The organism is Micromonospora sp. CPCC 205561 (genome assembly GCF_036906775.1).
Taxonomy (GTDB): Bacteria; Actinomycetota; Actinomycetes; order Mycobacteriales; family Micromonosporaceae; genus Micromonospora.
The window spans coordinates 1-56,748 of the sequence record NZ_JBAKHV010000005.1 but is presented as its reverse complement, the minus strand read 5'-3'; the positions used below and the strand labels follow the sequence as shown (position 1 = coordinate 56,748).

54 protein-coding genes and 3 tRNA genes (1 of these 57 only partly in view) are annotated in these 56,748 nt (G+C 74.0%); 24 read left to right on the top strand and 33 right to left on the bottom strand.

What is annotated here, in order from left to right:
- Positions 1-1,081, bottom strand: the 5' portion of a protein-coding gene (locus tag V6V16_RS05410) for a hypothetical protein (RefSeq protein WP_334559947.1). Its footprint begins 854 nt before the window's first position; 1,081 of the gene's 1,935 nt are visible here — the first part of the coding sequence; its start codon is at positions 1,079-1,081; the stop codon falls past the left edge of the window.
- 160 nt (positions 1,082-1,241) lie between these two features.
- Here V6V16_RS05410 and V6V16_RS05405 point away from each other — a divergent pair, with 160 nt between their 5' ends.
- The 5 genes from V6V16_RS05405 to amcA all read left to right on the top strand — a co-directional run bounded on the left by V6V16_RS05405 (position 1,242) and on the right by amcA (position 5,998).
- A complete protein-coding gene (locus tag V6V16_RS05405; RefSeq protein WP_334559944.1) occupies positions 1,242-1,595 on the top strand; it encodes a sterol carrier family protein in 354 nt (117 codons plus the stop codon).
- A gap of 172 nt (positions 1,596-1,767) precedes the next feature.
- Positions 1,768-3,309, top strand: coding sequence for an amidophosphoribosyltransferase (purF, locus tag V6V16_RS05400; protein WP_334559943.1), 1,542 nt, complete (start codon positions 1,768-1,770; stop codon positions 3,307-3,309).
- A gap of 59 nt (positions 3,310-3,368) precedes the next feature.
- Positions 3,369-4,523: a phosphoribosylformylglycinamidine cyclo-ligase gene (purM, locus tag V6V16_RS05395; protein ID WP_334559940.1), complete on the top strand. Its 1,155-nt coding sequence runs from the start codon at positions 3,369-3,371 to the stop codon at positions 4,521-4,523.
- A gap of 169 nt (positions 4,524-4,692) precedes the next feature.
- The gene (gene amcB, locus V6V16_RS05390; RefSeq protein WP_334560207.1) at positions 4,693-5,796 is read left to right on the top strand and encodes a cyclophane-forming radical SAM peptide maturase AmcB; all 1,104 of its coding nucleotides are present in this window, start codon (positions 4,693-4,695) and stop codon (positions 5,794-5,796) included.
- The gene (gene amcA, locus V6V16_RS05385; protein WP_334559937.1) at positions 5,765-5,998 is read left to right on the top strand and encodes a multiple cyclophane-containing RiPP AmcA; all 234 of its coding nucleotides are present in this window, start codon (positions 5,765-5,767) and stop codon (positions 5,996-5,998) included. Before amcB ends, amcA begins: the two co-directional genes overlap by 32 nt.
- 140 nt (positions 5,999-6,138) lie before the next feature.
- Here amcA and V6V16_RS05380 read toward each other — a convergent pair whose 3' ends face one another.
- The gene (locus tag V6V16_RS05380) at positions 6,139-6,354 is read right to left on the bottom strand and encodes a DUF3073 domain-containing protein (RefSeq protein ID WP_334559935.1); all 216 of its coding nucleotides are present in this window, start codon (positions 6,352-6,354) and stop codon (positions 6,139-6,141) included.
- Positions 6,355-6,639: 285 nt separating this feature from the next.
- Positions 6,640-7,722 carry a Glu/Leu/Phe/Val family dehydrogenase gene (locus V6V16_RS05375; protein WP_334559932.1) on the bottom strand — a complete coding sequence of 361 codons (1,083 nt, stop codon included), beginning with the start codon at positions 7,720-7,722 and terminating at the stop codon, positions 6,640-6,642.
- Positions 7,723-7,893: 171 nt separating this feature from the next.
- Here V6V16_RS05375 and V6V16_RS05370 point away from each other — a divergent pair, with 171 nt between their 5' ends.
- Positions 7,894-8,733, top strand: coding sequence for a hypothetical protein (locus V6V16_RS05370; RefSeq protein ID WP_334559930.1), 840 nt, complete (start codon positions 7,894-7,896; stop codon positions 8,731-8,733).
- Positions 8,734-8,984: 251 nt separating this feature from the next.
- Positions 8,985-9,194, top strand: coding sequence for a BldC family transcriptional regulator (locus tag V6V16_RS05365; RefSeq protein ID WP_007073996.1), 210 nt, complete (start codon positions 8,985-8,987; stop codon positions 9,192-9,194).
- 90 nt (positions 9,195-9,284) lie between these two features.
- On the opposite strand, the gene V6V16_RS05360 is transcribed toward V6V16_RS05365, so the two are convergent.
- Positions 9,285-9,683 (bottom strand): PPOX class F420-dependent oxidoreductase, encoded by a 399-nt coding sequence (locus tag V6V16_RS05360; protein ID WP_334559927.1) that lies wholly within the window; start codon positions 9,681-9,683, stop codon positions 9,285-9,287.
- Positions 9,684-9,737: 54 nt separating this feature from the next.
- Here V6V16_RS05360 and V6V16_RS05355 point away from each other — a divergent pair, with 54 nt between their 5' ends.
- Entirely contained in the window at positions 9,738-10,517 is a 780-nt protein-coding gene (locus V6V16_RS05355; RefSeq protein WP_334559925.1) for a class I SAM-dependent methyltransferase, read from the top strand.
- Positions 10,518-10,590: 73 nt separating this feature from the next.
- Here the strand turns inward: V6V16_RS05355 and V6V16_RS05350 are convergent, their stop codons facing one another.
- A complete protein-coding gene (locus V6V16_RS05350) occupies positions 10,591-10,887 on the bottom strand; it encodes a hypothetical protein (protein WP_151455703.1) in 297 nt (98 codons plus the stop codon).
- A 159-nt stretch (positions 10,888-11,046) separates the two neighbouring features.
- Between V6V16_RS05350 and V6V16_RS05345 the strand changes: the two genes are divergently transcribed.
- Together V6V16_RS05345 and V6V16_RS05340 are read left to right on the top strand one after the other, a co-directional pair.
- Positions 11,047-11,904: a 3-hydroxyacyl-CoA dehydrogenase family protein gene (locus V6V16_RS05345; protein WP_334559920.1), complete on the top strand. Its 858-nt coding sequence runs from the start codon at positions 11,047-11,049 to the stop codon at positions 11,902-11,904.
- 55 nt (positions 11,905-11,959) lie between these two features.
- Positions 11,960-12,712 carry an enoyl-CoA hydratase/isomerase family protein gene (locus tag V6V16_RS05340; RefSeq protein ID WP_334559917.1) on the top strand — a complete coding sequence of 251 codons (753 nt, stop codon included), beginning with the start codon at positions 11,960-11,962 and terminating at the stop codon, positions 12,710-12,712.
- A gap of 53 nt (positions 12,713-12,765) precedes the next feature.
- On the opposite strand, the gene V6V16_RS05335 is transcribed toward V6V16_RS05340, so the two are convergent.
- Entirely contained in the window at positions 12,766-14,115 is a 1,350-nt protein-coding gene (locus V6V16_RS05335) for an ABC transporter substrate-binding protein (protein WP_334559916.1), read from the bottom strand.
- 155 nt (positions 14,116-14,270) lie between these two features.
- On the opposite strand from V6V16_RS05335, the gene V6V16_RS05330 reads away from it, so the two are divergent.
- On the top strand, positions 14,271-14,660 hold the full coding sequence (locus V6V16_RS05330; protein WP_334559914.1) for a hypothetical protein: 390 nt from the start codon (positions 14,271-14,273) through the stop codon (positions 14,658-14,660).
- 30 nt (positions 14,661-14,690) lie between these two features.
- Entirely contained in the window at positions 14,691-15,398 is a 708-nt protein-coding gene (locus V6V16_RS05325; protein ID WP_334559911.1) for a DUF2786 domain-containing protein, read from the top strand.
- A 69-nt stretch (positions 15,399-15,467) separates the two neighbouring features.
- Here V6V16_RS05325 and V6V16_RS05320 read toward each other — a convergent pair whose 3' ends face one another.
- A complete protein-coding gene (locus V6V16_RS05320) occupies positions 15,468-15,986 on the bottom strand; it encodes an SRPBCC family protein (RefSeq protein WP_334559910.1) in 519 nt (172 codons plus the stop codon).
- 207 nt (positions 15,987-16,193) lie between these two features.
- Between V6V16_RS05320 and V6V16_RS05315 the strand changes: the two genes are divergently transcribed.
- Positions 16,194-17,606 carry a hypothetical protein gene (locus tag V6V16_RS05315; protein WP_334559909.1) on the top strand — a complete coding sequence of 471 codons (1,413 nt, stop codon included), beginning with the start codon at positions 16,194-16,196 and terminating at the stop codon, positions 17,604-17,606.
- Positions 17,607-17,687: 81 nt separating this feature from the next.
- Here the strand turns inward: V6V16_RS05315 and V6V16_RS05310 are convergent, their stop codons facing one another.
- The 11 genes from V6V16_RS05310 to V6V16_RS05260 all read right to left on the bottom strand — a co-directional run bounded on the left by V6V16_RS05310 (position 17,688) and on the right by V6V16_RS05260 (position 25,442).
- Positions 17,688-18,455 carry a Stf0 family sulfotransferase gene (locus tag V6V16_RS05310; protein ID WP_334559907.1) on the bottom strand — a complete coding sequence of 256 codons (768 nt, stop codon included), beginning with the start codon at positions 18,453-18,455 and terminating at the stop codon, positions 17,688-17,690.
- 53 nt (positions 18,456-18,508) lie between these two features.
- On the bottom strand, positions 18,509-19,195 hold the full coding sequence (locus V6V16_RS05305) for a cation transporter (protein WP_334559904.1): 687 nt from the start codon (positions 19,193-19,195) through the stop codon (positions 18,509-18,511).
- Positions 19,192-19,551, bottom strand: coding sequence for an ArsR/SmtB family transcription factor (locus V6V16_RS05300; protein ID WP_334559902.1), 360 nt, complete (start codon positions 19,549-19,551; stop codon positions 19,192-19,194). Before V6V16_RS05300 ends, V6V16_RS05305 begins: the two co-directional genes overlap by 4 nt.
- Positions 19,552-19,808: 257 nt before the next feature.
- Positions 19,809-19,882 (bottom strand) — tRNA-Phe (locus tag V6V16_RS05295).
- A 98-nt stretch (positions 19,883-19,980) separates the two neighbouring features.
- Positions 19,981-20,057 (bottom strand) — tRNA-Asp (locus tag V6V16_RS05290).
- A 32-nt stretch (positions 20,058-20,089) separates the two neighbouring features.
- Positions 20,090-20,162: transfer RNA gene (locus V6V16_RS05285), tRNA-Glu, on the bottom strand.
- A gap of 153 nt (positions 20,163-20,315) precedes the next feature.
- Positions 20,316-21,113 (bottom strand): polysaccharide deacetylase family protein, encoded by a 798-nt coding sequence (locus V6V16_RS05280; RefSeq protein ID WP_334559900.1) that lies wholly within the window; start codon positions 21,111-21,113, stop codon positions 20,316-20,318.
- Positions 21,114-21,187: 74 nt separating this feature from the next.
- Complete coding sequence (locus V6V16_RS05275) at positions 21,188-22,135, bottom strand: MerR family transcriptional regulator (protein ID WP_334559897.1); 948 nt, start codon at positions 22,133-22,135, stop codon at positions 21,188-21,190.
- Positions 22,125-22,745 (bottom strand): isopentenyl-diphosphate Delta-isomerase, encoded by a 621-nt coding sequence (gene idi / locus V6V16_RS05270; RefSeq protein WP_334559895.1) that lies wholly within the window; start codon positions 22,743-22,745, stop codon positions 22,125-22,127. Before idi ends, V6V16_RS05275 begins: the two co-directional genes overlap by 11 nt.
- Before the next feature lie 34 nt (positions 22,746-22,779).
- Positions 22,780-24,288, bottom strand: a complete 1,509-nt coding sequence (gene crtI / locus V6V16_RS05265; protein WP_334560205.1) for a phytoene desaturase family protein — start codon at positions 24,286-24,288, stop codon at positions 22,780-22,782.
- Positions 24,288-25,442, bottom strand: coding sequence for a polyprenyl synthetase family protein (locus V6V16_RS05260; protein ID WP_334559892.1), 1,155 nt, complete (start codon positions 25,440-25,442; stop codon positions 24,288-24,290). Before V6V16_RS05260 ends, crtI begins: the two co-directional genes overlap by 1 nt.
- A 65-nt stretch (positions 25,443-25,507) precedes the next feature.
- Between V6V16_RS05260 and V6V16_RS05255 the strand changes: the two genes are divergently transcribed.
- The gene (locus V6V16_RS05255) at positions 25,508-26,461 is read left to right on the top strand and encodes a phytoene/squalene synthase family protein (RefSeq protein ID WP_334559889.1); all 954 of its coding nucleotides are present in this window, start codon (positions 25,508-25,510) and stop codon (positions 26,459-26,461) included.
- Between the two features lie 28 nt (positions 26,462-26,489).
- Here the strand turns inward: V6V16_RS05255 and V6V16_RS05250 are convergent, their stop codons facing one another.
- On the bottom strand, positions 26,490-27,554 hold the full coding sequence (locus tag V6V16_RS05250; RefSeq protein ID WP_334559887.1) for a serine hydrolase domain-containing protein: 1,065 nt from the start codon (positions 27,552-27,554) through the stop codon (positions 26,490-26,492).
- Between the two features lie 89 nt (positions 27,555-27,643).
- On the opposite strand from V6V16_RS05250, the gene V6V16_RS05245 reads away from it, so the two are divergent.
- From V6V16_RS05245 to V6V16_RS05210, 8 genes are all read left to right on the top strand, one after another.
- A complete protein-coding gene (locus V6V16_RS05245; RefSeq protein ID WP_334559884.1) occupies positions 27,644-29,119 on the top strand; it encodes a dihydrolipoyl dehydrogenase family protein in 1,476 nt (491 codons plus the stop codon).
- A gap of 122 nt (positions 29,120-29,241) precedes the next feature.
- Complete coding sequence (locus tag V6V16_RS05240) at positions 29,242-30,243, top strand: LacI family DNA-binding transcriptional regulator (RefSeq protein ID WP_334559882.1); 1,002 nt, start codon at positions 29,242-29,244, stop codon at positions 30,241-30,243.
- A gap of 462 nt (positions 30,244-30,705) precedes the next feature.
- Positions 30,706-32,082 (top strand): ABC transporter substrate-binding protein, encoded by a 1,377-nt coding sequence (locus V6V16_RS05235; RefSeq protein WP_334559879.1) that lies wholly within the window; start codon positions 30,706-30,708, stop codon positions 32,080-32,082.
- Between the two features lie 79 nt (positions 32,083-32,161).
- Positions 32,162-33,118: a carbohydrate ABC transporter permease gene (locus V6V16_RS05230; RefSeq protein ID WP_334559876.1), complete on the top strand. Its 957-nt coding sequence runs from the start codon at positions 32,162-32,164 to the stop codon at positions 33,116-33,118.
- A gap of 13 nt (positions 33,119-33,131) precedes the next feature.
- Positions 33,132-34,019 (top strand): carbohydrate ABC transporter permease, encoded by an 888-nt coding sequence (locus V6V16_RS05225; protein ID WP_334559874.1) that lies wholly within the window; start codon positions 33,132-33,134, stop codon positions 34,017-34,019.
- A gap of 169 nt (positions 34,020-34,188) precedes the next feature.
- A complete protein-coding gene (locus tag V6V16_RS05220) occupies positions 34,189-35,862 on the top strand; it encodes a glycoside hydrolase family 13 protein (RefSeq protein ID WP_334559873.1) in 1,674 nt (557 codons plus the stop codon).
- Between the two features lie 151 nt (positions 35,863-36,013).
- Positions 36,014-38,893, top strand: a complete 2,880-nt coding sequence (locus tag V6V16_RS05215) for a galactose-binding domain-containing protein (protein ID WP_334559872.1) — start codon at positions 36,014-36,016, stop codon at positions 38,891-38,893.
- A gap of 187 nt (positions 38,894-39,080) precedes the next feature.
- Positions 39,081-42,749 carry a discoidin domain-containing protein gene (locus V6V16_RS05210; RefSeq protein ID WP_334559871.1) on the top strand — a complete coding sequence of 1,223 codons (3,669 nt, stop codon included), beginning with the start codon at positions 39,081-39,083 and terminating at the stop codon, positions 42,747-42,749.
- Between the two features lie 98 nt (positions 42,750-42,847).
- On the opposite strand, the gene V6V16_RS05205 is transcribed toward V6V16_RS05210, so the two are convergent.
- Complete coding sequence (locus tag V6V16_RS05205; protein ID WP_334559869.1) at positions 42,848-43,612, bottom strand: crotonase/enoyl-CoA hydratase family protein; 765 nt, start codon at positions 43,610-43,612, stop codon at positions 42,848-42,850.
- A gap of 40 nt (positions 43,613-43,652) precedes the next feature.
- Entirely contained in the window at positions 43,653-44,570 is a 918-nt protein-coding gene (locus V6V16_RS05200) for an EamA family transporter (protein WP_334559867.1), read from the bottom strand.
- Between the two features lie 153 nt (positions 44,571-44,723).
- On the opposite strand from V6V16_RS05200, the gene V6V16_RS05195 reads away from it, so the two are divergent.
- On the top strand, positions 44,724-45,575 hold the full coding sequence (locus V6V16_RS05195) for a Rieske 2Fe-2S domain-containing protein (RefSeq protein ID WP_334559865.1): 852 nt from the start codon (positions 44,724-44,726) through the stop codon (positions 45,573-45,575).
- Between the two features lie 21 nt (positions 45,576-45,596).
- On the opposite strand, the gene V6V16_RS05190 is transcribed toward V6V16_RS05195, so the two are convergent.
- From V6V16_RS05190 to V6V16_RS05135, 12 genes are all read right to left on the bottom strand, one after another.
- Positions 45,597-46,715, bottom strand: a complete 1,119-nt coding sequence (locus V6V16_RS05190; protein ID WP_334559863.1) for a LysM peptidoglycan-binding domain-containing protein — start codon at positions 46,713-46,715, stop codon at positions 45,597-45,599.
- A gap of 17 nt (positions 46,716-46,732) precedes the next feature.
- Positions 46,733-47,185 carry a pilus assembly protein TadG-related protein gene (locus tag V6V16_RS05185; RefSeq protein WP_334559861.1) on the bottom strand — a complete coding sequence of 151 codons (453 nt, stop codon included), beginning with the start codon at positions 47,183-47,185 and terminating at the stop codon, positions 46,733-46,735.
- Positions 47,182-47,661, bottom strand: coding sequence for a TadE/TadG family type IV pilus assembly protein (locus V6V16_RS05180; protein ID WP_334559860.1), 480 nt, complete (start codon positions 47,659-47,661; stop codon positions 47,182-47,184). The genes V6V16_RS05185 and V6V16_RS05180 overlap by 4 nt, the downstream gene beginning before the upstream one ends.
- Positions 47,646-48,149, bottom strand: coding sequence for a TadE/TadG family type IV pilus assembly protein (locus V6V16_RS05175; protein ID WP_334559859.1), 504 nt, complete (start codon positions 48,147-48,149; stop codon positions 47,646-47,648). The genes V6V16_RS05180 and V6V16_RS05175 overlap by 16 nt, the downstream gene beginning before the upstream one ends.
- Before the next feature lie 41 nt (positions 48,150-48,190).
- Positions 48,191-48,388: a hypothetical protein gene (locus tag V6V16_RS05170; protein WP_334559858.1), complete on the bottom strand. Its 198-nt coding sequence runs from the start codon at positions 48,386-48,388 to the stop codon at positions 48,191-48,193.
- Between the two features lie 24 nt (positions 48,389-48,412).
- Positions 48,413-49,282 carry a type II secretion system F family protein gene (locus V6V16_RS05165; protein ID WP_334560203.1) on the bottom strand — a complete coding sequence of 290 codons (870 nt, stop codon included), beginning with the start codon at positions 49,280-49,282 and terminating at the stop codon, positions 48,413-48,415.
- 55 nt (positions 49,283-49,337) lie between these two features.
- Complete coding sequence (locus V6V16_RS05160; RefSeq protein WP_334560201.1) at positions 49,338-50,285, bottom strand: type II secretion system F family protein; 948 nt, start codon at positions 50,283-50,285, stop codon at positions 49,338-49,340.
- Positions 50,246-51,787 carry a CpaF family protein gene (locus V6V16_RS05155; RefSeq protein WP_334559857.1) on the bottom strand — a complete coding sequence of 514 codons (1,542 nt, stop codon included), beginning with the start codon at positions 51,785-51,787 and terminating at the stop codon, positions 50,246-50,248. Before V6V16_RS05155 ends, V6V16_RS05160 begins: the two co-directional genes overlap by 40 nt.
- Positions 51,777-52,577 carry a ParA family protein gene (locus tag V6V16_RS05150; RefSeq protein ID WP_334559856.1) on the bottom strand — a complete coding sequence of 267 codons (801 nt, stop codon included), beginning with the start codon at positions 52,575-52,577 and terminating at the stop codon, positions 51,777-51,779. The genes V6V16_RS05155 and V6V16_RS05150 overlap by 11 nt, the downstream gene beginning before the upstream one ends.
- A gap of 2 nt (positions 52,578-52,579) precedes the next feature.
- Positions 52,580-53,239, bottom strand: a complete 660-nt coding sequence (locus V6V16_RS05145; protein WP_334559855.1) for an SAF domain-containing protein — start codon at positions 53,237-53,239, stop codon at positions 52,580-52,582.
- A 55-nt stretch (positions 53,240-53,294) separates the two neighbouring features.
- Positions 53,295-54,209: a hypothetical protein gene (locus V6V16_RS05140; RefSeq protein ID WP_442934039.1), complete on the bottom strand. Its 915-nt coding sequence runs from the start codon at positions 54,207-54,209 to the stop codon at positions 53,295-53,297.
- A gap of 170 nt (positions 54,210-54,379) precedes the next feature.
- Positions 54,380-54,946 (bottom strand): hypothetical protein, encoded by a 567-nt coding sequence (locus V6V16_RS05135; RefSeq protein WP_334559854.1) that lies wholly within the window; start codon positions 54,944-54,946, stop codon positions 54,380-54,382.
- A 759-nt stretch (positions 54,947-55,705) separates the two neighbouring features.
- Here V6V16_RS05135 and V6V16_RS05130 point away from each other — a divergent pair.
- On the top strand, positions 55,706-56,491 hold the full coding sequence (locus tag V6V16_RS05130; RefSeq protein WP_334559853.1) for an A24 family peptidase: 786 nt from the start codon (positions 55,706-55,708) through the stop codon (positions 56,489-56,491).
- Positions 56,492-56,748 lie beyond the last annotated feature (257 nt).

The following is a 56,748-nucleotide window of genomic DNA, read 5'->3' as shown; positions in this document are numbered from 1 at the left end:
CGCCGACCATCGTCGGATCCGGTGCGGCACCGACCCGGTTGACCACCCGGGTCTGGTCGTCCGCACCCCGGAACGCGCCGCGCGCCGCCGGGACCGCGCCGGCCGCCGCACCCGCCGGGGCGTCGTCGGCGTCGTCGCCGCTGTCCTTGCGCCGCATCCAGAGCAGCACGATGGTGCCGACACCGGCGGCGACGAGCAGGCCGCCGAGCAGGATGATCAGCCAGGAGCCCATGCCCCCGGAGTCCTCGTTGCTGGCGTTGGCCGCCGCGCCCGGGGTCCCCTCGGCGCTCTCCTCGGGGGTCTCGTCGACGGGCTCGTCGCTGGGAAGGGGCGCCTCGCTGGCCGACGGGGTGGCGCTCGGGGTGGTCTCGACCTTGATCGCCAGGCTGATGCGCTGGCCGGTGATGTTCTGCCCGGCCGACGCGTCGAAGCTCTTGGTGTTGTAGACCTCGCCGACGCTGGCGCCGACGGCGAGTCGGCCGGGCGCGATCGGCCGCTCCGCGGTGCCGGTGAAGCGGAAGTTGCCGTCGTCGTCGCTGATCGTGTCGATCTTCTTGCCGGCGCCGTCCTGGAGCATGACCACGGCGTTCGGTACGGCCTTGCCGTTGGCCTGGGCGACCACCTTGCCGGAGACCGACTTGACGGTCTGCGCCTGCGCCGGCCGGGTCGGCTGCGCCCGGCCCTTGACGCTGAGCTGGAGCGGGGCGGTGCCCGGGCCGGACTCGGCCTCGACCGTGACGGTCACGGTGACGTTCGCCTCGCCGGCGTCGTCGTTGGCCCTGATCCGCAACAGCTGCGACTTCGGCCGGTCGTTGTTGAAGTCGATCTCCCCGCAGCCGCCCGCGCAGCTGACGCCGCTCGGCAGACCGGCGAGGCTGACCCGCACCTTCTCGTCGCCGTCACGGGGCGTGACCAGCACGGTGACGGCGGTGTCGCTGCCGGCGTTGACGGTGACCGAGCCGGGGGACACGCTGACGTCCGCGGCCAGGGCTGGTGTGGCAGGGGCAGTGAGCAGGGCGCCGACAACCAGCGCCACGACCACACCGGCCCGCTGCTTCCAGGCACGTCGGTGTGTTGACACGTCCACCGCCTTCCGGACTGACTTCCCTCGGCCGGCGGGGCGCCGGGCCGGGGATCATCACGGTACGAATACGCCGTCGGCAACTATGCCTTGTCTGACCGGATCGGCGCGACCCAGGGCCAGCGCGAGGCGCGGTGCGCTCAGGTCGTATCGTCCCGTCGTGTCCTCTCCGCACATTAAGTCCGCCGCGGTCGCGGCGGCGTTGTCGGCGCTCGACGAGGGGCGTACGCCCGACCGGCCGGTCCTGCGAGAGGCGGTCCGTGCCCTGTTGACCGTCCTCGCGGAGCGCGCCCCCGGCCGATCGGTGGAGGTGCGTGTCCCACCTTACGGCGCAGTTCAGTGCGTTCCGGGTCCTCGACACACCCGCGGCACCCCGCCGAATGTCGTCGAGATGGACCCGGCGACCTGGCTGGCGGTGGCCACGGGGCGGCTTGGTTGGGCCGACGCGATCACCCAGGGTCGCGTACGCGTGAGCGGAATCCGGGCCGACCTCTCCGAGTACCTGCCGCTCTAGCTGCGACGACGCCATCGATCGATGACGCCTCGGAGCCGGATCGTGACTATCTGTATCGACAGTGATTCGCGTACACTGTCAGGCGACGACAGTGGTCCCGGCGCAGGAGTGCGGATCCGCCCCCCGTGCGAGATTCCGCCAGGCCGGTCCAGACCAGCATGAGGGAGCGCAGGTGCCCCGAGGCGACGGCCGGCTGAGCCACGACCTTGATCCCCAACGACCCGGCCCCCAGGACGCGTGTGGCGTCTTCGGTGTCTGGGCCCCCGGGGAGGAGGTCGCGAACCTGACGTACTTCGGGCTCTACGCCCTGCAACACCGGGGCCAGGAGGCCGCGGGCATAGCGGTCAGCGACGGCTCGGGCGTGGTGGTCTACAAGGATCTCGGCCTGGTGGCCCAGGTCTTCGACGAGCCGACCCTGGCCAGCCTGCGGGGGCACGTGGCCATCGGCCACGCCCGCTACTCCACCACCGGCGGCTCGACCTGGGAGAACGCCCAGCCGACGATCCGGTCCACCACGTCCGGCACGACGATCGCGCTGGCCCACAACGGCAACCTGGTCAACACCGCCGAGCTCCAGCGCGAGGTCAGCGAGCGGGGCCTGGTCGCCGACGGCTCGACCAACGACACGTCCCTGGTGACGATGCTGCTGGCCGGCCGCCCCGACCTGTCGGTCGAGGCAGCGGCGATGGAGGTGCTGCCGCAGCTGCGTGGCGCGTTCAGTTTCGTGTTCATGGACGAGTCGACCCTCTACGCCGCCCGGGACCCGCACGGCGTACGCCCGCTGGTGCTGGGCCGGCTGGAGCGCGGCTGGGTGGTGGCCAGCGAGACCGCCGCGCTGGACATCGTCGGCGCGAGCGTCGTCCGCGAGGTCGAGCCCGGCGAGCTGATCGCGATCGACGAGGACGGCCTCCGCTCCAGCCGGTTCGCCGCGCCGGAGCCGAAGGGCTGCCTCTTCGAGTACGTCTACATCGCCCGCCCGGACGCCACCATCGCCGGGCGCAACGTGCACTCCGCCCGGGTGCAGATCGGTCGCCAGCTCGCCAAGGAGCACCCGGTCGAGGCCGACCTGGTCATCCCGGTGCCGGAGTCCGGCACCCCGGCCGCGATCGGCTACGCCGAGGAGTCCGGCATCACCTACGGCGCCGGCCTCATGAAGAACCCGTACGTCGGGCGCACCTTCATCCAGCCGTCGCAGACCCTGCGTCAGCTCGGCATCCGGCTCAAGCTCAACCCGCTGCGGGAGAACGTCCGGGGCAAGCGGCTGGTGGTGGTCGACGACTCGATCGTGCGCGGCAACACCCAGCGGGCGATCGTGCGGATGCTGCGCGAGGCCGGCGCGCTGGAGGTGCACGTGCGCATCTCGTCGCCGCCGGTCAACTGGCCGTGCTTCTACGGTATCGACTTCGCCACCCGCGCCGAGCTGCTGGCCAACGGGCTGGACAACGACGGCATCCGGCGTTCGATCGGGGCGGACACGCTCGGCTACGTGTCGCTCCCGGGTCTGATCGCCGCCACCGAGCAGCCGAAGACCCGGCTGTGCCGCGCCTGTTTCGACGGGGAATACCCGATCGAACTGCCCGTCGGCAACCTGATCGGCAAGCACGTGCTCGAAGGAGTGGGCCGGCGGGTCGCCGCGGAGGCGTCCGACACCCCTGAGCACACCGCCGCTCCGCTCGTCGCCACTCCGGGCGGCGTGACCACACACCGCCCGTAGCACCACCCGGCGCGGCCGGTCTCCGCCGGCGCGGCGCCAGAACCACAAAGGGGAGAACCGTGACGTACGTGTCCGAGCGCAGCGGCGCAGGAAGCAGCCCGACCGGCGCCGGCGGCGACCGCCAGCCCTGGACGGCGGGCACCAGCCGCCAGGCGCGCAAACGCTCGGTCTCGTACGCGGACGCCGGCGTCTCGATCGAGGCGGGTGACCGCGCGGTCGAGCTGCTGAAGTCGAAGGTGAAGCAGACCCGACGCCCCGAGGTGATGGGCGACCTGGGTGGCTTCGCCGGCCTGTTCCGGCTCGACACGAAGAAGTACAAGAACCCGATCCTGGCCTCGTCCACGGACGGCGTGGGCACCAAGCTGGTGATCGCCCAGCAGATGGACATCCACGACACGGTCGGCATCGACCTGGTCGCCATGGTCGTCGACGATCTGGTCGCGTGCGGCGCCGAGCCGCTCTTCCTGCTCGACTACATCGCCACCGGCGAGGTCGTGCCGGACAAGGTCGCCGAGATCGGCGCGGGCATCGCCGACGGCTGCCGGTACGCCGGCTGCGCGCTGCTGGGCGGCGAGACGGCCGAGCACCCGGGCGTGCTCCGCCCGGACGAGTACGACATCTCCGCCACCGGCGTCGGCGTGGTCGAGGAGGCCGACATCCTCAGCCCGGAGCGGGTGGAGGTGGGCGACGTGGTCATCGCGATGCGCTCCTCGGGCCTGCACTCCAACGGCTACTCGCTGGTGCGGCACGTGCTGCTGGGCGCCGGCCGGATGCGGCTCGACGTGGTGATCGACGACTTCGGCCGGCAGCGCACCCTCGGCGAGGAGCTGCTCACCCCGACCAAGATCTACGCGCAGGACTGCCTCAAGCTGATCGCCGAGGCCGAGGTGCGGTCCATCGCCCACGTCACGGGTGGCGGCATCCCCGGCAACCTCGTGCGGGTGCTCCCCGAGCACGTCGACGCGGTGGTCAACCGCTCCACCTGGAAGCCGCAGCCGATCTTCGACCTGATCCAGTCCAAGGGGCGGATCGAGGATCCGGAGATGGAGGCGACCTTCAACATGGGCGTCGGCATGTTCGCGATCGTCTCCGCCGAGGACGCGGACCGCGCGCTGGCCACCCTGACCGGCCGCGGCGTCGACGCGTGGCAGGCCGGCGAGATCATCGAGGGCTCCGGCCACGTGCAGATGATCGGCCAGCACACCCGGGGCTGACCACGCTCCGGTGAGCGTACGGGCACCTGATCAGGGCTTCACCCGAGTGGCCGTCGCCGCCTAGCCTGAAGGGCACCCTCATAGCTGTCGGGCCGGCCTGCCCGGGTTCCCCGACAGTCCTTAGGTGCTGAGGAGGGCAATGGCTGCTCGGGGAGGGTCGTTCAGCGGGATGCGCGGCCTGGCCGCCGTCCCGTCGTACGTGGTCATGCAGCCCACGACCCTGTGCAACCTGGACTGCGCCTACTGCTACCTGCCGTTCCGGGCGGCCGACCGGCGGATGCCGGTGCCGGTGGCCGAGGCGGTGGCCGCGTCGGTCAACCCGTGGGCGGCGGCGGGCCGGTTCTCGGTGGTGTGGCACGGCGGCGAGCCGCTGGCCGCCGGCCGGGAGCACCTGGCCGCGCTGATCGCGCCCTTCGGTGCCGGGGTCGAGCACCACGTGCAGACCAACGCCACGCTCATCGACGACGCCTGGTGCGCGTTCTTCGTCGAGCACGGCGTGCGGGTCAGTGTCAGCGTGGACGGCCCCCGGGAGCGCAACGTCGACCGGGTCACCCGGGGCGGCGGGCCCGCGTACGACCGCATCCTGCGGGGGGTGACGGCGCTGCGCCGGCACGGCCTGCCGTTCTCGGCGCTGGCGGTGGTGGGGCGCCCGGAGCCGGGCCTCGCCACCGAGCTGTACGACTACTTCCTCGGGCTCGGCTGCGACGTGCTCGGCGTCAACATCGAGGAGACCGAGGGGGTCAACGTCCGGGGCAACTCCCACGACGCGGGGCAGGTGACCGCCTTCTGGGCCGAGCTGGTGGCGGCGTGGCGCCGGGAGCCCCGGATCCACCTGCGGGAGGTGGAGTGGTCGTTGCGGTACGCCGCCGCGGTGCTCGACGGCACCGCCGACGACGTGCTGCCCCGGCGGCTGGACCCGATCCCGACCATCGGCCACGACGGGTCGGTCACCGTGCTCTCGCCCGAGCTGGCCGGCTTCACCGACGTCCGCTACGGCGACTTCAGCAGCGGCAACGTGCTGGCCACCCCGTTGGCCGAGATCCTCCTGCACGCGACCCGGACGCCCTGGGTCGGCGAGTTCCTCGCGGGCGTCGAGGCGTGCCGTTCGTCCTGCCCCTACTTCGGGTTCTGCGGCGGCGGCCACGCGGCCAACCGCTACTTCGAGCTGGGGCGGTTCGACGGCACGCAGACCGCGCACTGCCGCAACAGCAAGATCCACCTACTGGAGGGAGTGTTGGAGCATGCCCGAGACCACCAGTCACCGGCAGCCTGACCAGCGGGCGGACGCCGCCCGGGACGAGGTCGCCGACCGGGTGCGGGACGCCGCGCCGGGGCTCACCGCGCTCCTGCACGAGGCCGAGGCCGCGCGAGGGCTACGGGCGGAGGCGGGCGCGGACGGCGCCGGTGCCGTCTGCGCCTGGAACCACTTCGAGAACATCCCGACGTTCTACAACTGGAACAACCGTCCCCGCTGAGACACCGCGATCAGGGACCTGCCGATCGGCCGGAGGGGTCTCCGGGACGGTCAGGTCCCTGATCGTCGGACGTGGCGCCGCTTCGACGGGCACATGCGTGAGCACGCGGAGATCACCGCGTGCTCAGCTGCTACCGGAGGTCAGCGGGTCGGGCTTACCCAGGGATCCGGGTCTTCGTCCGCGTGATCCTCATCATCGTCGTCGACATACTCTTTGTAGTCGTCGTCGAAGTTGTGCTCAGACTTACCAGCACCCGCCAACTCGCGCTGCAAGGCGGTGAGGTCGGTGTTCGGGGAGTGATACTTCAACTCCCGGGCCACCTTCGTCTGCTTGGCCTTAGCACGGCCGCGCCCCATGGCTCGACCCCCTCGCACAGAATGCGGGGCAGCCCGAAGGCGGGCCCCGATGACGTCAGGCATCTCTCGTGGCTCTTACGGTACATGGGGATGCCGCCGTTCGGCACCTCGGGTTACCGTCGGCCGGCACCGCGCGTCGCGGTCACCCGGCCGTCACCGATTGTACCCGGTAAGGAGCGGCGCCGCGCCCGCCCGTGACATGGGGTAAAACCCTACGAAGACATCGTAACGGGCACGCCGCCCTTCGGGGCCGGGGGCGGAACGTCCGCTCCGCCCCCGAGGCGCTCAGCGCAGGTGGATCGCGCGCAGCCGGCCGACGTCGGCCATCCGCCGCTCGGCCAGCCGGTCCGCCGCCACCGCCGGCGGTACGCCCTCGGCGTCCGCCAGCCGCAGGATCTCCCGGGTGGTGTCGTAGATCCGCGTCGCGCGCAGCTTGGCCCGCTCGAAGTTGAAGCCCTCGATCTCGTCCGCCACCTGGATGACGCCGCCGGCGTTCACCACGTAGTCCGGCGCGTAGAGGATGCCCCGGTCGGCGAGGAGCTTCTCGATGCCCGCGTGGGCGAGCTGGTTGTTCGCCGCGCCGGCGACCACCTTCGCGCGCAGCGCCGGCACGGTGTCGTCGTCGAGCGCGCCGCCCAGCGCGCACGGGGCGTACACGTCGATGTCGGCGGCGACCAGCGCGGCGACGTCATCGACCAGCGCGACCCGCGGGTGGGTGGCGCGCGCCCACTCCAGGGCCCTCGGGTTGACGTCGGTCGCCACCACCTCGGCGCCGTCGTCGAGCAGGTGGCCGACGAGGTACTTGCCGACCTTGCCCAGGCCGGCGACGCCGACCCGCCGGCCGGCGAGGGTCGGGGCACCCCAGACGTGCTCGGCCGCGGCCCGCATGCCCTGGAAGACGCCCCAGGCGGTGAGGATCGAGGAGTCGCCGGCCCCGCCGTGCTCGACGCTGCGGCCGGTGACGTAGGAGGTCTCCCGGGCGATCAGGTCCATGTCGGCGACGTAGGTGCCGACGTCGCAGGCGGTGTAGTAGCGCCCGGCGAGGGACTCCACGAAGCGGCCGTACGCGCGCAGCAGCGCCTCACTCTTGATCCGCTCCGGGTCGCCCCAGATGACCGCCTTGCCGCCGCCGAGGTCGAGCCCGGCCAGGGCGTTCTTGTAGGCCATCCCCCGGGAGAGGTCGAGCACGTCCGCCAGGGCCTCCTGCTCGCTGGCGTACGGGTAGAACCGGGTGCCGCCGAGCGCGGGGCCGAGCGCCGTGGAGTAGATGCCGATGATCGCTTTCAGGCCGGTCTGCTTGTCCTGGCAGAACACGACCTGTTCGTGACCGCTGGACCCCGGGTCGTCGTTGCTGGCGAATACGCCCATGACTCGCTCCTGGTGTGGGTGCGTCCTTGTGGGACGCGGACCTGTGGACCGCCGGCGGGATGCTGCCGGTGCCGCTGAGCCTAGTATCGGCCGCCGCCGTCCGGCCTCCCACGGCGTGCGCGATGGCGGTGCCGACGGCGGCCGGGTTCCAATTCGTGGGAGGATCGCGCCGTGCCGTCGCTTTTCGCTTCATACCTGCGCGTGTACGAGCCGCTGACCGCCTTCGACCGGGACCGCCAGACGTACTGGCGGCGCTACGCCGAGCAGGGGCGGGCGGTGGCCCCGGCGGAGGGCCCGGGCCGCCAACGGACGTCGGTGATCGAGGCGCTCGGCGCCGGCTGGACCCGCCTGCCCGACCTGCCGGACGAGGCGTACGTCCTGGAGAGCGACGAGACGCTGCTGGTCTGCCCGTGGAATCTGCGTATCCGGGTGGCCGAGGCGGCGTTGAGCGCGCGCGACGGCGTGCCGCCGGTGCTGGCCGACGCCTTCGTCCCGCCGGTGCTGGCCGGTCAGGCCAAGGCGGTGGTGGAGGACTGGCGCAGCGGGGCACGGGTGCTGGAGCACGGCGTGCCGCGGGTGCACGAGCAGATCGCCACCTGGGGCGTGCCGCTGCGCTGGTTCGTGCTCTTCGACCCGGAGGAGCGGCACCACGTGACCCACCCCGGCCGGCGGGCGCTGCGCTACCGGACGGAGATCTCCAAGGCGCGGCGCCGCTCCTCGCGTGCCCTGTCGGTGCTGCGCAAGTCGGTCGGTGACGCGCCGATCACGGAGGCCGTCGAGGAGGCGGCCCGCTGGCTGGAGGAGTTCCACCCCCGGTCGATGGTGGAGCTGGACTACGGCGGGCTGGTGGAGCTGCTCTCCGACGAGACGCTCGCCGCCGACGACTCGCCCGAGCTGGTGGCGAGCGGGCTCGCCGGGCTCTCCCGGGGAGAGGCCGAGGAGGCCTCGGCGGCGTACGACAGGCTGGTCGCGCGGTGGCGAGCGGTGCAGCTGCTGGAAAGGTGCAATTGACGCGAAGCGGGTCAGGGAGCGCTCCCAAGCCGAGGGGCCTTCGTAGTTGACGCATCACGAACCGTGATCATGAGTCCGAATAAGGTACTTTCTGCCGTGTAAAAGTTGCATAAATCGGGCATGGTTCATCCGTCCGTCTAGGGACGTTCGGCCGTTCGGCCCATGTCGGACATCGGGGACTAGCCGGACCATGGGAGACGCGTCGGCCGGCGGGACCCCGGCCGATGTCTATACATGTGGAGGAGTGACCGATGGCATCGCGAACGCACGAACCAGAGCCGCTACTCACGCCGGCCGAGGTGGCGTCGATGTTCCGTGTCGACCCGAAGACGGTGACGCGGTGGGCCAAGGCGGGGAAGCTCAGCGCGATCCGCACCCTGGGCGGCCACCGCCGGTACCGCGAGTCGGAGGTCAGGGCCCTGCTACAGGGACAGATCCCCCAGCAGCGCCAGGGGGACTGACCGCCCGGGAGGCGACAGGTCTGAACACGAAGGGCGGCGGACACCGGTCCGCCGCCCTTCGTCGTGCCCGGAACCTGCCCGGCGGCGGGATCACGCTCCGGTCGCCGGCCCGTCCACGAGGGCGACCCGGATGCCGACCGTGCCACCCTCGCCGCGACGCAACCGGCTGCCGAGCAGGCTCAGCCGGCCGACCAGCCGGTATTTCTGCTTGATCAGCTCACGCACCCGCCGGGTCTCGGCCGGGCCGTGGAGGGTCGCGCGGGCGGCGATCGCCTCGCCGTGCGGCCGGCCCCGGACGTCACAGGGCGCCACCGTCACGTCCCCGCTGCGCCGGATCCGCTTCACCTTGCCGGCGTCCGCCGCCGACCACACCGCCAGTGCGTCGCCGTCGCGGACCGCCCAGACCGGCGTCGGCACCGCGCGACCGTCCTTGCGGAAGGTCGTGAGCAGGATGTACTTCTCCGCGGCGAGGCGGTCCAGGGTGGTCACCCCGCAAGGATACGGCCGGTGCGGCCCACCGGCCGGCCGGATAGCGTGATGCCCGTGACGGCGGAGCCACGGATCGGTGACGTGTTCGGGGAGATGCTGCGCGACGCGTACGCGGTGGCCACCGGCGTCGGCCCCCGGCCGCTGGCCGGCGGGCGGCTGCCGCGACCGGTCATCGAGATCATCGAGCGGGACGACGGGCTCGTCAACGGTGCCCCCGCCGCGCACTACCTGGACGGGCCGGCCGACTGGCAGCCGTACGACCGTCGGGCCGTGGACCGGGTCCGGGGCGCGACCCTGGACGTCGGGGTCGGCGCCGGCCGGATCGCTCTGCTGCTCCAGGAGCGGGGCGTGCCGGTCACCGGGCTGGACACCTCGGCCGGGGCGCTGGCCGTGTGCCGGCGTCGGGGCGTACGCGACCTGGTGCACGCCACCGTCGACGCGCACGTCGCGGACGGCCGCCGCTACGACACGTTCCTGCTGCTCGGCAACAACGTCGGGCTGCTGGAGGGGCGGGAACGGGCACCGGTCCTGCTGGGCGCCCTCGCCGCGCTGGCCCGGCCGGGGGCGCAGGTCATCGCCCAGGGCACCGATCCGTACGGCACCCGCGACCCGGTGCACACCGGTTACCACGAGCGGAACCGGCGGCAGGGCCGGTTCGGCGGCCAGCTCCGGCTCCGGCTGCGCTACCGGGAGCTGGGCACCGAGTGGTTCGACTACCTCGTCTGCTCGCCGGACGAGCTCGCCGAGCTGGTCCGGGGCAGCGGCTGGCGACTGGCCGACGTGGACGACCGGGACGCGCCGTACTATCTGGCCACCCTGCGCCTCGCCGACTGACGGCGGAGCCTTCGGACGGCCGGGCCCGACGCCGGCGCCGGGTCCCCGCGCACGCGGGAACCCGGACGCGGCCTCAGACCTGGACGGTCGGGGGAAGCTGCTCGGGCGGCAGGCCACCGTCGCCGTCGACCACCTCGTCCGGGGTGCCGTCCTCGTCGAGGTCGACCATCGTGATGTCCACCTTGCCGTCACCGTCGGTGTCGAACTGGAACAGGTCGGGCTTGCCGTCACCGTCGGTGTCGACGACCCAGACGTCGGTGCGGCCGTCGTTGTTGGTGTCGGCGCGCAGCAGGTCGACCCGTTCGTCCCCGCGGGTCTCCACGGTCTCCGCCGCGTCGGCGGCGTGCACGGTCTCCGGTGCCTGGCTCATCTGGCCCGTCCTTCCCTCGGTTGACGCGGTGGTACCCGATCCGGCTCGCCCCCACGCATCCCCGGGTACCGCCGCTGCATAGGGTCGGCCCATGAGCGAGTGGAGCGGGCGGCGGGGCGCGGGTCGACCCCGTCCCGCCACCGGAGACAGGGAGGCGTCATGAGCGACCGCTTTGTCGTCGTCGGGGCCGGCACGATGGGGCTCGGCATCGCCTACGTGGCGGCCGGGTCCGGGCACGCCGTCGAGCTGGTCGAGGTGGACCGGGAACGGGGCGAGTCGGCCGTCGGGCGGCTCGGGGAGCTGTGGGACCGGGCGGTGGCGCGCGGCAAGCTGAGCGCCGACCAGGCCGACACGAACCGGCGCCGGGTGACGCTGCGGGCGGCGCTCGCCGAGGTCGCCGAGGAGCCGGCCGTGATCGTGGAGGCCGTACCGGAGCGGCCGGACCTCAAGCGGGCGGTGCTGCGCGAGGCCGAGGCGCTGCGGCCGGCGCTGCTGGGCAGCAACACCTCCAGCATCCCGATCGCCGCGCTGGCCGACGGGCTGGCGCGGCCGGAGCGCTTCCTCGGGTTGCACTTCTTCAACCCGGTCTGGGCGATGGCGCTGCTGGAGATCGTGGTCGGCCCGGCCACCGCCGAGCAGACCACCGCGGCGGCCGTCGCGCTCGCCGGCCGGCTGGGCAAGGACCCCGTCGTCGTACGCGACATGCCGGGCTTCGCCACCTCCCGACTCGGGGTCACCCTCGGGCTGGAGGCGATCCGGATGGTCGCCGACGGGGTGGCCAGCCCGGCCGACATCGACAAGGCGATGGTGCTCGGCTACCGGCACCCGGTCGGCCCGCTGGAGCTGACCGACCTCGTCGGGCTGGACGTGCGGCTCGACATCGCGCGCACCCTCCAGGCCGCGTACGGGGACCGCTTCGCGCCCCCGCCGATGCTGGAGGAGATGGTGGCGGCCGGCCGCCTGGGCAAGAAGTCCGGCCAGGGCTTCTACCGCTGGGAAGGCGGGGTGCGCGCGTGAGCGCGGGCAGCGGGCCTGCGAGCCCCGCGGGCGCGGGCGGAAGGGGGTTCCCCCGATGAGTGGGCTGCGGATCGAGGAGCGGCCGGACCGGCTGGTGGTCACGCTCGACCGGCCGGAGAAGCGCAACGCCATCGACGCCGACCTGATCGCCGAGCTGCACCAGGTCTGCGCGGAGCTGGAGGCGCGGCCCCGGCTGCTGCTGCTCACCGGCGGCACCGAGGGGATCTTCGCGGGCGGGGCGGACATCGGGCAGCTGCGCGAGCGGGGCCGGCTGGACGCCCTCGCCGCGATCAACTCGGCGGCCTTCGCCCGGATCCGGGCACTGCCGATGCCGACCGTGGCGGCCGTGGACGGGCCCGCGCTGGGCGGGGGCGCCGAGCTGGCGTACGCCTGCGATCTGCGGGTCTGCACGGCGCGGGCGGTGTTCGGCCAGCCGGAGGTCCGGTTGGGGATCCTGGCCGGCGCGGGCGCGACCCACCGGCTGCCGGCGCTGGTCGGCGAGGCCCGGGCCAAGGAGCTGCTCTTCACCGGCCGCCGGGTGGACGCCGAGGAGGCCCTGCGGATCGGGCTGGTCAACCGGGTGGTGGCGGAGCCCGGCGAGCTGCTGCCCACCGCGCACGGGCTGCTCGACGAGATGGCGAAGGGCTCCGCGCTGGCGCTGCGGCTGACCAAGCTTGCGGTCGACGCGCCGGCCGCCGCGCACCCGCAGCTCGACCTGGTGAGTCAGGCGGTGCTCTTCGAGGACGAGGAGAAGCGCCGCCGGATGACGGAGTTCCTGGAGCGGCGACGCCCCGCTGAACCCCGGTGACGACGACGGCCGCACCGGTCAACCGGTGCGGCCGTCGGGACCGGTGGCCCGGATCAGTGCCGGATCTGCACGCCGGCGTCCGCGAGGGCCCGGATCACCTGCGCGGACTCCGCGAAGCCGATGATCAGCACGGCCTCCGCGCCGAAGTCCTTGATCTCCTTCGCGCCGCCGACGAAGTCCACCGGGTTCGCCTTGGCGTCGGCCGGCGGGTCGTAGGTCAGCAGCTTCAGCCGGTCGCCGCCGATGCCGGCCCGCTCCAGCTCGGCCCGGACGGTCTCCTGGAGGCCCTCGCCGTAGGAGTCCTTACGGGCCACGATGGCGATCTTCTGCGGCCCGTCGCGCAGGATGACGTCGGCCAGCGCCCGGCCCTGGAGGCTGTCCGGCGGCGCGGTGCGGAAGTAGAGGCCCTGGTCGTCCAGCTCGGTCAGGCTGGCGTCGGTGTTCGACGGCGCGAAGAGCACCTTCCCGGCCCGCACCACGTCGGGCAGCACGGCGCGGGAGATGCCGGAGGCGCCGGCACCGACGATGACGTGCACGTTCCGCGCGACGTGCTGGGCCACGGTGGCCTTGGCGACCGCCGGGTTGGTGCCGTCGTCCCCGTCGATCCAGACCACCGGCTCACCGAGCACCCCGCCCGCCGCGTTGATCTCCTTCATCGCCAGCTTGGTGCCGGCGGAGATCGGCGGGTACGCGAGGGCCAGGTCGCCGCTCTGCGGCAGCAGGCCGCCGATGACCAGCGGGGAGCCGTCGCTGCGGTCGGTACGGCCGCCGCGCTGCTTCTTCGCCTTCGGCGGGGCCTTGGTGCTCGCCGCCGACTCGTCCCCGGCCCCGACGAACTCCGTCTTGCCGTCGTTGAGCCGCTGCCCGTCGAAGTGCAGCGTGCCGTAGCTCGCCGTGGACGGCTCGCCGGCGTCGGTGAAGCCGGCGCGGGTCAGCGAGACGCTGCGGTACTCCACGTCCTGACCGGCCCGGGCCAGCGCCAGGCAATCGGCCACGGTCTCGCAGCGCTGCCCGCCGTTGGTGACCCCGACGATCTGCTTCGCGATGGCGGCCGGGTTGGTCGTGCCCGCGAGCTGGGCGGCGATCGCGCTGATGACCACCGCGTCGTACGCCTCGGCGGAGTAGAGGAAGTCGCCGAGCTTGGGGTCGACGGACCGCAGCCGGTTCTTGAAGTCCTCGGGCAGGGGCGTCAGCGGCGTGGTGCCCTTCATACCGTCGACCAGGCCGGCGCGATCCTTCAGCTCGGCGGGGTACGAGTTCAGCATGTTGCCGTCGGAGCCGTAGAGGCGCGCCTGGTGGGTCGGCGCCTCCTCCGGCTCATCGGTCCCGCAGGCGCTCGTGGCGAGCAGGAACGTCGCGCAGGCAGCCAGTGTGGCCGCCCGCGAGGCGCGTGACATGAACATGGTCGTCCTTCCTCCGGCGAAGGTCCGCTGCGCACATTAGCGTGCCGCACCCGTCGGCGGGACCACGGAGGGCGCTCAATCCGCAGGTCGTTCGCATTCGCTACGGAAAGTCACCCCCGACGGGCGGCTTGACGCTCTCCTCTACCGTGCTGTGGGTGACGGAATCACCACAGCAGACGCTCGACGACGCGACCGCCGTGCTCCGCTCGGCGCTGGCCGGTGACGGCGACGCGGTGGTGGGCGCGTTCGACGCCGTCGTCGACCGGTCCGGCCTGGCTGGCGCGTACGGGGTGGCCTGGTGCCTCGCCGCGACGATGGTCGGGGAGCCGGTGCCGCCGGGCACCTGCGCGCTCGACTTCCCCGGCATCGACGAGGCGGGCTACGACACCCGCTGGGTGGCGCGCTTCGTCAGCGCGTACGCCAACGCCGACGCCGACACCGGCGAGGCGCTGTTCGGTGCGGCCGCGGCCGACGGGCAGCTGCCGGAGTGCCTGCTCACCCTCGCGGGCTCGACCGTGGCGACGCTGCGCAGCCGGGTCGACTGACCGTCGGCCCGCCGTGACAGGGTGGGTGGCATGTCCGACGCCATGCTCAGCAAGGTGCGCAAGCTGCTGGCCCAGGCCGAGGACCCGGCCTGCACCCCCGCCGAGTCGGCCGCCTTCACGGCCAAGGCGACGGAGCTGATCGCCCGCTACGGCGTGGACCGGGCGCTGCTGGCCGCCCGGGAACCGGCCACGGACCCGGTGGGCGACCGGGTGGTCGAGGTCGTCGCGCCGTTCGCGCGGGACAAGGCCGGCCTGCTGGCCGCGGTCGCCGATCCGCTGCGCTGCCGCTGCGTCCGCCAACGGCAGGGTGCCGGTTTCGCCATGCACCTGTTCGGCTTCGCCAGCGACCTGGAGCGCGTCGAGCTGCTCTTCACGTCCCTGCTGGTGCAGGCCGCGCACGGGCTGGCCGGCGCCGAGGTGCCGCCCGGCGAGCACCCGGCCGCCTTCCGGCGCTCCTGGCTCGCCGGCTTCGCCCAGGTGATCGGCGTGCGGTTGCGGGCGGCGGAGGCCGGGGCAGCCGCCGAGTCGGGAGAGCCGTCGGTGGCGCTGGTCCTGGCCGACCGCTCGGACCGGGTCCGGCACCGGGTCGCGCAGGTCTACCCGCGGCTGCGTACCGCCGCGCCGCGCCGGCTGGCCGGCAGCGGCTTCGGCCCGGGCGCGGAGGCGGCCCGCCGCGCCGATTTGGGCGGGCGGAGGGTGGCCGGCGCGCCCGGTGCCCGCCCCGGCATCGGCCGCTGACGCGCTCACCGCCGCCCGGTCGAGCCGGCCCGGTTCCGGCCAGCAGCCGGACGGCCTGGGCGGAGCCGGTCAGCCGGCGTCGCGGTCGGCCACCCGGGCGGCGTAGCGGGTGAGCAGCTCGTGCCAGCCGGCGGTCAATGCCTGCCGGTAACCCTCCGCCGCGTCGCCGTGCCGGTCGAAGTGGCGGTGCTCGACCTCCACCCGGGTCCGCTCCGGTCCGTCCGGGTGGCAGAGCACCTCCACCTCGCTCGCCCGCGCCGGGTCCGGCAGCGGCGCCCGGTCGGCCCCGATCTGCCAGGTGAAGACCAGCCGCCTCGGCGGCTCCCAGGTCAGCACGCGGCCCCAGTCGCAGCGGAAGCCGTGCGGACCGATCTCGTAGAGCATGCCTCCGGCGCGCGGCTCCATCCCCAGGTCGGCCAGGCTCTCCGGCCCGGACCAGGTGTACTCCACCACCCACCACTGCGCCAGCGCGCCGGTGAACACCTCGAACGCGCGCTGCGCGGAGGCGGGGACCAGGAGGACGCTGCGCAGGGAGAACCTCCCGGACTCCTGCCGGATCTCGGCCGGATAGGCCATCTCCTGTCCCATAGGCCCGGACCATACCGGCCCGTGCCCGGGTGCGCAGCCTCCGCGCCAGCACCCTTCCGCGTACGCCCGGCGGTCGCACGCGGGTCGACGGCGGTGCTCGTCCGACCGGCACCGGGGACGCCGGCCGCGCGGGATGTTCGGCCGGATACCGGGTACCCGCGCCGGACGATCCCGGCCGGCCGGGCCGGAGGATGCGGAGCGGGGAGCATGAGCGAGAACGCACAGCAGCGGGATCCGGACCGGACGGGCGATCGACCGAACCGGGGGGACGGGGAGGCGGGGCCCTCGACCCGGGACGGGGAGGCGGAACCCGCCCGCGGGGAGAGGGAGGCCGCTCTCGCCCGGCGGGCCGGGGACGCCGAGCCGGACGTCCTGCTGGACATTCCGGAGGTGTCGGTCGACTCGATCCGGCTCGCGGTGAAGGGGCTGGACGCCGACGTGTCCCTGCGTACCCGGCTGGCCAACATCCTTCAGCTCGACGCCGGGGTGCGGGTGCACCTGGAGGACGTCGAGCTCGACATCACCGGGGTGCACGCCGAAGCGTTGCTCAAGGTGCGGCTCGAGAAGCTGGTGCAGATCCTCGATCGGGCGCTGACCACCATCGACCGCAACCCGCAGGTCATCCAGGCGCTGTCGCGTACGGCGACGGCCTCGCTGGACGACGTGAACCGGGCGACGCAGCAGGTGGCCAACCTGGGCGAGCGGCTCGCCGGCCCGGTGGAGCGGATCGGCGGCGCGACCGACGACCTCGGCCAGCAGGTGGGCGCGATCGGCGCTCTCGCCGACCGGCCGGTACTGGAGCCGGGCGTGCCCGTGCCCGGCGTGGCGGGTCCCGGCCGGCCGGTAGGCCCCGCGCCGGCCCAGGGCGCGCAGGTTTCCCCTCACGAGGCCGCCAGGCCCTCCGCCCCCGGCCCCGGGCACGTCGGGCAGCCCAGCCCCGGCCCGGGGCACGCCGGGCAGCCCAGCCCTGGTCCCGGGCACGCCGGGCAGCCCGGCCCCGGTCAGGGCGGGCAGCCCGGTACCGGGCCGGTCCACCGGGGCGGCGGCCTCGCCAGCGGATCGGGCGGCGGGGGTGAGCAGGGCCAGGCGCAGCGCGCCCGCGAGCAGGAAGCGCGCGAGCAGGCGGGCCGCGAGCAGCGGGGCCGGGGGGACGAGCGCCGGGAGCCCGGCGGCCCGCAGGGGCGGGAGCACGCACAGGACTCGGCGGGGAGCGGCGGCCAGCCCTCCGGCGGTGACGGGCGTGACCGGTCCGGCGGCGAGCGGGGCGGGGAGGAACGCGGGTCCGGGTCCGGCGGCGAGCAGGGCGGGCAGCGCCCGGGCCGGGAGGAACAGCGCGCGCAGCGGCCGGGCGGCGCGAGCGTCGGCGGCCCCGGCGGTGGCACGCCCGAGGGCGCCGGTGAGAGGCGCGACGGCGGGCCGGAGGCGGGACGGCGTGCGCCGTCGGGCGGTCCGGCCGGCGACGAACCGGAGCGGCGTCCCGGAACCTCCGGGGGTGGCGGCGCCGCGCCGAGCGCGGCCCAGCTCGCCGAGCAGGCGGGGGAGACGCTGAAGCAGGCCGGGCGGAGCGTCTGGGAGGCGATCCAGGGCGGCGTGGCCCAGCACCGCCAGCAGCGGCGCTGACGCCCCGGGCCACCCGACGGCCACCTGGACCGGTGGCGGCCGTGCCCCGGACCGCCCGACGAGGAGTACCCGGTCGACGGGTCAGGTGCCGGTCGCCTCGGCCCGGTAGCGTTCGATCCACCGCCGGTTGATCTCGTCGGCCTGGCGTTGGTGCCGGGCGACGACGGCGAATCCGTCCCCGGGCACGTCGATCCCGAGGAAGTGGAGGACTCCGTGCGTGGTGGCGGCCATGTCCGCTGCCAGGTCCTCGTAGCGCACCACGTGCGGCTGGATGCCCCACGAGGCGAACCAGGCCTCCCAGGCCGCGTTGTGCTCCCCGATCTCCCCGATGAAGCGCCCGATGCCCGCCGCGTCGAAGTGGGGCTCCCGCCCGTTGCCGGCGTCGCCGCTGATCTCCCCGCTGCCGCCGACGAACCATCTGCCGGTCTGCTCGGCGCGCAGCCGTGACACCGCCTGGGCCACCACGTCGTCGCGCCGCAGGAAGACGAAGCCGGTGCGGCCGAACGCCCGGTTCAGCAGCGCGGCGTCGTCGCCCTCCAGGTCGGGGTGGATCGCCGCGAGCCTGGCGACCAACTCGTCCAGCGTGCCCCACATGAGTTTCGCGCCGAACACGCCGTTGTCGGTCCGGCCCGCCGCGAGCGCGGCCCGTACGAAGTCCGCGTAGTCGAGGCCGCCGTCGGCCGTGCGGGGGAGCCGCCACCGGTCGGCCCAGCGCAGCTCGTCGGGGGAGCGGAAGAACGCCTGCGGCCGGCCGGCGAGGCCCGTGGACTCCAACAGCCCCAGCAGGAGGGAGCTACCGGTGCGAGGGGTTCCGCAGACGAAGTACGAGTCGACGCGCTCTCTCGCCATGGCGGTAGCCAAGTGCGGCGCGGGCGCGTACGCAATCGAATTCGCCGGCGCGGCTAGCGGTCGGCGCAGCAGCCGTCGGCGCAGCCGGAAGCCTGGCCGGCGTCGACGGCCGGGAGGGGCGCGCAGTCGTCGCAGTGATCGCCGCGCCAGGCCGCGACGCCCTCCCTGACCGCGACTCCGGCGATCACGAACGCGGCGACCGGGTCGGCCCACGACCAGCCCCAGAGGGCGTTGAGGACCAGACCGACGAGGAGCACCACGGAGAGGTAGGTGCACAACAGGGTCTGCGTCGAGTCGGCCAGCACGGTCGCCGAGCCCAGCTCACGGCCGGTGCGCCGCTTGGCCCGCACGAGCAGCGGCATCACGATCAGGGACGCGACGGCGAGACCGATCCCCACCGGACTGGCGTCGGCGTCCCCGCCGGCCAGCAGCGAGCGGCCGGCGTCGAAGGTCACCCAGGCCGCCAGGGCGAAGAACGACACGCCGATCAGCCGCAGCGCCAGTCGCTCCCGGTCCTCGGGCACCCGGGAGCGGAACTGCCAGATCAGCACGGCGGCGCTGGACACCTCGACGAACGAGTCCAGGCCGAATCCGACGAGCGCGGTCGAGGAGGCCGCCGCGCCGGCGGCGATGGCGACCACGCCCTCCAGCAGGTTGTAGCCGGCGGTGGCGTAGGCCAGTTGCAGGCTCCGCCTCGACAGCGCCGCCTGGCGCTGCGGGGTCAGCAGCGACGCGCTCACGCGCCCACCTCCACGCGGGAGGCGGCCGGCGTGCCGTAGGTCGGGCAGAGCACGACCGCCTCGCCCGTGGCGGCGAGGACCTGTTCCGCCGACCGGAGCAGCTCCAGCAGCTCCGGCCGCGTCAGCGCGTAGAACGACTGGCGACCGGACACCCGGTAGTCGACGAGGCCGCAGTCACGCAGGCACGCCAGGTGTTTCGAGACCGTCGACTGCGCCAACCCCAGCTCGCCGGTCAGGTCCACCACCCGGGCCTCCCCGGTCGCGATCCGGCGCAGGATGGCCAGCCGGGTGGGGTCGCCGAGGGACCTGAACAACGCCGCGGCAGGAGCCAGTGCGGGCGCATCACCAATCGCCATCCGGCGATGATAGCGGGTCTGAGGGATCAGTCGGGGCCGGGGCGTAGGTCGGCGGGCCGACGGGGGGCCGTGCGGGGCCCCAGCCTCCCGCGGGCGTCAGGCGCGTCGGCACCGGCGCGGGCGTCGCCGCTTTTGGCGGCGCCTTCCGGAACGGTCGGACCGGGGGAGACGTCGGGCGGCCGGGCGGGGCCCGGACGCAGAAGCGCCGACCCGCGTTCCCGCTGGTCGGCGCTTCAGTAGCCCGGCGAAAGGCTATGTGGCCAGGGGCGGGGTCGAACCGCCGACCTTCCGATTTTCAGTCGGACGCTCGTACCAACTGAGCTACCTGGCCGTGTTGCTCGGTACATGTTACCCGCACGGCGAGTGCTCCGCCGGGAGGGTCGCATGCCCCGATACGCAGAACGCCGCGCATGGCGCGGCGTTCTGCGCTGGCGGTCCTGACGGGACTTGAACCCGCGACCTCCGCCTTGACAGGGCGGCGAGCACTCCAACTGCTCCACAGGACCTAGCTTTGTTGCCTCCGGCCGAAGCCGGATCGTGCCCCCAACGGGATTCGAACCCGTGCTACCGCCTTGAAAGGGCGGCGTCCTGGGCCGCTAGACGATGAGGGCGGCCCCGCCATCATTGCACACTCGCAACTTCAAGCGGACTTGCTCCCATCCGGCCCCGCCGGAGGCTTGGATAGCTTACGTGATGATCGGTCCGTCGACCAAACCGGTATGGCTGTGGCCACAACGGGCCGCAAAACCCCAGGTCAGCGCGGGTTAGCGGAGACGGGCGACGCCGTAGCGGCGCTTCAGGTCGGTGATCAGGTGGGGGCAGGCGGCCAGCGTGGCCGCCCGGTTGCCGCCGCCGTCGTGCAGCAGCACGACCGATCCGGGGCGGGCCGCGGCGCGTACCCGCTTGGCGATCGTCACGGCGGTCGGCTTGCCCCAGTCCCGGGGGTCGACGTTCCAGTGCAGCGACCGCATGCCGAGCTGCCGGGCGACCGTCACCACCTCACGGGTCCAGCGGCCGCCCGGCTGGCGGTAGAACGGCACCTTGGCGCCGGGCACCGCCGCCCGGATGGCGGCGTTGGTGCGGACCAGGTCGCGCCGGATCTCCACGGCCGGCCGACGGGCGAGGTCCAGGTCGTGGTGCCAGCTGTGGTTGCAGAGCTGGTGGCCCTCCCGCACGATCCGCCGGACCAGGTCGGGGTGGCGCCGGACCTGGGTGCCCACCACGCAGAACGTGGCCGTGACCCGGGCCGCCCGCAGGCGGTCGAGGACCTTCGGCGTCCAGACCGGGTCCGGTCCGTCGTCGAAGGTCAACGCCACCGTCCGTACGCCGGTCGAGCGGTACAGCCCCGCCGGCAGCCTGGGCGGCAGCGGGCGGACGGGACGCCGGGGGTCGACGCCGCGGGTCGGCCGTGGGGTGACGGCGGGGGAGGGTTCGGCCGGCAGCGGAGCCGAGGCGACGGGGCCGGGGTCGGCGTCCCTCCGGCCGGTGGCGGTGCCGTCGCCGCAGCCGCCGACAAGCAGGAGCAGGGCCAGACCGGAGGCCAGCACGGCGCGTGGGCGCATCGTTCGCTCCCGGAGGGTCGGGTTCGGCGGACCCCCAGACGCTAGTGGACGGCGCGTCGGCCCGGCACCCCCGGTCAGTCCGCCGTCGCCTGGTCCAGCGAGTCGCGTACGGCCAGCGCCAGCGAGACCGCCTCGGCGAGATCGACCGGTCGCACCACCCCGGCGGGCAGCGAGTCCGCCAACCAGCCCGGCCCGGCGGCGAGCACCAGCAGCGGCCGGCGGGGTGCGGCCAGTACGGCGTTGAGCTGGGCCGGGTCGGCGGTGGGCCGGGTGTGCGACCAGATCACCACGGCGGCCGGCCCGGTCCGGGCGACGGCCTCGGTCAGCGCGGGTGTCGGCACCCGCGCGCCGAGCATCCGGAAGCCGACCCCGGCCTCGGCGAGCGCGGCGGCGAGCGCCTCCAACGGCAGGCTGTGCTGCTCCTCGTCGGCACAGGCGAGCAGGACGCGTGCCGGCCCGGTGGGCCTGCCGGCCCGGATGACCGTCGCGAACGTCTCCGAGACGCAGCGTGACAACAGGTGCTCGACCTCGACGAGGCCGCCGGTGGCGGCGTGCCGCTCCCCGATGCCCACGAGCACCGGTCGCAGCAGCCCGTCCCAGGTGGCGATCACCCCGTGCGCCTCGACGGCCTTGGTGATCGTCTCGTCGATCACCATCGAGTCCAGCCGCATGGCGGCGCGGGCCAGCCCCCGGGCGGCCGGTCCGGCCCGGCCGACCGGGATGGTCTGGCCGCCGCCGTCGCGCCCACCGGCGGCCCGCCGGGGGCGTACGCCGGCGTCGGCGGGCACCGCGTCGGGTGCCCGGCGGGCCCAGCGGGCCGCCTCGGCCGGGGTCACCCCCTGCGCGGTGAGCCGCCGCATGATCTCCAGACGGGCGAGATCGGCCGGCGTGTAGCGCCGGTGGTGCCCGGGGACGTGCTCGCTGGGCCCGAGGCCGTAGCGCTGGTGCCAGGTGCGCAGGGTGGTGACGGCGACGCCCAGCCGTCGGGCGACGGCTCCCGCGCTCAGCGCCTCATCGGCCACCCGACCGCTCCGACGCGTCGTCCGCCGGGAGACCGGGCGGGGTGACGGCCGGGTCCGGCGGGTCGCCCGTCGGCTGCGCGGGGCGCAGCAGCCGGTTCACCACCCCACCCAGCCACGGCGCGTACGCGCGGGGGTCGGTGTCGAGGTCGGCCGTGAGCCCGGCCGGGTCGACCCAGCGCAGCTCGGCCACCTCGTCCGGGTCCGGCAGCAGCGGGCTGCCGGGCCGGAACTCGCCCCGCAGGACGTGGTCGTACTCGAACTCCACCCGGCCGGTGGCCGGGTCCTCGGCGTAGTAGAGGTACACGCCGAGCTCGGTCAGCTCGACCGGTTCGGCGCCGAGCTCCTCGCGGAGCCGGCGGTTGGCGGCCTCGACCAGGGACTCGCCCGGCGCGGGGTGGCCGCAGCACGAGTTGGCCCAGCGCAGCGGGAAGCGGGTCTTCACCGGGGCCCGTCGTTGCAGCAGCACCCGGCCCTCGGGGTCGACGAGCAGCACCGAGAAGGCGCGGTGGAGCCGCCCCGGCGGCTGGTGCGCGGCGGAGACGGTGGTCTCGCCCAGGGGGCGTCCGGCGTCGTCGACGAGTTCGACGAGATGCTCCTCGCGGGTGGTCACGGCAGCCGCCTCCCGGGGCCGAGGGGACGGCCCATCAGGATTTCCCGGTGATGCGGCCGGCCGCGAGCTTGCCGGAGATGAGCACCATGGGCACGCCGACGCCGGGCTGAGTGCCGGAGCCGACGAAGACGACGTTCGACAGCGTCCGGTGCAGGTTCGACGGGCGGAACGGGCCGGTCTGGAAGAGGCTGTGCGCGGCGGCGAACGGGGTGCCGGCGGCCATGCCCTGCTCCGCCCACTCGGCCGGGGTCACGGCCCGCAGCACCTCGACGCCGGCGCCGAAGCCCACGTAGCCGCGTTCCTCCAGGGTCCCGACGAGCTGGTCGGCGTAGCGGCCGGTGAGGTCGCCCCGCCAGTCGAACGGCGCCCGGTCGAGGTTCGGCACCGGGGCCAGCACGTAGTAGGTGTGCCTGCCGGCGGGTGCCACCGACGGGTCGGTGCGGCTCGGGTTGGTGACCAGCAGGGAGGGGTCGCTCATCAGCTCGCCCCGCCGGATGACCTCATCGAAGGTGCCCTTCCAGGACCGTCCGAAGTGGATGTTGTGGTGGGCGATCTTGCCATATCCCTGCCGCGATCCGACGTGCAGGACCACGCAGGACGGCGAGTAGGTGAGCCGACGCGGGCGGCTCGGCGGCAGCAGGTCGCGGTAGGCGACCGGCAGGTCGGGGTTGAGCACGACCACGTCGGCGGGGATCAGCTCGCCGTCGGCCGTCAGCACGCCGGTCGCCCGGCCGTGCGCCGTCTCCACCCGGGTGACGGTGGTGTCGTAGCGGATCTGGACGCCGTGCTTCTCGGCGGCGCCCGCCATGCCGCGGGAGACGGCGTGGACGCCGCCGCGCGGGAAGTAGACCCCGGCGACCGAGTCGAGGTACGCGATGACCGCGTAGATGGCCAGCGCGTCGTGCGGGGCGAGGCCGGCGTACATGGCCTGGAAGGAGAAGATCCGCTGGGTGCGCGGGTCCCGGAAGAACTGGTTGATCTTCGTCTGGAGTCGGCGGAAGGCGCCGCCCGCCAGCAGCTTCACCAGGTTGCCGGTCAGCAGGTCGGTTGGGGCGTCCAGGTTGCGCTCGATGAAGTCGGCGCGCTCCCACTGCCAGAGCCTGCGGGCGTAGTCGACGAAGCGCAGGTAGCCGTCGGCCTCGCGGGGGCCGCAGACCCGGGCGATCTCGGCCGCCATCCGCGTGGTGTCGGTGATGACGTCCAGCGTCGAGCCGTCCGGGTAGTGCGCCCGGTAGGCCGGGTCGAGCGGAGTGAGGTCGAGCCAGTCGTCCAGCTCCTCGCCGACCGCCCCGAGCGCCTCGGCGATCAGGTCCGGCATGGTCAGCACGGTGGGGCCGGTGTCGAACTCGTAGCCGGCCACGCCGAGCCGGCCCGCCCGGCCGCCCGGCACCGGCTCGCGCTCCAGCACGGTCACCTCTCGACCGCTGCCGGCCAGGTGCAGCGCGCAGGCCAACCCGCCCAGCCCGGCACCGACGACGACCACCCGGTCCGTACGTCCCTCGACGGTACGCACACGACCACCTCCCTCTGCGAAGTTGCCCATCATGCCCGCCGGCTGGTGGTGGCGGTGGCGAGGCCCGTGAGCGCGGTGCGCGCGGTCTCGTCGATCGACGCGGTGCCGAGCGCGGCCAGCGCCTCGGCGACCCGGTCGGAGATCATCCGTTCGACCCGGTCGACCGCGCCGGTGTCGGCGACCAGCTCGGCGAGGCGGTCGACCTCCCCGGCGCCGACGTCCGCGCCCACCCGGTCCAGCGCCCGCCGCTGGATCGGCGTGGCGAGCTGCCGGGCCAGCATGAGCAGCACGGTCGGCTTGCCGGTGCGCAGGTCGTCGCCGGTCGGCTTGCCGGTGGTCGCCGGGTCGCCGTAGACGCCGAGCAGGTCGTCGCAGAGCTGGAACGCCTCGCCGACGGCGAGCCCGTAGCGGGCGTACGCGGCGGTCAGCGGGGCGTCGCCCCCGACGCCGGCCAGCCGGGCGCCGAAGAGCAGCGGCCGCTGCACCGTGTAGCTCGCCGTCTTGTAGCGGGCCACCCGCAACGCGCGGTCGACCGACCAGTTGGCCGCGTCGCTCTCGCCCAGCACGTCGAGGTACTGCCCGGCGATCGTCTCCACCCGCATCTGGTCGTAGCAGCGGCGGACGTCGAGCAGGCGCTCCGGCGGCACGTCGGCGTGTGCGAGGAGCCGGTCGGCCCAGACCATGCAGAGATCGCCGATCAGCACCGCGACCGACTCGCCGAACCGGCGTGGATCACCCCGATGGCCGGCCGCCGTGTGCCGGGCGGCCAGCGCCACGTGGGCCGTCGGCCTGCCCCGCCGGGTGGCGGAGGCGTCCATCACGTCGTCGTGTACGAGCGCGAAGGCGTGCAGCAGCTCCAGGGCGCCCAGCGCCGGAAGTACCGGCGGGAGCGGATCCGCGCCGCCCACCGCCCCGCGCCAACCCCAGTAGGCGAAGGTGGGACGGACGCGCTTGCCGCCGGCCAGCACGCAGTCGCGGGCCGTCGCGGCGAAACCACCCATCGCCGCGTCGATCTCGGTCATCGCGTCGACCTCGGTGGACAGGAAGGCCGCGAGAGTGCCCTCCACCGCCGTCACCAGGTCCTTCGTGTACGCGGCCAGGACCGCGCGGACCGGATCGTCCCCGTCGGTCGGCTGCGCCGGTGCCACACGGAGCGCGTTACCCGCAACTGCGTCGTTGGCCATGCGAACGAGCGTACCCTAGGCTTACGAGTTGCGTCGATTTGTGCGTCGATATGTGAGGAGGGCCGGTGGAAACCGATCTCACCGCGGCCTATGACCGCTGCCGTGAGCTGCACAGACATCACGGCCGCACCTACTATCTCGCCACCCGGCTGCTGCCCGCTTGGAAACGGCGACATGTCCACGCCCTGTACGGCTTCACCCGCTACGCCGACGAGATCGTCGACCGGACCGAGGAACTGCCCCCGGCCGAGCGCGCCGCGCGGCTCGACGACTGGGCGGGCCGTTTCGTCGCCGGGCTGCACGGCGAGCCGGTGGACGACCCGCTGCTCCCGGCCGTGCTGCACACGATCGCCGTCTTCGATCTCGACCGGGACGACTTCGCGTCGTTCCTGAAGAGCATGGCGATGGACCTGACGGTCTCCTCGTACCGCACCTACGACCACCTGCTCGACTACATGGAGGGCTCGGCGGCGGTGATCGGCACGATGATGCTGCCGATCCTGGGCAGCTCGGACCCGGCGGCGGCCCGCGAGCCGGCCCGCCAGCTCGGCTTCGCCTTCCAGCTCACCAACTTCATCCGCGACGTGGGCGAGGACCTCGACCGGGGGCGCACCTACCTGCCCGACGAGGACCTGGCCCTCTTCGGCGTCACCCGCGAGGAACTGGACGAGGCGCGCGCGAGGGGCCGCGCCACGCCCCGGATCCGGGAGTTGATCGCGTACGAGGTGACCCGCGCCCAGGCGCACTACGTCGCCGCGGCCCCCGGGATCACCCTGCTGGCGCCCGCCTCGCAGGCCTGCATGCGCACCGCCTACGCGCTGTACGGCGGCATCCTGGACGAGGTGGCCGCGCGGGACTTCGACGTCTTCGCCGATCGGGCCCGGGTGCCGCGGCGCCGCAGGACGGCGGTGGCCGCCCGCGCACTGCTCACCCCGGCCGGTACGCCGGTGGTGATCCCCGGGCCGGCCGTCGGCCCGGTGGCCCGGGAGCCCGCCGGCTCTCCCGGACGCCGACCCTGAGCACGGGCCCCGGCCGGGCGCCGCGCGGTCAGAGGCAGGAGTGCAGGGCGTCCACCAGGGTGTCGACCCGGTCGTGGTCGGCCAGGTGGGACGTGGCGTAGGCGAAGGTGTAGCTGCGACGGGGGTCGGCCCAGGCGGAGCTGCCGCCGATCCCGCCCATGCCCCAGCTCCCGTCCTCCTCGCACTGCATGCCCAGCGTCCATCGGACCCGGCGGCCGAGCAGCAGGTCGTCGCCGTCGTACTGGACGCGGGTCGCCTCCGCCACCAGCTCCCGGCTGAACAGGCGGACGCCGTCGAGGACGCCGCCGGCGAGCAGGCCCGCGTAGAGGCGGGCCAGGGCGCGCGCGGTCGAGTGCAGGTTGACGGCGGGCACCTCGGCGCCGCGCCAGAGCGGGCTGTTCACCACCGACAGGTCCAGGCCGCCCGGCGGGTTGCCCAGCGCCCGCGCCCAGAGCGAACCCGGCTCGCCGGCCACCCGGGCGGGCCAGCCCGGGTCGCCGTACCGCAGCTCGGCACAGCGCCGCTGGTCCGCCCCGCCGAGACCGAAGCCGAGGTCCAGCCGCCACGGCCCGGCGATCTCCTCGGCCAGGAAGCGACCCACCGACCGCCCGTCGACCCGCCGCACCAGCTCCCCCACCAGGTGCCCGTACGTCCAGGCGTGCTCGCCCGCGACGGAGCCCGGCGGCCACTCCGGCTCGGCGGCCGCGAGGTCGGCGCAGAGCAGGTTCCAGTCGGCGACGGCGGCGGCCGGTCGGGGTACCGGGAACGCCGGCAACCCGGCGGTGTGCGACAGCACCTGCCGGACGGTCGCCGGGGCGCGGAAGGCGGGCCAGTGCCCGGCGACCGGGTCGTCCAGGTCGAGCCGGCCGCGGTCGACCAGCGCCAGCAGGCAGAGCGCGGCGACCGGCTTGGCGACGGAGTAGACGTTGACCAGCGTGTCGGTCCGCCACGGCCGCCCGGGCGACCGCTCGCCGCCGACGATGTCGACCACCGGCTCGCCGTCGTACCAGACCGCCAGGCCGGCCCCGGTCTCCCGGCCCTCGGCCAGCAGTTCGGCGAAGCAGTCGTGGACGGCGGAGAAGCGTTCGCGCATCCGGTCACGGTAGGAGGTCGCGGGCGTGACGGCAGCGGTTTTCCGGAGCGCCGCTGGCCCGCCGCCGGGCGGTGCGCGATGCTGGCGGCATGGCTGATCCGGAACTGGTGGACGTGGTCGTGGTCGGGCTCGGGGTCGGCGGCGAGGAGGTGGCGGGGCGGCTCGCCGAGGCGGGGCTGACCGTCGTCGGCGTCGAGCGCGACCTGGTCGGCGGGGAGTGCCCGTACTGGGGGTGCGTGCCGAGCAAGATGATGATCCGGGCGGCCAACGCGATCGCCGAGGCCCGCCGCGTCGACGGGCTCGCCGGCTCGGCCGAGGTCCGGCCCGACTGGGCGCCGGTGGCGCGGCGGATCCGCGAGGAGGCCACGGACACCTGGGACGACACGGTCGCGGTGCGGCGGTTCACCGACAAGGGCGGACGGTTCGTCCGGGGCAGCGCCCGGCTGGACGGGCCCGGCCGGGTCCGGGTGGGCGAGCGGGTCTTCCGGGCCCGGCACGGGATCGTGCTCGGCACCGGCACCCGGCCGTCGGTGCCGCCGGTCGACGGGCTTGCCGACACGCCGTACTGGACCAACCACCAGGCCATCGAGGTCGAGGAGCTGCCGGAGTCGCTGCTGGTGCTGGGCGGCGGGGCGATCGGGCTGGAACTGGCCCAGGTCTTCGCCCGCTTCGGCGTCCGCGTCACCGTGGTCGAGGCGCTGGACCGGGTGCTCGCCGTCGAGGAGCCGGAGGCGTCCGAGGTGGCTGCCGCCGCGCTGCGCGCCGACGGGGTGGAGATCCACACCGGGATCCGGGCGGAGCGGGTGAGCCACGACGGGCGCGGCTTCACCCTGCACGCGGCCGGCGGGACGGCGCTCGCCGCCCAGCAGCTGCTGGTGGTGACCGGTCGCCGGGCCCACCTGGACGAGCTGGGCCTGGAGAGCGTCGGGATGGACGCCGGCCGGCGCTACCTGGCCGTTGACGACCGGCTGCGCGCCGCCGAGGGGATCTGGGCGGTCGGCGACGTCACCGGCGAGGGCGCGTTCACCCACGTCGCGATGTACCAGGCGGGAATCGTCGTGGCCGACCTGCTCGACCGCGCCCGCCGCACCGACGGCGGGGCCGATCCCAGCGGCACCGCGAGCGTGGTGGGCGGCGCGGCCGGCGTGACCAGCGCGCTAGGTGCGACCGGGTCGAGCGGTTCGGCCGGCACGGTGCCGCGCGCCGACTACCGGGCGCTGCCCCGGGTGACCTTCACCGACCCGGAGGTGGGCGCGGTCGGCCTCACCGAGCGGCAGGCCCGCGAGCGGGGCATCAACGTGCAGGTCGGCCTCGCCCGGCTGTCCTCGTCCGCCCGGGGCTGGATCCACAAGAGCGGCAACGAGGGCTTCGTCAAGCTGGTCGCCGACGCCGACCAGGGCGTCCTGATCGGCGCGACCTCGGTGGGGCCGGCCGGGGGCGAGGTGCTCTCCGGGCTGGTGGTGGCGGTGCACGCGGCCGTGCCGCTGGCCCAGCTGCGACACATGATCTACGCGTACCCGACGTTCCACCGGGCGACAGAGGACGCGCTGCGGGATCTGTCCTGACCGCCCGGGCGGATCGTGGCGTCGGGCCACGACGAGGGCGTGAGCGAAGTACAGCAGCGGACGCCATCCGCACGGCAGATGGCTGCTCATTTCTTGCAGCCAGATGACGTACGATTGCGGGCGTGACGAAACGGTTGACCGAAGTTGCCAGAAAGGCGGGCGTCAGCGAGGCCACCGTCAGCCGGGTGCTCAACGGCCGGGACGGGGTCTCCGAGGCGACCCGGACGGCGGTGCTGACCGCGCTGGACGTGCTCGGCTACGAGCGGCCGACCAAGCTGCGCGGCGAGCGTGCCCGGCTGGTCGGGCTGGTGCTGCCCGAGTTGCAGAACCCGATCTTCCCGGCCCTCGCCGAGGTGGTCACCGGTTCCCTGGCCCAACGCGGGTTCACCCCGGCGCTCTGCGCCCGCACCATCGGCGGCGTCTCCGAGATGGACTACGTGGAGATGCTCCTCGACCACCAGGTCTCCGGGGTGATCTTCGCCGGCGGCTCGTACGCGCTCGCCGACGCGCGACACGACCACTACCGCCGGCTGACCGACCGGGGCCTGCCGGTGGTGCTGGTCAACGCGGGCGTGGACGAGCTGGGCTTCCCCCGGGTCTCCACGGACGACGCGGTGGCGGTGGAGCAGGCGTACGGGCACCTGCGCTCGCTCGGGCACGAGCGGATCGGGATGGTGCTCGGCCCGGAGGGGCACGTGCCGTCCCGGCGCAAGCTGAGCGCGATGATCCAGGCCGCCGGCTGGGCCGACGACACGACGTGCGTGGAACGCTCCAGCTTCTCCATGGAGGGCGCGCGGGTGGCCGCGACCAAGTTGGTCGAGCGGGGCGTCACCGGCATCATCTGCGCCAGCGACGTGCTGGCTCTGGGCGCCATCCGGGCGGCCCGGCGGCTGGGCCGTGCGGTGCCGACCGACGTGTCGGTGGTGGGCTTCGACGACTCGGCGTTCATGACCTGCACCGACCCGCCGCTGACCACCGTCCGGCAGCCGATCGAGACGATGGGGCAGGCCGCGGTGGACCTGCTGGTCACCCAGATCGAGGGGGCCGGCGTCCTGCGCGACGAGCTGCTCTTCGAGCCCGAACTCGTGGTGCGCGGCTCCACCGCGCCCGCCCCCGGCCGCTGACGGCCTGACCCCCGCCCCGTCGGCGCGGCGGGGCCCCGCCTGCCGCTGCCCGCCGCCTGCCGTGGTCGGTGACCACGGTGACCACGTGCCGCCCCGTGAACGGACACCCCGGCCGTCGACCGCCTCCCGCGGTCGGCGGCCGCTTCGTCGTTGCCGGCGCCGGCCGGCCCGCGCCCCGGGCGCCGGGCCGCAGCCGCGCCTTAAAGGCGCGATCTCGGCAAATCGGTCTCGTTCTAAGATCCTGTCTGGATCTGTCATCGGTGCGTCGCTTCTTTTCAGCCCCCGATCGATACCTTGCCGGAACAAGTCGGGTTAGCTACAGTGACTCCACTCACACCGGCCCCGACGTACCGAAGGGGCCGGTCGCACGGCGGATGCAGACCTTGACAGGCATCGGCGCGGTGACGACCACCGCGGATCAGCGCAGGTGATAGAGACACCCGTTCCCGAAGGGATGGACAGATGTCCGTACCGCAGTACCGGAAGGCTGCGGCGTTAGCGCTCGTGGCCGGCCTGGGGCTCAGCCTCACGGCGTGCTCCACGAAGAGCGACGACGACTCGGCGGCAGGCGGCAAGGTCACCATCACGGTCGACTGCCAGCCGGTTGGCTCCCAGAAGGAGCTGTTGCAGAACTGGAACGACGACGTCGCCGAGTTCCAGCGGCAGAACCCGAACATCGTCGTCAAGAGCGTCAGCGTCGGCGAGCAGTGCAACAACCCGCCGGACTTCGCCGCCCGGCTGGCCGGCGGCACCGTGACCGACGTCTTCTACGGCTACATGACCGACCTCCAGCAGGTGCTGGACTCCGGGCAGGCCATGGACATCACCGAGTACGCCGACAAGGACACGATCCCGACCTGGGACAGCGTCGACCCGGCGCTCAAGGAGGTCTTCACCGACGGCGGCAAGCTCTACGCCGTACCGGTGAAGAACTACTCGATGGGCCTGGTCTACAACAAGGCGCTGTTCCAGCGGGCGGGGCTCGACGTGAACAGCCCGCCGAAGACCTGGCCTGAGGTCCGGGCGGCGGCCAGGAAGATCTCCGCCCTCGGCAACGGCGTCGCCGGCTACGCGGAGTACAGCGCCGGCAACACCGGGGGCTGGCACTTCACCTCCCTGCTCTACTCGCAGGGCGGCCAGGTGCTGACCCCGGACGGCAAGAAGGCCGACTTCAACAACGCGATGGGCAAGCAGGTCCTGCAGAACCTCAAGGACATGCGGTACGGCGACAACAGCATGGGCAGCCGCCAGCTGCTCCAGTGGGGTGACCTGCTGACCAACGCGGCCGCCGGCAAGGTGGGCATGTTCATCGGCGCGCCGGACACCACCCAGGCGATCGTCAGCCAGTTCCAGGGGAAGTTCCAGGACTGGGCGATGGCCCCGCTGCCCGGCCAGGACGGCGCGGCCAAGGGCACGCTCGGTGGCGGCGAGGGCTACTACTTCAAGAAGGGCCTCTCCCGGGAGCAGGTCGAGGCCGGCCTGAAGTGGATCGCGTACCAGAAGCTGACGCCGGGCAAGGGCCAGTTCGACTACGTCCGGGCCAAGCCGCAGAACTACCCGGTCGGCCTGCCCCAGCCGCTGCTCTTCGCCAACGGCACCGAGGCGCAGAAGCAGGAACTCGAGCTGCGCAAGGCCAACGCGAACGTCGACACCGCGAACTTCGCGCTCTTCGAGGCGAGCCCGGTGCCGATCAAGGGCGAGCCGCGGAACGCGCAGGCGGTCTACGCGGTGCTCGACGCCGCGATGTCGGGAGTGCTGACCAACCCGAACGCGAACATCGACGCGCTGCTCAAGACGGCCGAGAGCAAGGTCAACCAGCTCCTCGCCGCGCAGAGCTGACCGGGCGGGTGGGGGTCGTCCGCCGGCCCCCACCCGGTCCGCCAGAACCCGTCCGGTCACCGACTCACCAGGAGCTTCGTTGGCGATCACCTCCGCCCCGGAGGCCATCACGAGAATGGCCCGCCCCGCGCCGCCGCCCCCGGGGCGCCCACCGCGCACGAGCCTCGGCCGCAAGGTGCGGGACAACGTCACCGGGCACGCGTTCCTGATCGGTGCGGTGCTCTGCTTCGTCGTCTTCTCCTGGTACCCGATGATCCGCGGCATCGTGATGAGCTTCCAGCGCACCCGGCGCGGCGAGACCACCTGGGTGGGCTGGGACAACTACGCCCGGATCATCGACGACCCGAGCTTCTGGACGGCCTGGCGCAACACGGCCTACTTCACCCTGCTCGCGCTGGTCCTCGGCTACGTGGTGCCGTTCCTCGTGGCGGTCGTGCTCAACGAGTTCCGGCACGCCAAGGGGTACCTGCGGATCCTGGTCTACCTGCCGGTGATGCTGCCGCCGGCCTCGGCGCTCTTCCTCTTCAAGTTCTACGCGTACGACCCGAGCGACGCCGGGCTCTTCAACGCCATCCTGAAGGCGCTGCACCTGCCGACCTCGCAGTGGATGCAGTCCCCGGAGATGACGATGCCGGCGATGGTGGTCGCGTCGACCTGGATGAACATGGGCAGCGCGGTGCTGATCTACCTGGCCGCGTTGCAGAACATCCCCGGCGAGCTCTACGAGGCGGCCGAACTCGACGGCGCCGGGATCTGGCGGCGGGTGCGGCACGTGACGATCCCGCAGACCCGGCTGATCCTCGCGCTCCTGGCGATGTTGCAGATCGTCGCCACCATGCAGCTCTTCATCGAGCCGCTGATCCTCGCCAACGGCGCCGGCGCGGAGGACTCGGCGACCTCGGTCGCGTACCTCATCTACCAGCACGGGTTCTTCCAGAACGACCTCAACGGCGCCGCGGCGCTCGGCGTGATCATGCTCGTGGTGCTGGCCGGCTTCTCCGCGGTCTACGTGCGGCTGACCGCGAAACAGGACTAGGACGGGACGACCCATGGCACAGGACTCCGGGACCCGGACCCTCATCTCCCACGCCCAGCTCAGCCGCGGGCGCGGCAGGGTGATCTACTGGGCGCTGCTCACCGCCGTCGTCGTGGTGTTCACGCTCGTCTTCCTCGGCCCGCTCTACTGGATGGTCACCGGCGCGCTCAAGTCCGGTCAGGAGATCGCGCAGACGCCGCCGTCGCTCTTCCCGAAGGACCCCCAGCCGCAGAACTACGTCGACGCGTGGAACAACCTGGATCTCGCCAAGCTGCTGTTCAACACGTTCTACTACGCCACCGGCGCGGTGCTGTTCCAACTCGTCTTCGACACCGCCGCGGCGTACTCACTGTCGAAGCTCCGGCCGGTCTTCGGCAACGTGATCCTCGGCCTGATGCTGGCGACGCTGATGATCCCGGCGATGGTCCTCATCGTCCCGCAGTACGTGACCGTGATCGACCTGCCGATCGTGCACATCAACCTGCTCGACTCGCCGTTCGCGATCTGGCTGCCCCTGGTCGCGAACGCGTTCAACATCTTCCTGCTGAAGCGGTTCTTCGACTCGATCCCGGAGGACCTGATGGCGGCGGCCCTGGTGGACGGGGCGACCCCGCTGCGCACGCTCTGGTCGATCATCCTGCCGATGTCGCGTCCCATCCTCGGCGTGGTCTCGATCTTCGCGGTGACGGCGGTCTGGAAGGACTTCCTCTGGCCGAAGCTGGTCATGCCGTCCCCCGAGACCCGGACGGTCAGCGTCGGCATCTACGCCTTCTCGGGTGGTACGCCCATGAACGTGGTGGTCGCCGCGTCGGTCATCGCCGCGATCCCGACCGTCATCGTCTTCCTGATCTTCCAGCGGAACATCATGGCCGGCCTGACCACGGGCGGCCTCAAGGGATGACCCCGCCGACGCCGGCGCCGGGCCACGCCGCCTCCGGGCGGCTCGACGAGGGGCCGAGCGCGTCGGGACACGACCAGCGCAACCACTCCGGGCGGACAACGACCGTTCGCCCGAGACACATCGAGGTCCGGCGAACCCGCCGACGCACTGACGCAGAAAGCAGGTGCTCGTGACCACAGCGAACAAGGGCCCGTGGTGGCGTGGAGCGGTCATCTACCAGGTGTACCCGCGCAGCTTCGCCGACGGCAACGGCGACGGCATCGGTGACATCGCCGGCATCCGGTCCCGGCTGGACCACCTGTCCGCGCTCGGCGTCGACGCGATCTGGTTCAGCCCCTGGTATCCCTCCCCGATGGCCGACGCCGGCTACGACGTGGCCGACTACCGCGACATCGACCCGGTCTTCGGCACCCTGACCGAGGCGGAGGAGCTGATCGCGGAGGCCCACGCGCTTGGCATCAGGATCATCGTCGACGTGGTGCCGAACCACTGCTCCGACGCGCACCCCTGGTTCCAGGCGGCACTCGCCGGCGGCCCGGGCGCACCCGAGCGGGAACTCTTCTGGTTCCGCCCCGGCCGGGGCCCGAACGGCGACCAGCGGCCCACCGACTGGGTCGGCGAGTTCGGCGGCGAGACCTGGACCCGGACCACCAACCCGGACGGCACTCCCGGCGACTGGTACCTGCACCTCTTCGCGCCCCAGCAGCCCGACTTCAACTGGGACCACCCCCGGGTGCGGGCCGAGTTCGAGGACGTCCTGCGGTTCTGGTTCGACCGGGGGGTCGACGGCATCCGGATCGACTCGGCCGGGCTGCTGGTCAAGGACGCGACGCTGCCCGAGGCCCTGCCCGGCCGGCCGCACCCGTTCCGCGACCTCGACGGAGTGCACGAGATCTACCGCGACTGGCGGCGGATCGCCGACGGCTATCCCGGCGACCGGGCGCTGATCGGCGAGGTGTGGATGCCGGACTGGCAGCGGTTCGCCAACTACCTGCGCCCGGACGAGCTGCACGCCGCGTTCAACTTCGACTTCCTCGGCTGCGCCTGGGAGGCCGCCGCGCTGCGCGCCTGCATCGACGCGACGCTGGCCGCGCACGCCCCCGTCGACGCCCCGGCCACCTGGGTGCTCTCCAACCACGACGTCACCCGGCACGTCACCCGCTACGGCCGGGCGGACACCACCTTCAGCTTCGCCGCCAAGCGCGAGGGCACCCCCACCGACCTGGAGCTGGGCACCCGCCGGGGCCGGGCCGCCGCGCTGCTGTCGCTGTCGCTGCCCGGCGCCGCCTACGTCTACCAGGGCGAGGAGCTGGGCCTCTGGGAGGTCGAGGACATCCCGCGCGAGCTGCGGCAGGACCCGATGTACTTCCGCTCCGGCGGGACCGACCCGGGCCGGGACGGCTGCCGCGTCCCGATCCCCTGGTCGGGCGAGGCGCCGCCGTTCGGCTTCAGCCCCGACGACGCGGCGGCGGCACCGTGGCTGCCCCAGCCGGCGGACTGGAAGGACCGCACCGCCCGGGCGCAGACCGGCGACCCGCACTCGATGCTGGAGCTGTACCGGGCCGCCCTCGCCCTGCGCCGGACCGAGACGGCTCTCGGCGACGGAAAGCTGACCTGGCTGCCCGCCCCCGAGGGGGTGCTCGCGTTCCGACGCGACCCCGGATTCACCTGCCTGGTCAACCTCTCGGACGTGGCGGTGCCGCTGCCGCCGCACGCCGGCCGGCTGCTGGCCAGCGGGCCGCTCGACGACGACCTGCTGCCCCCGGACACCGCCGTCTGGCTGCGTACCGCCGAGGCGACGCCACACCCGGCGGCCGCGACCGCCCCGCGGACCCCGGCCTGAACCCGCCGGTGCCGGCGGCCCGTCCCGGCCGCCGGCACCGCCCACCCCACCCCGCCGGCCCCGCGCCGGCCGACGGAGACAGGGAGGTACGCGCACCACCGCACGCACACGGGGGACCTGGCCACCTGGAAGGAAAGGGAGAGCGCCGCTCATGGCCGACCACACCACCCCGCACCACCCGCGAAGACACCCGATCCGGGCGGGGCTGGCCGCCCTCGCCGGCACCACCCTCGTCGCGGCCTCGATCTCCGTCGTCGCGCTCACCACCACCGCGACCCCCGCCCGCGCGGCCGGACTCTCGCCGTTCGACATCCCGGGCCGGGGAGCCACCGTTCCGTTCATCGAGCAGGAGGCGGAGGAGGTCGCGCACAACGGCACCAGGATCGGCCCCGACCGGCGCTACGGCACGCTGCCGTCCGAGGCGTCCGGCCGGGAGGCGGTCACCCTCGACGCGGTCGGCGAGTACGTCGAGTTCACCCTGACCGCGCCCGCCAACGCGGTGACCTTCCGCTACAGCCTGCCGGACAACGCCGCCGGCACCGGCCGGGACGCCAGCATCGACCTGCGGGCCAACGGCACGCTGGTCAAGGCGGTGCCGGTGACCTCGCGGTACGGCTGGTACTACGGCGGCTACCCGTTCAACAACAACCCGGGCGACACCAACCCGCACCACTTCTACGACGAGACCCGGACGATGTTCGGGACGACCTACCCGGCCGGCACGAGGATCCGCCTCCAGGTCTCCTCGACCGCCCAGTCGCCGACGTTCACCATCGACCTGGCCGACTTCGAGCTGGTGGGCGCGCCGATCGCCAAGCCGGCCGGCGCGCTCGACGTGGTCACCGACTTCGGCGCCGACCCGACGGGCGGCACCGACTCCACCGCGAAGTTCCAGGCGGCGGTGGACGCCGGCCGGGCCCAGGGCCGGGCGGTCTGGATCCCGACCGGCACGTTCACCCTCTGGGACCACGTCGTGGTGGACGGGGTGACCCTGCGCGGCGCGGGTCCGTGGTACTCGGTGCTCGGCGGGCGGCACCCGACCGACCGCAAGCGGGCCGCCGGCATCTACGGCAAGTACGTCCCCGGCGGCGGCTACAGCGGCGGAATCAGGCCGTACGAGGCCGGCGGGCCCAGCCGCAACGTCACGCTGCGGGACTTCGCCATCATCGGCGACATCCGGGAGCGGGTCGACGAGGACCAGGTCAACGCCATCGGCGGGGCCATGTCGAACTCGGTGGTCGACAACGTCTGGATGCAGCACACCAAGGTCGGGGCCTGGATGGACGGCCCGATGGACAACTTCACCATCCGCAACAGCCGGATCCTGGACCAGACCGCGGACGGGGTGAACTTCCACTGGGGCGTCACCAACTCCACGGTGACGAACACGTTCGTGCGCAACACCGGCGACGACGCCCTCGCGATGTGGGCGCAGAGCGTGCCGAACGTCAACAACTCCTTCACCCGCAACACCATCGGCGTGACCATCCTCGCCAACCACCTGGTGACGTACGGCGGGCGGGACATCAAGATCACCGACAACGTGACCGCCGACTCGGTCACCAACGGCGGCGGCATCCACGTCGCCAACCGCTACCCCGGGGTCACCGGCCCCACGGCGGTCTCCGGGACGATCACGGTCGCCCGGAACACCCTGATCCGCAACGGCAACTCGGACTACAACTGGCGCTTCGGCGTCGGCGCGATCTGGTTCTCCGCGCTCAACGAGCCCATCCAGGGCGCGTCGATCAACGTCACCGACACCGACATCCTGGACAGCTCGTACGCGGCGCTGCACTGGATCGAGGGGCAGACCAGCGGCATCAGCTTCGACAACGTACGGATCGACGGCGCGGGCACGTACGCGCTCCAGGTGCAGGCGCCCAGTCAGGTCTCCTTCACGAACGTGCGGGCCACCGGGATCGCCCAGGCCAACCCGATGCACAACTGCGTCGGCAGCGGCTTCCAGATCACCCAGGGCGCCGGCAACTCCGGCTGGTACTCGGCGACGCCGTACTGCGGGCCGTGGCCCGAGCCGCGGTGGGGCGGCGGGCCGACCAGCCCGCCCCCGACGACGACGCCCCCGACGACGACGCCGCCCACCACCCCGCCGCCCACCACCCCGCCCACGACCGGCGGCAACCTGGCGCAGGGCCGGCCGGTGACCGGGACCAGCTCCAACCAGAGCTACGTGCCGGCGAACACGGTTGACGGCAACGCGGCCAGCTACTGGGAGAGCGCCAACAACGCCTTCCCGCAGTCGCTCACCGTCGACCTGGGCGCGGCGCGCTCCGTCGACCGGGTGGTGCTCAAGCTGCCGGCCGGCTGGGAGCGCCGGACCCAGACGCTGTCGGTGCTCGGCTCGACCGACGGCTCCTCGTGGGCCACCCTCGCCGGATCGGCCGGGCGCACCTTCGACCCGGCCGGCGGCAACGCGGTGTCGATCAGCATGCCGGCCGGCGAGCGCCGCTTCGTCCGGGTGACGGTCACCGGCAACACGGGCTGGCCGGCGGCGCAGCTCTCCGAGTTCGAGGTGTACGGCGGCGGCCCCGGCACCCCGCCGCCGACGACCCCGCCGCCGACGACCCCGCCGCCGACGACCCCGCCGCCGACCGGGAACCTGGCGCTCGGCCGGCCGGCCGCGGAGACCAGCCACGCCGACGTGTACGTGGCGGGCAACGCGGTCGACGGCAACGCGGCCAGCTACTGGGAGAGCGCCAACAACGCCTTCCCGCAATCGCTCACGGTGGACCTGGGTGCCAGCCGGTCGGTGTCCCGGGTCGTGCTGAAGCTCCCGCCGTCGTCCGCGTGGCAGACGCGCACCCAGACGCTGTCGGTGCTCGGCTCCGGCAACGGCTCCTCCTTCAGCACGCTGAAGGCGTCCGCCGGCTACACCTTCAACCCGGCCGGCGGCAACACGGTCACCGTGACCTTCGCGGCGACCAGCCAGCGGTACCTGCGGCTGACCTTCACCGGCAACAGCAGCTGGCCCGCCGGCCAGCTCGGCGAGTTCGAGGTCTACTCCAGCTAGTGCGGTGGCCCCGCCCGTGCCGGGCGGGGCCACCCCCCCCGGTCGTGGCGACCCGGCGCAGCGCGGCCCCGGTCCCGCCCGATCCCCCGCACCGTCCCCCACCTGTCGCGGCACGACGGGCGTACCCCTGCGCCCGTCGCCGGGCAACGCACCCGAACACCACCCCCGAAAGAGGTGTAGCGACCCCATGTCCAGACACGGCACCCCGCCCCATCCCGTCCCCCGATCCACCCGCCCGGCCCACCGGCGGCTCCTCGCCGGCGTGCTCGCCGGGCTGCTCCTCACCGCCGTCCCGGCCGTGACCCCGGCGGCCGCCGCGCCGGCGCCGGACCCGGCCGCGACCGCCGACCGCGCCGCCCTGCTCGCCGGGCTCTCCGCCACCATGAGCGCCAGCAGCCACAACCAGAACTACGTGGCGGGCAACGCCAACGACGGCAACGCCGACACCTACTGGGAGAGCGCCAACAACGCGTTTCCGCAGTGGATCCAGGCCGATCTCGGTGCCACCGTCAACGTCGACCGGGTGGTGCTCAAGCTGCCCCCGTCGTCGTCGTGGCAGACCCGCACCCAGACGCTCTCGGTGCTCGGCTCCACCAACGGTTCGTCGTTCAGCACCCTGAAGGCGTCCGGCAACCACACCTTCAACCCGGCCACCGGCAACACCGTCACCGTCGGCTTCACCGCGACCAGCACCCGGTACGTGCGGGTGCAGGTCACCGGCAACACCGGCTGGCCGGCCGCCCAGCTCTCCGAGGTCGAGGTCTACGGTGCCGCCGGCAACCCCGACACCCAGGCCCCCAGCGTCCCCGGGAACCTCGCGTACACCCAGCCCGTCAGCGGGCAGATCCGGCTCACCTGGTCCGCTTCCAGCGACAACGTCGGCGTGACCGGTTACGACGTGTACGCCAACGGCGGGCTGCGCGGCAGCGTCAACGGCTCCACCCTGACGTACACCGACAGCCAGCCGACCAGCGCCACGGTCTCCTACCACGTCCGGGCCCGGGACGCCGCCGGCAACCAGTCGGCGAACAGCAACACCGTGACCCGGACCGGCACCGGCAACCCGCCCGTCGGCACCAACCTGGCGGTCGGCAAGCCGATCACCGCCTCCGGGCACGTGCACACGTTCGTGGCCACCAACGCCAACGACAACAACGTGGCCACCTACTGGGAGGGCAACGGCAACCCGAGCACGCTGACCGTGCAGCTCGGCGCCAACGCCAGCCTCAGCCAGGTCGTGCTGAGGCTGAACCCCGACCCGGCCTGGGGGGCGCGTACCCAGAACATCACCGTGCTCGGCCGGGACCAGGGCTCCTCGACCTTCACCACGCTGGTCGGCGCGGCCAACTACGCCTTCGACCCGGCCAGCGGCAACACCGTGACCATCCCGGTCTCCGGCGCGGCGGCCGACGTGCGGCTCTCCATCGCCTCGAACACCGGCGCCCCGGCCGGGCAGGTCGCCGAGTTCCAGGTCATCGGCACCCCGGCGCCGAACCCCGACCTGACCGTGACCGGCATGTCGTTCAGCCCGTCCGCGCCGGTGGAGACGAGCGCCGTCACGCTCTCGGCCACCGTCCGCAACGCGGGCTCGGCGGCCTCCGGCGCCACCAACGTCAACTTCTACCTCGGCACCAACCGGGTCGGTACCGCGTCGGTCGGCGGCCTGGCGGCGGGCGCCTCGACCACGGTCTCGGCGAACATCGGCACCCGCGACGCGGGCAGCTACCCGCTGAGCGCGAAGGTCGACGAGTCGAACAGCGTCGTCGAGCAGGACGACACCAACAACAGCTTCAGCAACCCGAGCCCGCTGGTGGTCAGCGCGGTCGCCAGCTCCGACCTGGTGGCGTCGGCCGTCGCCTGGTCGCCGGGCACTCCGGCGGCCGGCAACACGGTCACCTTCTCGGTGTCGATCCGCAACGCCGGCAACGTCGCCTCCGCGTCCGGCGCGCACGGCATCACGCTCACCGTGCTCAACGAGGCGGGCACGGCCGTGCGCACCCTGACCGGCTCGTACTCCGGGGTGATCAACGCCGGGGCCACCGTCGGCCCGGTCAACCTGGGCACCTGGACCGCCGCGAACGGCAAGTACACCGTCCGGGTGGTGCTCGCGGCCGACGGCAACGAACTGCCGGTCAAGCAGGCGAACAACACCAGCGAACGCTCGCTCTTCGTGGGGCGCGGCGCCAACATGCCGTACGACATGTACGAGGCCGAGGACGGCGTGGTCGGCGGCGGCGCGAGCGTCGTCGGGCCGAACCGGACCGTCGGCGACCTCGCCGGTGAGGCGTCCGGCCGGCGCGCGGTGACCCTCAACTCGACCGGCAGCTTCGTCGAGTGGACCACCCGGGCCAGCACCAACACGCTCGTCACCCGCTTCTCCATCCCGGACGCGCCGGGCGGCGGCGGGATCAACTCGACGCTGAACGTCTACGTCAACGGCTCGTTCCACAAGGCCATCGACCTGACGTCCCGGTACGCCTGGCTCTACGGCAACGAGGCCAGCCCGGGCAACTCGCCGAGCGCGGGCGGACCGCGGCACATCTACGACGAGGCCAACGTCATGCTCAACTCCACCGTCCCGGCCGGCAGCAGGATCCGCCTCCAGAAGGACCCGGCCAACACCACCACGTACGCCATCGACTTCGTCAACACCGAGCAGGTGGCGCCGATCGCCAACCCGGACCCGGCGCGCTACACCACGCCGGGGGGCTTCACCCACCAGGACGTGCAGAACGCCCTCGACCGGGTGCGGATGGACACCACCGGCAACCTCGTCGGGGTGTACCTGCCGGCCGGCAACTACTCCACCGCGTCGAAGTTCCAGGTCTACGGCAAGGCGGTCAAGGTGACCGGTGCCGGCCCCTGGTACACCAGGTTCAACGCCCCGTCGGGCCAGGACAACACCGACATCGGTTTCCGGGCGGAGAACTCGGCGGCCGGATCGTCCTTCGCGAACTTCGCCTACTTCGGCAACTACACCTCGCGCATCGACGGGCCGGGCAAGGTGTTCGACTTCTCGAACGTGTCGAACATCGTGATCGACAACATCTGGAACGAGCACATGGTGTGCCTCTACTGGGGCGCGAACACCGACTTCATGACGATCAAGAACTCCCGGATCCGGAACATGTTCGCCGACGGCATCAACATGACCAACGGGAGCACCAACAACCTGGTCAGCAACAACGACGCCCGGGCCACCGGCGACGACAGCTTCGCGCTGTTCTCGGCGATCGACGCGGGCGGCGCCGACATGAAGGACAACATCTACGAGAACCTGACCTCGACCCTCACCTGGCGGGCCGCCGGCGTCGCCGTCTACGGCGGCTACGGCAACACGTTCCGCAACATCTACATCGCGGACACGCTGGTCTACTCCGGCATCACGATCAGCTCGCTCGACTTCGGCTACCCGATGAACGGCTTCGGCGCCAACCCGCCCACCCGGTTCGAGAACATCTCGATCGTCCGGGCCGGCGGGCACTTCTGGGGCGCGCAGACCTTCCCGGCGATCTGGGTCTTCTCCGCCTCGAAGGTGTTCCAGGGCATCCGGGTCAGCGACGTCGACATCGTCGACCCGACCTACAGCGGCATCATGTTCCAGACCAACTACGTCGGTGGGCAGCCGCAGTTCCCGATCGCCGACACGGTCTTCACCAACGTCTCGATCAGCGGCGCCCGCAAGAGCGGTGACGCCTACGACGCGAAGTCCGGGTTCGGCATCTGGGCCAACCAGATGCCGGAGGCGGGGCAGGGCCCGGCCGTCGGGTCGGTCACCTTCAACAACCTCCGCCTGAGCAACAACGCGGTGGACATCCAGAACACCACCTCGACGTTCACCATCAACCGCAACTGACCTGACCCGGTCGCCCCGGTGGCGGCCGGTGCACCGGGCGGTGCGGCCACTCGACACGCGGTGGCCGCACCGCCCGGCCCGTCGTACCGCCCGCCCGGTCAGTCGGCCGGGGCGCCGTGCCGGCCCGCGCCGGCCGCGAACCGGGCCGCCCCCGCCGCCGCGTCGGCCGCCAGCGACCCGATGCCGTACGCCAGCTCGCCCGCCAGGGCCTCCGGCTCGGGCCGGCCGGCGCCGGCGAGCAGCGCCGCCCGGTCGTTGCGCAGGCAGGTCTGCGGGTGCCGGGCGATCTCGGCCGCCAGCCGCTCGGCCGCCGCCCGGGCCTCACCGGGCGCGACCAGCCGGTTCACCAGCCCCATGGCGTACGCCTCCTCGGCCGGCACCGGGCGGCCGGTGAGGATCAGGTCCATCGCCCGGCTCTCGCCGATCAGCCGGGGCAGCCGCACCGTGCCGCCGTCGATCAACGGCACTCCCCAGCGGCGGCAGAACACCCCGAGCACCGCGTCCGACTCGGCCACCCGCAGGTCGCACCAGAGCGCCAGTTCCAGCCCGCCGGCCACGGCGTGACCGGAGATCGCGGCGATCACCGGCTTGCTGAGCGCCATCCGGGTCGGACCCATCGGGCCGTCCCCCTGCGCCTCGACCCGGTTGCCGCTCGGGGTGCCGATCGCCTTCAGGTCGGCACCGGCGCAGAACGTGCCGCCGGCGCCCCAGAGCACCGCCACCGCCGCGGCCGGGTCGGCCTCGAAGGCGCGGAACGCGTCGGCCAGCGCCCGGGCCGTCGGCCCGTCGACCGCGTTGCGGGCCGCCGGCCGGTCCAGGATCACCGTGGTCACCGCCGCGGCGCGTTCGACGCGTACCCCCATTCCGACAGCATGCCCCCGGCGGTGCCGGCGGCGCCAGGCGTCAGTGCGGGGCGGACCGGTCCGGACGGATCAGGGTGGCGCCCAGCGCGGCGCCGACCACGCAGGCCACCCCTGCCGCCTGCGGCCAGGCCAGCAGCTCGCCCAGCAGGACCAGCCCGACCAGCGCCCCGATCGCCGGCTCCAGGCTGAGCAGCACCGCGAAGACCCGGGCCGGCATCCGCCGCAGTGCCGCCATCTCCGCCGAGTACGGCAGCACGGACGACAGCAGCGCCACCGCCGCGCCCAGCGCGAGCGTCCACGGGTCGAGCAGCGCCGTGCCGCTGCCGGCGACCCCGAACGGCAGCACGGCCAGCGCGGCGACCGCCATCCCCAGCGCGAGGCCCCGGCTGCCCGGCACCCGGGCGCTGACCGCCTTGCCGAGCAGCACGTAGCCGGCCCAGCCGACCGCGACGGCCACGCAGCACAGCAGCCCCAGCCGGTCCACCCCCGTCCCGCCCAGCCCGCTGATCAGCAGCACCCCGCCGCCGGCCAGCGCCGCCCACGCCACGTCGGCGAGCCGGCGGCTGCCGGCGAGCGACACCAGCAGCGGCCCGGCGAACCCGATGGTGACCGCCACGCCGAGCGGCACCCGTTCCAGGGCCGCGTAGAAGGCGAGGTTCATCAGGGCCAGGGTCAGCCCGAACGCCCCGACCAGGCCCGCGGTGCGCCAGCCCAGACGCAGCCCCGGCCGGGCCAGGACCAGCAGGATCAGGGCGGCGAAGCCGAGCCGCAGCGTGGTCGTACCGCCGGCGCTGGTGCTGCCGAAGAGTTGCTTGGCGACGGCCGCCCCGACCTGGGTGGAGAGCATGCCCAGCAGCATCAGCAGCGGGGGCGGCACGGCCCGGGGCTGTCCCAGCGCGACGGTCAGCCGGTTCGCCGGAGGGGCGGCCGGCAGGGAGCGGGAGGAGAGTGCGTACACCCGGACCACACTGCTCGCGGCCGGCCCGCCCCGCGACCCCATTTTCGCGGCCGCGCCGGGAGCGGTCTGCGGTCGGCCGGGCTGGTCACGTAACGCCGCGAATCCGTCACCGACGCCCGGTTTGGGGTCGCTCCTGCCGGGAAGTCGGTACGGGTGCGAGCGATACTGACGAAGATCGAGCGGGCCTCCGGCCTGGACCGGTTCGGCGACCGGTTGCAACGGGCCGTCCAGGCCACCCTCCGGCCACAGCGGGTCCGTGACGCGCTGCACGGCGTCTGGCTGGGGCACCCGCTGCACCCGGCGATGGTGCAGGTGCCGGTCGGCGCGTGGATCAGCACCGCCGTGCTGGACGTGATGCCGGGGCAGCGCCGGGCCGCTTCCGCCCTCTGCGCCGTGGGTACGGTCAGCGCCCTGCCGGCGGCGGTCGCGGGGCTCAACGACTGGGCGGCCCTCGCCCGCGACCAGCGCCGCGTCGGCCTGGTACACGCCGCCGCCAACAGCGTCGGCCTGGCGTTCTACGCCAGCTCGGTGGCCGCCCGGATGACCGGCCGGCACAACCTCGGCCGTACGCTCAGCTTCCTCGGCCTCGGCGCCGCCGGCATGGGGGCCTACCTCGGCGGGCACCTGGCGTACAAGCAGGGCGCGCAGGTCAACCAGAGCATCTCCGAGCTGCACCGGATGAGCGACGGCTGGCACTCGGTGGCCGACATGTCGGCGCTGCCGCAGCGGAAGCTGGTCACGCGGGAGATCGACGACGTCTCGGTGATCCTCTACCGGCACGGCGACGACGTCACCGTCATGCTGGAGCGGTGCCCGCACCAGAGCGGCCCGCTGGGCGAGGGCGAGGTGCGGGAGATCGACGGGCACGCCTGCGTCGTCTGCCCCTGGCACGGCAGCGCGTTCCGGCTCAACGGCGGCGAGGTCGTGCACGGGCCGTCCGGCAACGACCAGCAGACCCTGCCGACCCGGATCGTCGACGGCGTCCTCGAGGCCCGCCTCCCCTGACGGCGACGCCCGGGGCGCCGGTCACGGGCGCCGGTGGCGTCCGATCGGGATGTCGTCGGGGATCCGGTACCCCGTGCCGCCTCCGGTCCCGGCACTGCCGTGGCGGCCGTTGGACGCGGCCCGCCCCGCGCCGGCCGACACCTGCGCGGGGCGGCGGCGCAGGCCCAGCACCGCGCCGATCTGCGCGCCGACGATGCTCGCCACCGCCAGGACGGCGGAGACCGCGAGCGGCCGGTTCACCCGGTCTGGCTCGCCCGCCCGGGCGGCTCCCACCGTCACCGTCGGCGCGTCGCGCTCGTCCGGCGCCGGCGGCGCTTCGGCCGCGGGCGGGGGCGGGGTGGCCGGCTCCGGCGAGGCCTGCTCCGGCGCCGGCCGCGGGGCGGGCCGGGCGGGCGCGGGCGGGGTCGGCCGGGCGACGAGGCGACCGGTGGCGTGCCGTCGGGTGCCCTGGTCCGCCGCCTCCCCGGGAAGCCGCAGCAGCTGGCCCGGGTGGATCCGGTCGGGGTCGCCGAGCCGGTTCAGCTTCGCCAGCTCACGGTAGTCGCCGAACTCGTCCAGGTAGCGCTGGGCGACGGCGCCGAGGTGGTCACCCCGGGCCACCCGGTAGACCGCCGCGCCGTCCGCGGCGCTCGTGGTCGGGGCGGGTCGGGCGGCCGGGGCGGACCAGGCAGCGGTCTCCAGCCCGGTCGGCGGTGCCGCCGCCACCGGCGCCGCCGGCAGGGCGTACGGGCCGGCGACCGCCGTCGCCGCGCTCGCCGCCGGGCTGGCCGCGAGGATCAGCGCGACCGAGCCGACCAGCGCCGCGGCGGCCCGCTGCTGGCGGCTCATCCCCGGCAGCCGGGGAGCCGGCCGGCGCAGCGCCTGCGCGCAGAGCTCCACCAGCACGGAGCAGGCGAACGTGGCCCAGCCGAACCAGCCCGCCAGGGCCAGCGCCCGCAGGAAGAGTCGCCCGTCGTCGCGGCTGGTCAGCGCCGTGCCCAGCTCCGCGACGGTGGGCAGGTGGTCGGGGAGCGGGTTGCCGGCGAGGGCGAGCAGCGCCACGGGCGCCCCGACCAGCACCGCGCAGAGCACGACGAGCGCGCCGAACCCGGTCAGTATCCGTCCGGCCCGCCGTGCGGCGGAACGCCCCGATGCGGCCATGGCTGCCTTCCCTTCCCCTACGGTGCCCCGGTGAGCGGCCGCGCGGTCGCCTCGCCGGAGACGGTGACGGTGTCGTCGAAGCCGAACAGGCCGAGCATGGATCTGTGGTGGGTGACGGTGACGCGTACCCGGATCCGGGTCTCCCCGTCGACGGCCGGGAACTCGACGGCGTGGCCGGCGGCCCCGGCCGAGGCGAGGTAGTCGGCGACGGCCCGGCGGGCCTGGGGGCGGTCGATCCGGGTGGGCCCGCCCTCGATGGCGGCGGCCCGGTCGATGGCCTGGCCGCCGGCCCGGGCTGCCTCGGCCGCCAGGTTCTCGGCCCGTTGCAGCGTGCGCAGCTGGCCCGCGCCGTCGAAGGCCATGCCGATGACGGCGAGGACGCCGACCATCGCCACGGCGAGGAAGATGCTCACCCGCCCGGCGTCGGGCCCGCCGGACGGGCGCGGCTCGTCCGCCGGGCCGCCGGTCATGCCCGGCTCCGGTAGCGGTCCAGCGACGAGGTGAAGCTCGCCGACACCCGCCCGCCGGCGGGCATGCCCGGCAGGAAGGAGAGGTGCACGTCCCGGTAGGAGACCGTGCAGGCGATTCGGACGGTGACCGAGGCGTCGCGCCCGGCCGGGCTGCGGAACGCCGCGTCGAAGCTGGTCGGGGCGCCGCGTACCGCGCCGCTGAAGGTGACCTCCGGGGCCCCGACGCAGTTCAGCCGGCGCCAGTCGAGCTGCCGGCGGGCCGCGTCCCGGGCCTCGGCGCGGGCCGTGCGGGCGTCCCGGGAGATGGAGGCGGCGCGGGCGGCGTCGTGGGCGGCGGCGTCGATCGCCTCGGCAGCCACGGCGGTACGCCCGGCCACGCCGGCCAGCACGATCAGCGCGATGAAGGCCGGGGCGAGCACCGCCACCTCGATGGAGACCGAGCCCCGCTCGGCGGTACGGCTCACGGCGTGGTCCACCGTTCGACGGTCCCGTGGGCGGTCTGGCGCACCGGGAAGCTGACCCCGGGTACGACCGACAGGGAGCGTCCGCGCACCGTGCAGGTCACCTCGGTCGCGGTGGCCTGGCAGCTCGGGGCGGGGTCCTTCCAGCCGACGAGCCAACCGCCGGCGGCCTGCAGGAACCGGGTGGCGCGGGCCTCGCCCGCGCCGGGCGGCGCCTGGTGCAGCCGCTGCGCGTTGACCGCGCTCTGCGCCGCGTTGAGCGCGGTGGAGCGGGCCACGAACCAGGCCGCGGTCTGGATCGACGCGAAGAGCAGCAGCAGGATCACCGGCATCACCACCGCCAGCTCGACCGGGTTGGCCCCCTGATCGACCCCGCCGGCCGTGAGCCGCCGGGCGGCGGCCGGGACGAGCCGTCGGGCGGCGACCGGAAGGCCGCATCGGGCTGCTGACCGGACGGGGCACCGGGTGGCGGGCACGACGGGACGCCGGGCGGCGGCGGCCATCCGGCGCTCCGGGGCGGGTTCGCTCGGCGCACGGCCCGGTGCTACTTCGGGGCCTTCGGGATGTTGCCCATCCAGTCGTTGGCGGCGCCGAGGGCGGCGGCGGTGACCGCCATCGCGACGGCCACCAGGCCGAAGATGATGACGGCGGTGGGCACGGGGCTGTCGCCCCGTTCGCCGTCCTCGCGCAGTTCGGCCAGGCGCGTCGTCACTGCGACGTGCAGACGGTTGATGACGGACATGACGTGCTCCTTCTCTCGGGCGGATCAGAGGCGGGCGATGAACGGATAGATGGCGAAGCCGAGCAGGACGAAGACGAGCAACGCCCCGGGGATGTCGAGCCGGCTGGTCACCCCCTCGGCCCGGGCCAGGTTGTCGGTGCGGATCTGGTCGCGCAGCGAGTCCGCGCGGCTGCGCAGGGTCTCGTGCACCTGGGCACCCTCGCTACCGGAGGAGCGCATGATCGCCCCGACGTCGCCCAGCTCCGGGATGCCGATGCGCTCGGAGAGATCGCGCAGCTCGTCCCAGGGCGAGTGCATCTGCATCTGGGCGATCCGCAGCGACTCCGAGATGCGGTCGAAGACCCAGCCGTCGCAGACCGCCGCCGCCCGCTCCAGCGACTGCACCGGCCCGTGCGCGGCGGAGAGCTGCAACGCGACCAGGTCCAGGTAGGTGCAGACCGCCTGCCGGAACTCGTCTCGGGCCCGGTCCGCCCGGTCGAGCACCGAGCGGTGCGCGATCAGGGCGCAGAGCAGCGCCAACCCGAGGCTGCCGAGCACGGGTACGACCACCGGCAGCCGGAGCCCGACGGCGAACAGGGTGACGCCGAGCAGCGTCGGAGCGGCGAGCCCGATGAGCGCCGAGAGCAGCATCGACAGGGTGTACTGCTCGGGGCTCCGGTCGATGAGGGCGAGCTGCCGGTGCGGGGGCCGCAGCCAGCGGGACAGCTCGCTGAGCCACTCCAGCCGCCGGTCCGCGGGGCCGGCGAGCTGCCCGCTCCCCGGCGGCTGGTGCAACCGGCGCAGCGCGGGCCCGAGCGCGGGCATGGCGGGTACCAGCTCGCGGACCACCAGGAACGCGCCCAGCCCGACCGCCGCGCCACCGCAGACGGCGACCGCGAGCTGCCAGTTGAGGATCACCGGCCCGACCCTCCGTTCGCGGGCGCGGGGCTCGCGGGCTCGCTCCTCGCGCTCATGTCAGCACCTCCTGCGGGTCCGGGGCCGGCAGGAACCGCGCCGGCCGGCGGGGCTGGCTCATGGACCGGACCCAGGCCAGCAGGCCGACGAAGGCCGCGCCGAGCGTCGCCATCACGAGCTGCCCGAAGGGCGTGCCGTACGGGCTGATGTACTCGGTGTTCAGCAGCCCGTACGCGACGGTGGCCAGCGTCATGCCGGTGAGGAAGCGGACCGCGAAGCGGGGCTGGGTGCGCTTCGCCTCGATCTCCCGGCGGGTGGCCACCTCGGCCGCCGCCGCCCCGGCGATCGAGCCGAGCACGTCGCCGAGGCGCTCGCCGCGGTCGGTCACGTGCAGGATCAGCGCGGCCACCACCTGGTCGCAGACCGGGTCGCCGATGTCGTCGGCGAAGGCCAGCAGCGCGGAACGGGCCAGCCAGCCGGCCTGGAGGCGGGCGGCGAGCAGCCGTACCTCCTCCTGGATCTCGTCGGGGGCGGTGGCGACCGTCCCGACGATCGTCTGCTGGAGCCCTTGGCCGGTGGCGGAGACGTCCTTGAGGCGGCGGGTCCACTCGCCGACCGCCTCGATCCGGGCGATGGCCCGCTGCTCGGCCTTGCCGACGGAGAAGAGCCACGGCGCGCCGGGCACGGCCACCGCGACCAGCAGGCCGACCACCGGCAGGCCGGTGACCAGGAACGCGAGCGCGCCCGCGACCAGGGCGGTGACCAGCAGGGCCTGGTGGGCCCGCTGCTCGCGCGGGGTGGTGCCCCGGCCCTTCCACAGCCGGTCGAGCCCCCGGCCCGCGCCGGGCCCACGGCCGGAGGGCCGGCGGGTGCCGACCAGCGCGACGACCGCCAGCAGCAGCCCGGCCACGCAGGCGGCACCGGAGGCCACCGCGACGAGTTCGACGTTGTCCAGCACCGGCGTCACCGCCGCCCGAGCCGGGTCTGCCGGGGGCGCCGCCAGGCCCCCGTGCCGGCCTCGATCCAGCGGCTGAGCAGCCGGGCGTCGTAGCCCACGCGGAGGAGCTGGGCGCGGATCCGCTCGGGCAGGTGCCGGGGTACGGCCCGCCCGTCCGGCCCGGGCCCGAAGACCTGGGTGGTGGTGATCCGGTTGCCGTCGCCGACCCCGATGACCTCCTCGACGTGCGAGACGAAGCGGTGCTTGCGCCCGCCGATCGCGGTCTCGTCCTCGACGGTGACGTAGACGATCAGGTCGAGGGCGTTGCCGGCCATCCGGCGGGCCTGGTCGACGGTCATCTCCCGGCCGTGCGCGAGCGCCAGCTCGATGATCCGCTCGCTCACCCCGGCGGGCGTACGCGCGTGGATGGTGCACATCGAGCCGCGACTGGTCGTCATGGCCTGGAGCATCGGGACGATCTCCCGGGACCGGACCTCGCCCACGATGATCCGCAGCACGCCCATCCGCAGCGAGACGGGGATCAGGTCGGCGATGCTCACCTCGCCGGCGGGGCGGCCGTCCGCCCCGCGTTCGCCGTGCCCCTCGCGGGCCTCGAAGCTCATCACCGCGCGGTGCTTGAGCCGGCGGCGGGCCGGCAGCAGCTCGCGGCTCTCCTCCAGCAGCACGTACGGCTCGTCGGCCGGGATCTCGTCCATCAGCGCCCGGATGACGGTGGTCTTCCCGGCCCCGGCGAGGCCGGCCACCATGATGTTCAGCCCGGCCCGCATGGAGGCGCGGAGGAAGTCGCGCACCAGCGGGTCGATCATCTCGTCCAGGTCGCCCCGGCCGCCGGCGAGGTCGTCGAGGCTCACGTCGAGCGTGTTGTGCTTGCGGATCACCGCGTACGGGCGGTGGGTCACCAGGAACACCGCCGCGAGCCGGCTGCCGTCGGGCAGTTGCAGGTCGAGCGTCGGCTTGGAGGTCGAGAGCGAGCGCTCGGTGGCCCCCGCCCGGCGGGCCGCCGCCTGGAGGATCTCCACCAGCTCGTCGTCGCTGTCGGCGATCGGTTCCACCCAGTCGACCCCGCCGCCGTGCCGGGTGACCCGCACCTGGTCGCAGCCGAGGATGTGCACCTCCTCGATGGTGTCGTCGACCAGCAGCGTCTGGAGCCGGCCGAGCCCGGCCAGCTCGGCGGTCACCTGGTCGAGCAGGAGCCGCTCCTCACCGGCGGCCATCGGGGTGCCGGCGCGGCGCACCGCGTCGGCGTACTCGGAGACCACCGCCACCGCGAGCCGGGCGCGCTCCGTGTCCTCCTCGTCGACGGTGAACTCCCGGCCGCGCTGCCACAGGGCGAGCCGTTCGCTGAGCTGCCGGCGCAGCTCGCGGACCACCTGGAAATCGACCCGGGGGCGGGGCGGCGGCTCCGGGCGCGGCACGGCGGCGACCGGCACCGGTACCGGCACCGGATGGTGGTGGTGCCGGCCGTCGGTCGGGGCCAGCGGCGGCGCGGTGGAGGTGGCGGCGGGCGGCTGCCGGCGCGGGTCGGTGGAGACCGGCTCAAACCGCATCCGGCACCCCCTGCCGCACGGGCCAGGCCAGCCGGGCGCGCCGACGTTCCAGCAGCGCCCCGACCGGCACCTCCAGGGCCCCGGCCGCGCGCATCAGGGGCCGACCGGCCCGCACGTTGCCGCCCAGGCCGAGCACGTCCGCCGTACGCGGGTCGTGCGGCAACCGGGCGATCACCGGCAGCCGCAGCGCCTTGCTGATCTCTCCGTTGCCGTGCCCGTCGCCCACCAGCAGCAGCCGCAGGGTGCCCGGTGGCACCCGGTGCTCGGCGAAGTCCCGCTCGATCGCCCTGGCCACCGCGCGGGCCCCGGAGAGGTCGGGCAGCCGGGCCCGGCTGACCAGCAGCACGACCGAGGCGGCGCGCAGGACCGGCCACGGCGGACCGACGACGTGCAGCCGCCCGCAGTCCACCAGCACGTCGTAGGGCGGGTCGCCGCCCTCCAGGCTGCCGAAGAAGTCGGCGAAGCGCTGCCAGAGCGGGGTGACGCTGCCGGTCTGGGCGGGGTCGACCACGCCCGGCAGCAGCAGCCGTTCCCGCTTCGGCGCGTCCAGGTCGACCAGCTGCGACCAGAACGCCGACTCCAGGCTGCCGTCGCGCAACTCGCCGACCGCCAGCTCGCCGATCCCCCGGGGCCCGTCGAGCGCGCCGCCCAGGTAGCCGGCGAGGATCGAGCCACCCGCCGGATCGCACTCGGCGAGCACCAGCCGCCGGTGCCAGGTCAGGGCGCAGGCCAGGGCGGAGGTGGTGACGCCCGGGGAGCCCTTCGCCGACACCAGCGCGATGATCGGCATGCTCAGGCCGCCCTGGTCAGTACGACGGCGATCCGCTCCTGACTGGAGAGCGCCACCACGGCCGGCACGTCGCGGATCGCGAGTGCCACGTAGACCACCACCTCGTCGTCGTTCTCCGGGGTGACGGTGTCGATGACCAACGCCTCGAACCGGGCGGCGGCACCCGCCGGGCGGTCGTCGTCGCCGTCGGGCGTGCTCACCAGCAGGACCTTGTCCCCCGGGTGCAGCCTGCGGGCGGGCACCTCGGCCGGACCCAGGCCCAGCGCCACCTGTTGCTGGCCGGGGCCGAGCAGCGGATCGTCGGTGAGCTGGGCCATCGTCAGCAGCGTGCCGGGGGTCAGCGACACGAGGGCCCGCTTGCCGACCACCTCGTCGAGCCGGCCGGCGGGCACCGGCGACAGCCCCTGGCCGCCGGCCACCTGCACCGTCACCAGGTCGTCGGCACTGACCTGCCGACCGACCTCGACCGGTCGGGCCACCGCCAGGTAGCTGCCGGTCGCGCGTACCGAGGTGATCGCGAACGCCGCCCCCAGGCCGCCGAGGGCGATCAGCAGCACGGCCAGGCCGAGCAGTCCGGGTCGCGTCCGGCGCTGCCGCACCACTCTGGGCGGGGTGACCGGCGCGTCCACCGGCCCGGCTCCGTTCCGGGTCGCCACACTCACTGGCTCGTCTCCGTTCGCGACCGCGGGGCCTGCGGGTCCGGCTCGCTCCTCGCGCTCACTGCGTCACCACCTGTAGTTCGTTGATGCGGACCGGGACCGTTCCCGTCGTCCGGTTGACCTCGATGACGCCGCTCTGGCCGCCGCCCTGCCAGGTCACCGTCCAGTGCGTCGTGGCCCGCACCAGGTAGTCGCCGGCCTTCGGGTAGCCGGTGTCGTAGCCGCAGTCGGGGGAGGGCTTGCCGGCGAGCCGGCCGTTGGCCTTGTAGGGGGTGCCGGCGCCGCCGCAGGTGACCCGGCGGCCGTTGCCCATGTCGTAGACGATCCGTTCGAACTTCGCCGTGAGGCTGACGGTCAGGCCCCGATCGCTCTCCGACTCGTGCTGTTCCGGCCCGAAGTACTTGGGCTTCTCGCCGGGAGCGTCCCTGCTGCCCCACATCCAGACCGGCAGCCCGACGAGTCCGGGACCGTTGCTGCGGCGGGGCGCGACCGCGATCCGGGGGGCCGCGATGGTGATCCTGGCCAGTGCCCGCCGGGCGAGTTCCTCCGGGTCGGGCGGCGCGCCGAAGCCGGGCGGCGGGCTGTCCAGCAGGACCGTGGTCTGGGTACCGGTGTCACCACCGTTGCAGGTACGCACGTACCACTGCTGCCCCTCGGGGGCCTCCTGCTGCGGTTGGGCGAGCTTGTAGTAGCAGCCGTCGCCGTTGTTGAACCAGCCGAGGAACTCGTCGTAGCACTTGACCGTGCGGCCGTTCCACTGGCACTTGCCGCCGCCGCCCCCGCCGCCCGGGTCGCCGCCGCCGCCGTCATCCCCGCCACCACCGGGGTCGCCCGGGTTGCCCGGGTCGTCGTCCCAGACGCTGCAGTCGCTCTGCCCCGGTGGGCACTCCGCGCCGGGGTCCGCGCGTCCGGCGGCGACGGCGGGCACCGCCGCCCCGAGCGCCAGCAGCAGGACCAGGCCGGCTCCCGCCAGCGCCCGGCGGGCCGCCCTGGTCCCGGCCGGCGCGCCGGCCGCTCCGGGTGTACGGGTGCCCGCACCCGCTGGCGCGACGGTCGCTTCGGCCTGCGGCGGAACCGCCCCGGTGACCGGCCCCGGCGACCCGGGCCGGCGGGACCGGGTCGACGTGGCCCGTCCCGACGGGGTCAGCACGGCAGGTCCTCGTGGGCGGCGCCGGAGCTGATCAGCCAGCGGCCGTCCGGGTAGCGGGTGGCGGTGGCGGTGGCCAGGTGCCGTGTCCCGCCGGTGCCGGGCACGATCCGCTTGTCCTTGGCGTAGACGAGCCGGTAGTCGGTGGCGTCCAGACAGTCCTGGATCTCCACGGTCGGCGGGCTCGAATCCAGGCTCACCGACGTGACGGTGGGATCGGAGAGCAATGTGCCGGTACGCATCGCGCCGTGCTCCTTCGCCTCGCGGATGGAGAGCCGGACCCGGGTCAGCAGAGGGTCGGCGAGGAACCGGGACAGCTCCGGATGGTGGGGATCGCTGCGCCTGCTCGCCGTGCGGGACGCGGCGAGATACCCGGCGTACGCGCTCAGCGCCGCCTTCTTCGCCGCCTGCTCGTCAGCGGGCCGGTGGGTGGGGGTCGGCGCGGCGCCGGCGCTCGCGGACCGGGTGTTCGCCGCGGGTTCGGCGCCGCAGGCCGTGGTCGAGCCGACCGCCGCGATGGCGAGCAGGCAGGTCGCCCATCGGCGGAACCGCCTTTCGCGCACGTCGTGCCTCCTCGGTGGCCGCCCGGAGAGCGGCGTGGCAGCCTCCGGGCATGCGGCGGCGCGGCCGGATGAGCCCATCCGGGCCTTTCGGGAAGTGCCGCTGCATTTACCGTGGCTGATCTAGAAGTGCAATGTCCGGTGTGGTCCTGTCGTTTCGTCGCGGGGGTTGCACCGTACCCAAGGGGCGAGCATAGGCTGACGATCGCCGATGCGACAGGGGCAATTCGTTCGAGCACTCTGTGTGATGAAGGGTGGTGGCGGCGGGGTGGTGGCGGCTGGTGGGGGTGAGCCGGGCGGCGTGGGCCCGCCGCGCGGGGCGAAAGTCGGGGCCAGGGGAGGGGCGTCGGGCGGCCGGGTGGAAGTGTCGGCCCCCTGCGCGTGTCCCGGACGTGGTGACTGGTCCGATCCGTCCCTCGAATTTGTGCGCAACTATTTCATTCAAATGGGATTCCCGCCTATTCGGTACCGCCATTCCCGGGCGGCGCGTCGCCATTTCGGCGGGAGGGGCGCCGACCCTTCCGGTCGTTACCGGCGGGCGCACGGGACGCTACCCTCCGTGTCCGGCCCCGTGCCCGCGTCCGCCTCCGCCGCTGCCGTGAGGGTCGGCCGGATCGGCCGGCTCGGTCGGGTCGGCCGGATCGGTCGGGTCGGCCGGCTCGGCGGGCTCGGTCGGCTCGGTCGGGTCGGCGGGGCCGGCGGGGCTGGCGGGCTCGGCCGGGTCGGCGAGGTCGGCGGGGCCGGCCGGGTCGGCGGGCGCGCATGGCGCTGACCGGGCCGCCGCTCGTGGCGGAGCCGCCCGTGCCGCCGGTCGCCTCGCCGGGGGCGCGGCTGCTGGCCGTTCTCGCGCTCGCCCCGGTCCTCCGGCTCGCCGTGGTCCGGCACGCCGTACCGCCGGGGCGGGCGACCCGGACCGGGTGCGGGGCGTGCGGCGCCCCGATCGGGCTGGCGCGGCCCTGGCCGGCGCTGGGCCCGGCGGCCCGGTGCGGGCGGTGCCGGGCACGCGTCGGCCCGCCGCCCGGCGCGGTGGAGTTCGCCGTCGCGGCGGCGCTCGGGACGCTGCTGCTGGTCGGGCCGCCCGTCGTCGTGCTGGCGGCCACCGCCTGGTGGCTGGGCTGGGCGATCCCGCTGGTGTTCGTCGACGCGGCGGTGCACCGGCTGCCGGACCGGCTCACCTGGCCCGCCGCGGCCGGGACCTGGCTGCTGCTCGGGACGGCCGGGCTCGCCGGGGCAGGCCCGGGGCCCTGGCTGCGCGCGACCGTCGCGGGCGTCGTCCTGGCGCTCCTCTTCGCCACCAGCACGCTGCTGCTCGGCCGGCGCGGATTCGGCCTCGGCGACGCCAAGTTGGCGCTCGGCGTCGGCGTGCTGCTGGGCTGGTACGGCTGGACCGTCCCGGTGGCGGGCCTGGTGCTCGCCCTGCTGCTCTCCGGGCTGGTCGGCGTCGCGCTCCTGGCCACCCGGCGCGTCGGCTGGCGCAGCCACCTCCCCTTCGGCCCCTTCCTCGTCCTGGGCACCCTCGCGACCCTGCTGACCACCCCCCTCCCCTGACCCCCCCCCGCGCCTCCCCGCCCCGCCCCGCCCCGCCCCGCCCCGCCCCGCCCCCGCCCTGCCCCCGCCCCGCCCTGACCCGGCTCGCGATCTTGCACTTGTGGCCCCACGGCCGCCCGATTCGCACCCTTCGCCGGGGCGCAAACCGCAAGATCGCGCGACGGGGCGGGGGAGAGGGCGGGGCGCCGGGGGGTGGGGGCCTAGTGGGGGGTGGGGGTGGCGCGGGGTGGGGTGGGGTGGTCGGTGCGGCGGTGGCG

Coding starts and splice junctions, on each gene's coding strand:
- amcB (WP_334560207.1), top strand. CDS start 4,693: ATGCGCGGCCTGGCCGCCGTCCCGTCGTACGTGGTCATGCAGCCCACG.
- amcA (WP_334559937.1), top strand. CDS start 5,765: ATGCCCGAGACCACCAGTCACCGGCAGCCTGACCAGCGGGCGGACGCC.
- V6V16_RS05380 (WP_334559935.1), bottom strand. CDS start 6,354: ATGGGGCGCGGCCGTGCTAAGGCCAAGCAGACGAAGGTGGCCCGGGAG.
- V6V16_RS05375 (WP_334559932.1), bottom strand. CDS start 7,722: ATGGGCGTATTCGCCAGCAACGACGACCCGGGGTCCAGCGGTCACGAA.
- V6V16_RS05365 (WP_007073996.1), top strand. CDS start 8,985: ATGGCATCGCGAACGCACGAACCAGAGCCGCTACTCACGCCGGCCGAG.
- V6V16_RS05350 (WP_151455703.1), bottom strand. CDS start 10,887: ATGAGCCAGGCACCGGAGACCGTGCACGCCGCCGACGCGGCGGAGACC.
- V6V16_RS05345 (WP_334559920.1), top strand. CDS start 11,047: ATGAGCGACCGCTTTGTCGTCGTCGGGGCCGGCACGATGGGGCTCGGC.
- V6V16_RS05340 (WP_334559917.1), top strand. CDS start 11,960: ATGAGTGGGCTGCGGATCGAGGAGCGGCCGGACCGGCTGGTGGTCACG.
- V6V16_RS05335 (WP_334559916.1), bottom strand. CDS start 14,115: ATGTTCATGTCACGCGCCTCGCGGGCGGCCACACTGGCTGCCTGCGCG.
- V6V16_RS05325 (WP_334559911.1), top strand. CDS start 14,691: ATGTCCGACGCCATGCTCAGCAAGGTGCGCAAGCTGCTGGCCCAGGCC.
- V6V16_RS05320 (WP_334559910.1), bottom strand. CDS start 15,986: ATGGGACAGGAGATGGCCTATCCGGCCGAGATCCGGCAGGAGTCCGGG.
- V6V16_RS05315 (WP_334559909.1), top strand. CDS start 16,194: ATGAGCGAGAACGCACAGCAGCGGGATCCGGACCGGACGGGCGATCGA.
- V6V16_RS05310 (WP_334559907.1), bottom strand. CDS start 18,455: ATGGCGAGAGAGCGCGTCGACTCGTACTTCGTCTGCGGAACCCCTCGC.
- V6V16_RS05300 (WP_334559902.1), bottom strand. CDS start 19,551: ATGGCGATTGGTGATGCGCCCGCACTGGCTCCTGCCGCGGCGTTGTTC.
- V6V16_RS05280 (WP_334559900.1), bottom strand. CDS start 21,113: ATGCGCCCACGCGCCGTGCTGGCCTCCGGTCTGGCCCTGCTCCTGCTT.
- crtI (WP_334560205.1), bottom strand. CDS start 24,288: ATGGGCAACTTCGCAGAGGGAGGTGGTCGTGTGCGTACCGTCGAGGGA.
- V6V16_RS05260 (WP_334559892.1), bottom strand. CDS start 25,442: ATGGCCAACGACGCAGTTGCGGGTAACGCGCTCCGTGTGGCACCGGCG.
- V6V16_RS05250 (WP_334559887.1), bottom strand. CDS start 27,554: ATGCGCGAACGCTTCTCCGCCGTCCACGACTGCTTCGCCGAACTGCTG.
- V6V16_RS05245 (WP_334559884.1), top strand. CDS start 27,644: ATGGCTGATCCGGAACTGGTGGACGTGGTCGTGGTCGGGCTCGGGGTC.
- V6V16_RS05235 (WP_334559879.1), top strand. CDS start 30,706: ATGTCCGTACCGCAGTACCGGAAGGCTGCGGCGTTAGCGCTCGTGGCC.
- V6V16_RS05225 (WP_334559874.1), top strand. CDS start 33,132: ATGGCACAGGACTCCGGGACCCGGACCCTCATCTCCCACGCCCAGCTC.
- V6V16_RS05215 (WP_334559872.1), top strand. CDS start 36,014: ATGGCCGACCACACCACCCCGCACCACCCGCGAAGACACCCGATCCGG.
- V6V16_RS05210 (WP_334559871.1), top strand. CDS start 39,081: ATGTCCAGACACGGCACCCCGCCCCATCCCGTCCCCCGATCCACCCGC.
- V6V16_RS05205 (WP_334559869.1), bottom strand. CDS start 43,612: ATGGGGGTACGCGTCGAACGCGCCGCGGCGGTGACCACGGTGATCCTG.
- V6V16_RS05190 (WP_334559863.1), bottom strand. CDS start 46,715: ATGGCCGCATCGGGGCGTTCCGCCGCACGGCGGGCCGGACGGATACTG.
- V6V16_RS05185 (WP_334559861.1), bottom strand. CDS start 47,185: ATGACCGGCGGCCCGGCGGACGAGCCGCGCCCGTCCGGCGGGCCCGAC.
- V6V16_RS05175 (WP_334559859.1), bottom strand. CDS start 48,149: ATGGCCGCCGCCGCCCGGCGTCCCGTCGTGCCCGCCACCCGGTGCCCC.
- V6V16_RS05170 (WP_334559858.1), bottom strand. CDS start 48,388: ATGTCCGTCATCAACCGTCTGCACGTCGCAGTGACGACGCGCCTGGCC.
- V6V16_RS05155 (WP_334559857.1), bottom strand. CDS start 51,787: ATGCGGTTTGAGCCGGTCTCCACCGACCCGCGCCGGCAGCCGCCCGCC.
- V6V16_RS05150 (WP_334559856.1), bottom strand. CDS start 52,577: ATGCCGATCATCGCGCTGGTGTCGGCGAAGGGCTCCCCGGGCGTCACC.
- V6V16_RS05130 (WP_334559853.1), top strand. CDS start 55,706: ATGGCGCTGACCGGGCCGCCGCTCGTGGCGGAGCCGCCCGTGCCGCCG.